The 57,671-nt window shown below is 36.9% G+C and carries 53 protein-coding genes (1 of these 53 running past the window's edge); 34 read left to right on the top strand and 19 right to left on the bottom strand.

Translation table 11 applies throughout. The features are described 5' to 3' along the window. The 10 genes from CH364_RS04525 to CH364_RS04480 all read left to right on the top strand — a co-directional run. Positions 1-905: the 3' portion of a hypothetical protein gene (locus tag CH364_RS04525; protein ID WP_100742394.1), read on the top strand. It extends 1,063 nt beyond the left edge of the window; the window shows 905 of its 1,968 coding nt (coding positions 1,064-1,968); its start codon lies beyond the left edge, outside the window; its stop codon occupies positions 903-905. Then, on the top strand, positions 902-1,870 hold the full coding sequence (gene trpS, locus CH364_RS04520; RefSeq protein ID WP_100742393.1) for a tryptophan--tRNA ligase: 969 nt from the start codon (positions 902-904) through the stop codon (positions 1,868-1,870). Before CH364_RS04525 ends, trpS begins: the two co-directional genes overlap by 4 nt. Positions 1,871-1,912: 42 nt before the next feature. Then, positions 1,913-3,745, top strand: coding sequence for a ComEC/Rec2 family competence protein (locus CH364_RS04515; RefSeq protein WP_100742392.1), 1,833 nt, complete (start codon positions 1,913-1,915; stop codon positions 3,743-3,745). Next, entirely contained in the window at positions 3,699-4,574 is an 876-nt protein-coding gene (rsmA, locus tag CH364_RS04510) for a 16S rRNA (adenine(1518)-N(6)/adenine(1519)-N(6))-dimethyltransferase RsmA (RefSeq protein ID WP_100742391.1), read from the top strand. The genes CH364_RS04515 and rsmA overlap by 47 nt, the downstream gene beginning before the upstream one ends. 19 nt (positions 4,575-4,593) lie before the next feature. Further along, entirely contained in the window at positions 4,594-5,835 is a 1,242-nt protein-coding gene (locus tag CH364_RS04505; RefSeq protein ID WP_100742390.1) for a sterol desaturase family protein, read from the top strand. Positions 5,836-6,087: 252 nt separating this feature from the next. Next, on the top strand, positions 6,088-6,873 hold the full coding sequence (locus CH364_RS04500) for a M23 family metallopeptidase (RefSeq protein ID WP_100742389.1): 786 nt from the start codon (positions 6,088-6,090) through the stop codon (positions 6,871-6,873). 6 nt (positions 6,874-6,879) lie between these two features. Further along, a complete protein-coding gene (locus tag CH364_RS04495) occupies positions 6,880-7,707 on the top strand; it encodes an HAD family hydrolase (RefSeq protein WP_100742388.1) in 828 nt (275 codons plus the stop codon). Further along, positions 7,704-8,390 (top strand): 16S rRNA (cytidine(1402)-2'-O)-methyltransferase, encoded by a 687-nt coding sequence (gene rsmI, locus CH364_RS04490; RefSeq protein WP_100742387.1) that lies wholly within the window; start codon positions 7,704-7,706, stop codon positions 8,388-8,390. Before CH364_RS04495 ends, rsmI begins: the two co-directional genes overlap by 4 nt. Positions 8,391-8,429: 39 nt before the next feature. Further along, complete coding sequence (locus CH364_RS04485; protein WP_035983954.1) at positions 8,430-9,053, top strand: helix-turn-helix domain-containing protein; 624 nt, start codon at positions 8,430-8,432, stop codon at positions 9,051-9,053. A gap of 2 nt (positions 9,054-9,055) precedes the next feature. Then, positions 9,056-9,982, top strand: coding sequence for a 50S ribosomal protein L11 methyltransferase (locus tag CH364_RS04480; RefSeq protein ID WP_100742386.1), 927 nt, complete (start codon positions 9,056-9,058; stop codon positions 9,980-9,982). Here CH364_RS04480 and CH364_RS04475 read toward each other — a convergent pair. Then, positions 9,979-12,093, bottom strand: coding sequence for a 7TM diverse intracellular signaling domain-containing protein (locus CH364_RS04475; RefSeq protein ID WP_100742385.1), 2,115 nt, complete (start codon positions 12,091-12,093; stop codon positions 9,979-9,981). The two genes, CH364_RS04480 and CH364_RS04475, sit on opposite strands and share 4 nt — an antisense overlap. 104 nt (positions 12,094-12,197) lie before the next feature. On the opposite strand from CH364_RS04475, the gene CH364_RS04470 reads away from it, so the two are divergent. Further along, positions 12,198-13,574, top strand: coding sequence for a flavin monoamine oxidase family protein (locus CH364_RS04470; protein WP_100742384.1), 1,377 nt, complete (start codon positions 12,198-12,200; stop codon positions 13,572-13,574). Between the two features lie 3 nt (positions 13,575-13,577). On the opposite strand, the gene CH364_RS04465 is transcribed toward CH364_RS04470, so the two are convergent. Beyond that, a complete protein-coding gene (locus tag CH364_RS04465) occupies positions 13,578-14,690 on the bottom strand; it encodes an acyltransferase family protein (RefSeq protein ID WP_100742383.1) in 1,113 nt (370 codons plus the stop codon). Positions 14,691-14,739: 49 nt separating this feature from the next. On the opposite strand from CH364_RS04465, the gene CH364_RS04460 reads away from it, so the two are divergent. Further along, positions 14,740-15,033 carry an HNH endonuclease gene (locus CH364_RS04460; RefSeq protein ID WP_100742382.1) on the top strand — a complete coding sequence of 98 codons (294 nt, stop codon included), beginning with the start codon at positions 14,740-14,742 and terminating at the stop codon, positions 15,031-15,033. Beyond that, a complete protein-coding gene (locus CH364_RS04455; RefSeq protein ID WP_100742381.1) occupies positions 15,033-15,398 on the top strand; it encodes a DUF1292 domain-containing protein in 366 nt (121 codons plus the stop codon). Before CH364_RS04460 ends, CH364_RS04455 begins: the two co-directional genes overlap by 1 nt. Here CH364_RS04455 and CH364_RS04450 read toward each other — a convergent pair. Genes CH364_RS04450 through CH364_RS04435 form a run of 4 tightly spaced genes read right to left on the bottom strand, consistent with a single transcriptional unit; the run spans position 15,382 to position 20,529 of the window. Then, positions 15,382-15,804, bottom strand: coding sequence for a MaoC family dehydratase (locus CH364_RS04450; RefSeq protein ID WP_100742380.1), 423 nt, complete (start codon positions 15,802-15,804; stop codon positions 15,382-15,384). The two genes, CH364_RS04455 and CH364_RS04450, sit on opposite strands and share 17 nt — an antisense overlap. After that, the gene (locus tag CH364_RS04445) at positions 15,788-17,053 is read right to left on the bottom strand and encodes a sensor histidine kinase (protein ID WP_100742379.1); all 1,266 of its coding nucleotides are present in this window, start codon (positions 17,051-17,053) and stop codon (positions 15,788-15,790) included. Before CH364_RS04445 ends, CH364_RS04450 begins: the two co-directional genes overlap by 17 nt. 3 nt (positions 17,054-17,056) lie before the next feature. Then, entirely contained in the window at positions 17,057-18,631 is a 1,575-nt protein-coding gene (locus CH364_RS04440) for an acyl-CoA dehydrogenase family protein (protein WP_100742378.1), read from the bottom strand. Beyond that, complete coding sequence (locus CH364_RS04435) at positions 18,628-20,529, bottom strand: AMP-dependent synthetase/ligase (protein WP_100743409.1); 1,902 nt, start codon at positions 20,527-20,529, stop codon at positions 18,628-18,630. Before CH364_RS04435 ends, CH364_RS04440 begins: the two co-directional genes overlap by 4 nt. Before the next feature lie 118 nt (positions 20,530-20,647). Between CH364_RS04435 and CH364_RS04430 the strand changes: the two genes are divergently transcribed. From CH364_RS04430 to CH364_RS04405, 6 genes are all read left to right on the top strand, one after another. Further along, entirely contained in the window at positions 20,648-21,247 is a 600-nt protein-coding gene (locus CH364_RS04430; RefSeq protein ID WP_100742377.1) for a CBS domain-containing protein, read from the top strand. Between the two features lie 9 nt (positions 21,248-21,256). Then, positions 21,257-22,690, top strand: a complete 1,434-nt coding sequence (locus CH364_RS04425; RefSeq protein ID WP_100742376.1) for a sodium:solute symporter — start codon at positions 21,257-21,259, stop codon at positions 22,688-22,690. A gap of 192 nt (positions 22,691-22,882) precedes the next feature. After that, positions 22,883-24,067, top strand: coding sequence for a 2-isopropylmalate synthase LeuA2 (gene leuA2 / locus CH364_RS04420; protein WP_100743408.1), 1,185 nt, complete (start codon positions 22,883-22,885; stop codon positions 24,065-24,067). 105 nt (positions 24,068-24,172) lie between these two features. After that, the gene (locus tag CH364_RS04415; RefSeq protein ID WP_100743407.1) at positions 24,173-25,921 is read left to right on the top strand and encodes an N-acyl-D-amino-acid deacylase family protein; all 1,749 of its coding nucleotides are present in this window, start codon (positions 24,173-24,175) and stop codon (positions 25,919-25,921) included. A gap of 47 nt (positions 25,922-25,968) precedes the next feature. Beyond that, positions 25,969-26,769 carry a DUF4349 domain-containing protein gene (locus CH364_RS04410; protein ID WP_100742375.1) on the top strand — a complete coding sequence of 267 codons (801 nt, stop codon included), beginning with the start codon at positions 25,969-25,971 and terminating at the stop codon, positions 26,767-26,769. Next, positions 26,766-28,520 (top strand): TPM domain-containing protein, encoded by a 1,755-nt coding sequence (locus tag CH364_RS04405; RefSeq protein ID WP_100742374.1) that lies wholly within the window; start codon positions 26,766-26,768, stop codon positions 28,518-28,520. Before CH364_RS04410 ends, CH364_RS04405 begins: the two co-directional genes overlap by 4 nt. Before the next feature lie 3 nt (positions 28,521-28,523). Here CH364_RS04405 and CH364_RS04400 read toward each other — a convergent pair whose 3' ends face one another. The 7 genes from CH364_RS04400 to CH364_RS04370 form a co-directional block, all read right to left on the bottom strand. Further along, the gene (locus CH364_RS04400; RefSeq protein WP_100742373.1) at positions 28,524-29,090 is read right to left on the bottom strand and encodes a TetR/AcrR family transcriptional regulator; all 567 of its coding nucleotides are present in this window, start codon (positions 29,088-29,090) and stop codon (positions 28,524-28,526) included. A gap of 30 nt (positions 29,091-29,120) precedes the next feature. Next, on the bottom strand, positions 29,121-30,182 hold the full coding sequence (locus tag CH364_RS04395; RefSeq protein ID WP_100743406.1) for an alkaline phosphatase D family protein: 1,062 nt from the start codon (positions 30,180-30,182) through the stop codon (positions 29,121-29,123). Positions 30,183-30,255: 73 nt separating this feature from the next. Then, complete coding sequence (locus tag CH364_RS04390) at positions 30,256-30,768, bottom strand: hypothetical protein (protein WP_100742372.1); 513 nt, start codon at positions 30,766-30,768, stop codon at positions 30,256-30,258. Positions 30,769-30,887: 119 nt separating this feature from the next. Beyond that, a complete protein-coding gene (locus tag CH364_RS04385; RefSeq protein ID WP_100742371.1) occupies positions 30,888-31,424 on the bottom strand; it encodes a hypothetical protein in 537 nt (178 codons plus the stop codon). 146 nt (positions 31,425-31,570) lie between these two features. Continuing rightward, positions 31,571-32,593, bottom strand: coding sequence for a hypothetical protein (locus CH364_RS04380; protein WP_100743405.1), 1,023 nt, complete (start codon positions 32,591-32,593; stop codon positions 31,571-31,573). A gap of 229 nt (positions 32,594-32,822) precedes the next feature. After that, entirely contained in the window at positions 32,823-33,974 is a 1,152-nt protein-coding gene (locus CH364_RS04375) for an MBL fold metallo-hydrolase (protein ID WP_423790160.1), read from the bottom strand. 31 nt (positions 33,975-34,005) lie between these two features. Next, the gene (locus CH364_RS04370; RefSeq protein WP_100742370.1) at positions 34,006-34,803 is read right to left on the bottom strand and encodes a hypothetical protein; all 798 of its coding nucleotides are present in this window, start codon (positions 34,801-34,803) and stop codon (positions 34,006-34,008) included. Positions 34,804-34,883: 80 nt separating this feature from the next. Here CH364_RS04370 and CH364_RS04365 point away from each other — a divergent pair, with 80 nt between their 5' ends. From CH364_RS04365 to CH364_RS04345, 5 genes are all read left to right on the top strand, one after another. After that, the gene (locus CH364_RS04365) at positions 34,884-35,453 is read left to right on the top strand and encodes a hypothetical protein (RefSeq protein WP_100742369.1); all 570 of its coding nucleotides are present in this window, start codon (positions 34,884-34,886) and stop codon (positions 35,451-35,453) included. A 183-nt stretch (positions 35,454-35,636) separates the two neighbouring features. After that, on the top strand, positions 35,637-36,590 hold the full coding sequence (locus tag CH364_RS04360; protein WP_100742368.1) for an efflux RND transporter periplasmic adaptor subunit: 954 nt from the start codon (positions 35,637-35,639) through the stop codon (positions 36,588-36,590). Beyond that, positions 36,590-39,709, top strand: a complete 3,120-nt coding sequence (locus CH364_RS04355) for an efflux RND transporter permease subunit (protein WP_100742367.1) — start codon at positions 36,590-36,592, stop codon at positions 39,707-39,709. The genes CH364_RS04360 and CH364_RS04355 overlap by 1 nt, the downstream gene beginning before the upstream one ends. Beyond that, entirely contained in the window at positions 39,696-40,982 is a 1,287-nt protein-coding gene (locus CH364_RS04350; RefSeq protein ID WP_100742366.1) for a TolC family protein, read from the top strand. Before CH364_RS04355 ends, CH364_RS04350 begins: the two co-directional genes overlap by 14 nt. Before the next feature lie 95 nt (positions 40,983-41,077). Beyond that, a complete protein-coding gene (locus CH364_RS04345; protein WP_100742365.1) occupies positions 41,078-41,761 on the top strand; it encodes an SH3 domain-containing protein in 684 nt (227 codons plus the stop codon). 83 nt (positions 41,762-41,844) lie between these two features. On the opposite strand, the gene CH364_RS04340 is transcribed toward CH364_RS04345, so the two are convergent. Further along, on the bottom strand, positions 41,845-42,555 hold the full coding sequence (locus tag CH364_RS04340) for a hypothetical protein (RefSeq protein WP_100742364.1): 711 nt from the start codon (positions 42,553-42,555) through the stop codon (positions 41,845-41,847). A 14-nt stretch (positions 42,556-42,569) separates the two neighbouring features. Between CH364_RS04340 and CH364_RS18885 the strand changes: the two genes are divergently transcribed. Further along, the gene (locus CH364_RS18885) at positions 42,570-43,376 is read left to right on the top strand and encodes a YndJ family transporter (protein ID WP_125178649.1); all 807 of its coding nucleotides are present in this window, start codon (positions 42,570-42,572) and stop codon (positions 43,374-43,376) included. A 291-nt stretch (positions 43,377-43,667) separates the two neighbouring features. On the opposite strand, the gene CH364_RS04325 is transcribed toward CH364_RS18885, so the two are convergent. Continuing rightward, complete coding sequence (locus CH364_RS04325) at positions 43,668-44,228, bottom strand: ClpP family protease (protein WP_100742361.1); 561 nt, start codon at positions 44,226-44,228, stop codon at positions 43,668-43,670. 9 nt (positions 44,229-44,237) lie between these two features. After that, a complete protein-coding gene (locus CH364_RS04320) occupies positions 44,238-44,816 on the bottom strand; it encodes an RNA polymerase sigma factor (RefSeq protein WP_100742360.1) in 579 nt (192 codons plus the stop codon). Positions 44,817-45,031: 215 nt separating this feature from the next. On the opposite strand from CH364_RS04320, the gene CH364_RS04315 reads away from it, so the two are divergent. From CH364_RS04315 to CH364_RS04290, 4 genes are all read left to right on the top strand, one after another. Beyond that, positions 45,032-46,237 carry an acyltransferase family protein gene (locus CH364_RS04315; RefSeq protein WP_100742359.1) on the top strand — a complete coding sequence of 402 codons (1,206 nt, stop codon included), beginning with the start codon at positions 45,032-45,034 and terminating at the stop codon, positions 46,235-46,237. Positions 46,238-46,721: 484 nt separating this feature from the next. Further along, positions 46,722-47,075: a hypothetical protein gene (locus CH364_RS04305; protein ID WP_100742357.1), complete on the top strand. Its 354-nt coding sequence runs from the start codon at positions 46,722-46,724 to the stop codon at positions 47,073-47,075. A 1-nt stretch (position 47,076) separates the two neighbouring features. Beyond that, positions 47,077-47,463 (top strand): hypothetical protein, encoded by a 387-nt coding sequence (locus CH364_RS04300; RefSeq protein ID WP_100742356.1) that lies wholly within the window; start codon positions 47,077-47,079, stop codon positions 47,461-47,463. 1,336 nt (positions 47,464-48,799) lie between these two features. Then, positions 48,800-49,666, top strand: coding sequence for a hypothetical protein (locus CH364_RS04290; RefSeq protein ID WP_243401248.1), 867 nt, complete (start codon positions 48,800-48,802; stop codon positions 49,664-49,666). A gap of 514 nt (positions 49,667-50,180) precedes the next feature. Here the strand turns inward: CH364_RS04290 and CH364_RS04285 are convergent. After that, on the bottom strand, positions 50,181-52,157 hold the full coding sequence (locus CH364_RS04285; RefSeq protein WP_100742353.1) for an AMP-dependent synthetase/ligase: 1,977 nt from the start codon (positions 52,155-52,157) through the stop codon (positions 50,181-50,183). A 60-nt stretch (positions 52,158-52,217) separates the two neighbouring features. Then, positions 52,218-52,976 carry an AraC family transcriptional regulator gene (locus CH364_RS04280; RefSeq protein ID WP_100742352.1) on the bottom strand — a complete coding sequence of 253 codons (759 nt, stop codon included), beginning with the start codon at positions 52,974-52,976 and terminating at the stop codon, positions 52,218-52,220. Between the two features lie 342 nt (positions 52,977-53,318). On the opposite strand from CH364_RS04280, the gene CH364_RS04275 reads away from it, so the two are divergent. The 3 genes from CH364_RS04275 to CH364_RS04265 all read left to right on the top strand — a co-directional run bounded on the left by CH364_RS04275 (position 53,319) and on the right by CH364_RS04265 (position 55,954). Then, positions 53,319-54,995 carry an FG-GAP repeat protein gene (locus CH364_RS04275; protein ID WP_100743403.1) on the top strand — a complete coding sequence of 559 codons (1,677 nt, stop codon included), beginning with the start codon at positions 53,319-53,321 and terminating at the stop codon, positions 54,993-54,995. 31 nt (positions 54,996-55,026) lie between these two features. Continuing rightward, a complete protein-coding gene (locus CH364_RS04270) occupies positions 55,027-55,491 on the top strand; it encodes an AgmX/PglI C-terminal domain-containing protein (RefSeq protein ID WP_100742351.1) in 465 nt (154 codons plus the stop codon). Between the two features lie 88 nt (positions 55,492-55,579). Next, positions 55,580-55,954: a TfoX/Sxy family protein gene (locus tag CH364_RS04265; protein ID WP_243401247.1), complete on the top strand. Its 375-nt coding sequence runs from the start codon at positions 55,580-55,582 to the stop codon at positions 55,952-55,954. Between the two features lie 143 nt (positions 55,955-56,097). Here CH364_RS04265 and CH364_RS04260 read toward each other — a convergent pair whose 3' ends face one another. Next, the gene (locus CH364_RS04260; protein WP_243401246.1) at positions 56,098-56,388 is read right to left on the bottom strand and encodes a hypothetical protein; all 291 of its coding nucleotides are present in this window, start codon (positions 56,386-56,388) and stop codon (positions 56,098-56,100) included. A gap of 319 nt (positions 56,389-56,707) precedes the next feature. Here CH364_RS04260 and CH364_RS04255 point away from each other — a divergent pair, with 319 nt between their 5' ends. Both CH364_RS04255 and CH364_RS18735 read left to right on the top strand, forming a co-directional pair. Next, entirely contained in the window at positions 56,708-57,172 is a 465-nt protein-coding gene (locus CH364_RS04255; protein WP_100742350.1) for an ankyrin repeat domain-containing protein, read from the top strand. Positions 57,173-57,394: 222 nt separating this feature from the next. After that, on the top strand, positions 57,395-57,634 hold the full coding sequence (locus tag CH364_RS18735; protein ID WP_207762208.1) for a hypothetical protein: 240 nt from the start codon (positions 57,395-57,397) through the stop codon (positions 57,632-57,634). The last annotated feature ends 37 nt before the right edge of the window (positions 57,635-57,671 follow it).

The raw sequence follows: 57,671 nt of genomic DNA, 5'->3' as shown, positions 1-57,671 counted from the left end.
AATTAACAAACTTACGTTCACGTTACTTTTCAATTGATGACAAAGGAAAAATCAGTTTTGATTTTTTGAATGTGGTTGTGGATGATTTTATGGCACACCATATGCCAGAATCGGCAAAAAGCCAAACTGTCAAAAACAGTTATAAATCACAACCTCATAGACTCGTTTACCTATTGTTAAGAGACCTACAAACAGTTTATATTAACTTAATTGAAGGATATGTTCGACTTGGTGACAAAAACCAAAACCAGGAACTCCTTCTCATCCAACCGGGACTTTTTAGGAACGAAATCGACCAACTCAATTCATTGGTGCGAACCATAGACAATTTCAACAAAAAATTCCCAAGTTTCCAATACAGTTTCCAACAGTATGGAATGGATTATAGTACTGGGAATGCTGCCAATGACCAAATCGCTGGAACCATCGTACAGGCTTTACAAGAAGCATCCGAATTTTTTGGAAGTTTTGCAGGCAAACTCAATATCATTGTGGAAAACCATTTGATGGCAAAAGTCACTGAATCCAAAGGGAAAGTGAATGATAAGATCGTTTCTACAAAAGATAAAGTCATCGAAGAAGTAAAAATTGCACAAAGATTCATTCCTCATTTTGATAAAATGGTTGTGGCAAAAGAAAGAATTAACGGGATGAAGGTGGAAGATGTATTCATCCAATTCACAAAATACCTTTATAATTATGCTGTTATCTTTAAAGATCCAGCAACCACTTCCAAACTTACAGCACACCGTAAAATTGAACAAGAACTGATCAAACTAAACAAAGAATACGAACGGCTCACTTATTCCACTTTCAACAAAGAATCAGGAAACACAGAAAGTTCTGAGTCTTCCGAAACTGATTCCGACACAATGAATGGTTCTGAATTAGAAGGAGAAACATGAGAGTCCTTACTGGATTACAACCCTCTGGCAAACTTCATTTAGGTAATTATTTTTCTGCGATAAAAAAAATCTTAGACTATCAATCCAAAGAAGATTTGTTTCTTTTTATTGCGAACTTACATGCACTCACAACATTTAGATCCAAGGAAGAACTAAAAGCCTTCACATTAGAATGCGCAATCGACTTACTAGCGCTAGGCGTAGATCCAAAAAAATCTGTTTTCTGGGTCCAAAGTGATGTCCCCCAAGTCACAGAACTCACTTGGTATTTATCTCAATCCATCACAGTATCTCAATTACAACTGGCTCATTCATTTAAAGACAAAGTGGCAAAAGGTTTTGTTCCTGGAGCAGGACTTTTTACTTATCCAGTGCTAATGGCAAGTGACATCTTATTATTTTCTGCAGAAAAAGTTCCCGTAGGCAAAGACCAAAAACAGCATTTGGAATTTGCACGTGATATAGCTGAAAGATTCAATTCACAGTTTGGGCAGGTTTTAACCATCCCTGAACCAGACATTGATGAAAATACAGCGACTGTCCCAGGTGTGGACGGAGCTAAGATGTCCAAGTCCTACCAAAACACGATCGACTTTTTTGGAACAGAAAAAGAAATCAAAAAGAAGGTGATGTCGATTGTGAGTGATTCTCGGGCCGTTGAAGAACCCAAAGATCCAGAAACCTCTGTGATCTTTCAGATCCATTCCCTTTTTCTCTCCCCTGCGGAAAAGGAATCACAAATCGAGAAATACAAAAGAGGAGGAGTCGGATACGGAGATCTCAAAAAAGACCTTCTTGATTCGATATTAAATCATTTTGCACCTTTCCGTGCGAAACGAGAAGACTTGGCACAAAACTTAGATTATGTGCATCAAGTTTTAAAAGAAGGAAAAGAAAAAGCGCAATCGGTGGCAGAGTCAAAAATTGCGGACGTTCGTAAAACCTTAGGCATCTATCCTTTTTAATTTCAAAAGAACCAAAATACAAAGATTTTTACCTCTTCGGATATGAAGCCGGAGACGAACTTACTCCCCAGAGCCGATTTTAGTTGGTTCTCATTGGGGATTTGTGGAACAGCCGCCTTAATGAAACTGGGAACCAAAACCCCAGGATTTCATTCTTTACTTCTCCTCTCCGTTCTTGTGCTCTTTTTTCTTTATTCGGTCCTACCCAGATTCACCTCTCACCAAACTGACAAACGAATTTATCTTTGTCTTTTAGCATCCCTTCTTTTTTTGTTCGTTGCAGATATAAATGGAATGGCCCGCAAAAGAATCACAAACCCCCTCTTTCGCACTTATTTAGAAACGCAGATCAAACATTCTCCATTGAATCAATTTGAATCCCGAATTGTTATGGGATTTGTCACTGGATCCACTAAAGAAATTCCTGGGAATTTCAAAGACCTGGCAAAAGAATCAGGCATCTTACATTTGTTTGCTGCCTCTGGCCTCCATCTAGGAATTTTTATTGGATCCATACAATTTTTTGGTAACCTTTGTTTTCCAAAACGGAAATGGATTTCTCTTTTCCTATCCTTAAGTCTGGGATTTTTATATTTGGTTGCTTTGGATTTTCCGGTTTCATTTTTACGTGCTTATTTATTTGTTTTTTTGACTTTAACTGCTTCCTTATTTTATAGAAAAATTGGGTCTGCGGATTTACTGGTTATCTCTTCTGCTTGCATTGCATTTTTTTTATACTACGATTTTTTAAGTATTGGATTTTTATTATCCTTTGGAGCTGTCTTTGGAATTTTTTTTATAAAACCAATTTTGGACAAACTACTTTTTCCAGATTCCAAATCCATACTCAAAGAGAATCTTCATCTTACAATCGCTTGTTCCATATGTAGTTTTCCTATCCTCGTTTATTACTTTCGTTCATTTTCCTTTGGAGGAATTGGAATCAACTTTCTTTTGGTTCCTTTGGCCGGTATTCTTTTGCCAACACTCTATTTGACTTTTTTTCTACAAAGCCTTGTTCCCATATTTTTTTTAAAACAACTTTCTTCTTGGATTTGGGTTCCCGTCTCTTTTGAACTTTCTATTTTTTTAAAATTATTCCATGAGTTCGCATATTACTGCAGAGGATATAAAACATGGGGCTCTGTTCCGACCGAACTTTGTATCTTGTCTCTACTTATCATTTTCCTTATTCCCTTTTATCCCAAACTTCGATTATTAAAACAGCCGATTCCAAAAATTTGTTTTTACTTTCTCCCTAGTTTGTTTTTGGGATTTTCTTATTTTTATCCTACCCAAACTCACCTACCTAGATTTACCACCAAACTAGGAAAAGGAAATCTTTCGATACGGATGAATGACCATTTGTATTTATTTGGAACTTGTTATTCAAAAAAAATGGCAGAACCTTTGCCCGGATTTCCACCCCCCAAAAAAATTTCTTTTGAATCGGAATCCTGTTTATCAGGTGTCCTTTCCCAAGTCAAAAAACACCAAATAACTGATGTTTTCTGGTATGGCTCATCCAATACCATTGATTGGACTCGCAAATTCACGCTTCCTGTGAAACTTAAAAATACGGAGATTCTTGGCGCTGAGATGAACCCGGTTTTTTCCATCATTCGGTTTGATGGAAACCCAAAAGGGGTGGATCAATTTTTAGTCCAAACGAATCAGGCGGACCAATCCAAAACCACACCAAATTGGAAAGGAGTATTGCTTTTGGACTTTCCACCCTGGAAAAAAAAGGAAGCCAAAGAATGGATTAGATACCAAAAACTACTTGGGATTTCTACTGCCTGGAAAATGATACTCGTTGAGGAAACATTTGAAATCCCCTTACGCGACTATCTCCAACATCCAGACCTTCTTTGAAGCCAAAGGCATCCGGGCCCAAAAGAAATTTGGCCAAAACTTCCTCATAGACCAGAACATCGTTGATTTTATTGTCAAATCCGCAGAACCTTTGTTAACCGAAAATATGTCCTTAGCAGAGATTGGAATTGGTCTCGGGACTCTCACTTATCCAGTTCTCTGTTTGGACAAAAAAACCTTTCTATTCGAAATTGATCATGCTTATATCCAATTGGCTAAAGAAGAAATTTTACCAATATTTCCAAAAGCAGTACTCTATGAAGGAGATGCCTTAGAGAACTTACACCATATCTACCAAGAAAAGGTTTTTGTATTTGGAAATTTGCCATACCACCTAACCACAGAGATCATCAATACCCTTGTCATTCATTGCAGAAATTTCCAAGGCGGAATTTTTATGGTACAAAAGGAATTTGCCGAACGCCTTGTCAAAGAAACGTCTTCCTTATCTGTATTTCTTTCTGCCTTCTGCGACGTAAAGTATCTAAAAACAGTCCATAAAAACTGTTTTTTTCCCATACCGAAAATCCATTCCGCTCTCATCCTTTTAAAACCGAAAATCCAAACAGAACCAAACGAGTGGAGACTTACCTCAGAACGGGATGTGGAGGTCTGGTCACGAATGCTTCGCACTTTGTTTTGGGGGAAACGAAAACAGATTCAGGTAAGTCTCAGAGAATCTCCATTTTCTGAAGATCCTCTCTTTCGAGAGGCTCTTGGTAAAGCCATCCAATCTGCGGAGATTCCGCCGACGGCAAGGCCCGAAGAATTGAACCGTGAACAATTTCTGACCCTGGGTCAACATTTGCTTGACCATTTGTCAAAATGATGGCAAAATCATCACCGCTATGTTCGAGAATTTCACACCTCCGCCCATTGTTACCTATGCCATTCCGGTATTCTTCCTTCTCATTGGAATTGAAGTCTACATTGGATACCGCAAAAACAAAGCCCTTTACAGGCTGAACGATTCCATCGCCGACTTAAGTACGGGGATCATCTCGCAAATCTGGGGTCTCTTTCAAAAAGGGATCGGACTCTTTGCTTATTTCTATATCTACGAACATTTCCGTTTTTTTGAATTTGCCATGACCAATCCCTGGGCTTGGGTCCTTTGTATTGTTGGCCAAGACTTTTGTTACTACTGGTCCCATCGTTTGGCCCACGAAGTCAATATCCTTTGGGCGGGGCATGTCATCCACCACCACAGTGAAGAATACAATTTAGTTGTAGCACTCCGCCAAACAGGACTTGGGGGAATCGTTACGTGGATTTTTTATGTTCCATTGGCTCTTGTCGGGTTCCACCCTTGGATGTATTTGGCAAGTGGACAGATCAACCTCATCTACCAATTTTGGGTACATACAAAAGCTGTCGGTAAAATTGGAAAGATCGGAGAATTCCTTCTCTCTACTCCTTCCCACCATAGAGTGCACCATGCCATCAACCCAATCTACATTGATAAAAACCATGGAGGGATCTTCATCATCTTTGATCGAATGTTTGGAACCTTCCAAGAAGAAACAGAACCTTGTGTGTATGGAACCGTAAAACCTCTTCGAAGTTTCAATCCAGTCTACGCCAATTTTCATTATTACTTAGAACTCATCAAACAAGCAGCCAGTGCCCCTTATTTCTTAGATAAAATTAAGGTGTTTTTCAAACCACCAGGTTGGTATCCGAGAGAGGGAACAAAACCCGCTGGTTTTTTACCAATTCCAGAGGTTCGTCCCGAAACTTTCCATAAGTATGATCCGAAACCTGGGCCAGAAGTGAGAACTTATACGACCACTTGGTTTGTACTTGTCCTCCTTCTCTCCTTTGCCTTCCTTCTTTTTGTTGGAAAGTTTTCTCTCATCTCCCAAATCCTTGTGACTGTTTGGGTGACCCTATCTTTACTTTCCATCAATGCCCTAATTGAAGGAAAATCTTGGGCTGGTGCCATGGAAATCTCAAGGCTACTCTTTGGATTTCTTGTCATTGGCTATTTCGATGTGGGTTGGGCTTATTATGCGATTGGAATTGTTTGCCTTCTTGTTGCAGGAATCTACCTCTACCGCACGAGCAGTCAGAAAGCCCAAGCAGCCTAAGTCCTTTTTTCTGAAATTGAAACGAACCAAAGCACTTCCTTCCAGATTCTTTCTGGTGGGAGTCCTGGATCCTACGTTGAACACCGATCTCTAATCTTTTTTCGCTGATAAAAAAGGATGACCTGAAAACCACTCTCAGTGTTATGTCACATAAATGCCATTAATAGGGCGAATTCTCCCAACCGTTCCCCTTGACCGGACGGGGCCCCATGAGAATTTGGCATTGCACCAGAGTTTTTGAGGCGAAATGAGATGAAGCGAAACCGAAGTTACTATATCATTCTAGTCCTAATCCTGTTTGTAGTGACCTACTCCGCTTATGCGGCTTACCAGAAACAAAAAAATGGTCCTGTTTTTTTGGACAACCATGTCTTCCAACGTTACAATGAGCAGTGGGGCCTTTGGGTAGACCTAAATGCAGAGAAAAAAAGCCTTCTCGAAAAGGCTTCCGAGTTTGGAATCCTTGCCCAAGAGGTAATGGAGATCAATAACTTAAAGGAATCAGACCTGGCTCGTTTGAAACGTTCCATTTTCTTTCCTTATTCCGCAGAATACATGCGGGGACTCCAAGAAAAAGAACTCTTCCGAGAAACTGTCGAATCTCCCATCGACCAATTCATTTGGCCAGTCCTTCCCAACCATAAATCTCGGATTTCTTCCCGGATTGGAAGGCGTTGGAACACTTGGCACACAGGCCTCGACATCGCCATTCCTAAAAAATCCATTGTCCTTGCTGCCGCAGACGGAGTGGTCGAAGAAGCGGGGAGAGGTGGTGACTATGGCCTTGCCGTTAAAATTTACCACCACGATATGAACCATTTCCATACCGTATACGGCCACAACCAAGAGTTACTTGTAAAACCAGGAGACGTGGTTCGCAAAGGACAGATCATTGCTTTTTCCGGAAATACAGGAAAGTCCACTGGTCCTCATGTCCATTTTGAAGTTCGATTTCACAACGTGTATCTCAATCCTGAAAACTTTCTGACTCCCTATGAAGAAGGAGTTGCCACAAGCATCGTTGGATTTGCAGACTAAGTATTAGTGACTAACCTGACAAAGAACAGTTGGACGGAAGAAATTTTCGACCGTCTGACAACCATCATACCCAAAGCACCAGGCATTGCCTGTTTTGATTTCGACAATACTCTCATTCGCAACGATTTCGGTGAAAAGATCATGGAAGAACTCCTCCATGACGGCCTAATTTATGTACCAAAAGATTTATCAGAATTTTTTCGAGATAAAGAACTTTGGAGAGACCATACCAAACTGAGCATCCCAGAGAAAGAAAGTTTGATTTGGGAAGAATACTCCTACCAACTTAAAGAATACGGAATCGAAAGAGGATACCGTTGGACTTGTTTTATTTTCCAAGGAATGGACATGGAAGAATACTATGAAGTGTCTAGAAAAGCTTGGGATCGAGTTTATATTCATGATAAAGATTCTGGTGTATTTCCCCAAGTGGAAATGAAAGACCTTATCTCTTATTTATACCACCATAAGTGGATTGTTTACATTGTGACCGCCTCGCCAGAACCAGGGATTGCAGCAATTTCTCATCTTTTCCCAGTAGAAGAATCTAAAGTTATAGGGATGAGACAAGAGTTAGGTGAAAATGGAAAGTTTACACATAGACTCATTGAACCATATACTTATGGAGAAGGAAAGGTGAAAGCCATCGAAGAGAGAATCGGTAAATATCCAGACCTTGCCTTTGGTGATTCTTTCAATGACTTTCCGATGCTTTGCCAGGCCAAACAAATGGCTGTGGCAATTAACCGAGACAACCCTGAGTTTGCTGCCGCTTGTGCTTCCAAAGGGATTTATATCCAACCTTATTTTACCTTTCCACAAGTACTTACATGAACCGGCTCTATTTAGTTTCTAATTCGATTGGGAATGACGAAGACATCCCTCCTCGCACCAAAACATTGTTAGAGGAAGCTGACTGGATCATTGGAGAAGAACAAAGGACTACCTCTACTTTTTTAAAAAAGTTAGGAATAACAAAACCCTTTGACCTCCTGAATGAACATTCTTCTAGAGAAGAGATGGATGAAATCGCAATGAAACTTGCGACCACCAAAAGAACCTGTCTCATTTCGGATTCGGGAAGTCCAGGGTTAGAAGATCCAGGCAAATGGCTTGTCCCTCTAGCTTGGGAAATGGGTGTAGAAGTTCGTTCGGCCCCTGGACCAACGGCTCTTATTGCCGCACTAACCAGTTCTGGGTTTGCCACCTCTCCCTTTCTTTTTTTGGGTTTTTTACCCCGTGAAGAAAAAGAAAGAGAACGAACGTTAAAACAATATATGGGGCTTGGAATCACCATCGCTTTTTATGAAACTCCTTATCGTGCCAAACATTGCCTAGAAACCTTGGCAAAAATCCTCCCTGGAGACCGCCAGATTTTTCTTGCCCTTGGAATCTCTATGGCAAATGAAACGAGTTTTCGAGGTTCAGCCAAAGAAATTCATAAAAAATTTCCGCAAGGTTTAAAACTTCCCCCGGTTTTTGTGGTGGAAGAGAAAAAAGAAAGGAACAAACGATAGTTTCTTGACAATACCTCTGTTATATTGGACGCTTGGACAATGGTAAGTAAAGTAGAGCAACCGAGTGACGGAATAGACCAATTGATTTCAGAGTCTGGCGATTATATAACAGATGTCGTCAAAGAAAACCTGAAACTCATCCGTCATACAAAAGGTTTTTCTTTGGACAAACTCGCAAACCGTTGTGGTGTGAGTCGTGCGATGTTATCGCAGATCGAACAAGGGAAATCGGTTCCTACGATTTCTGTGTTATGGAAGATTGCAAACGGACTCAACGTTCCTTTTTCGGAATTATTAAAAGAAAAAAACCAAGATGGAATTCATATCCTCAAAGCAGAAAATTCCAAGGTCTTGTATTCCAATTCGAAAGTTTTTGCAAGCCGCGCACTTTTTCCTTTTCTAGGAAATCGCAAAACTGAATTTTATGAACTCATTTTAAAACCTGGAGGACATGAAGTTGCCGAACCACATAAAACAGGAACCACTGAAAACTTGGTTGTTGTTTCCGGCAAACTAAGGTTACGTGTAGGCGAAAAAGTTGTCGAACTAGAACCAAAAGATTCTGTATTTTTTAAAGCCGATGTTTCGCATGAGTATTCCAATCCAACTGACCAAGAAACCCTAATGTATCTTGTTATGGATTATACGGACGAAATAGGTTAAGATTGGAATATAGAGAACTCAAAGTCAATTTACCCAAAGAATTGTCCGACAGTTTTTATGAACTGCTGGATACATTGCAATGTGCTGGTTATTATGAAATTTTATTTGATGGTGAGGCACCAAAAGAAAAAGACCAGGGCCTGATCCGAGACAATACCAATATTCGAATCTATTTACAAACTGACGAAATTCATAAAGAATTAAAGATTCTTATCTTTTTAAAAATCCATGCGCCGGACAATTCGAATACTGAATCGAGAAACATTGAAACTCGAGATTACGAAGAAGCCTATAAAGAATACTATAAACCATTTTCCATTGGGACAAAACTTTGGGTAATCCCTACTTGGGAAAAAAATGAATCAGAAACTATCAAACTTTGGAAACCAAATGGTGGAATTCCACTCTTTATCAATCCTGGTGTAGCATTTGGAACCGGCCACCATGAAACCACCAAACTTATATTAGAGTATTTGGATGAATTGTATACGAAAGGTGAGTTTCAATTTCAATCTGCATGCGATGTAGGAACTGGTTCTGGAATTTTATCTATTGGCCTTGCTAAATTTGGAGTTTCAAAAATTTTTGCTTTGGACATTGATCCCAATGCCGTGAAAGCCGCTTGGTCCAATTGGACAGATAATGAATACCCAAAAGGATTTCAATTCAGCGTGGAAGAATCGGGGATTGACAATCCGAAGTTATCAAATACTAAATATGATTTAGCCATTGCCAATATTACCTATGCCGTATTATCACAAAACATTCGTCATCTGGCAAAAATTGAAGCGCCAAGGATCATTTTTTCCGGGATTATAACAGAAAAAAAAGATCAGTTCTTAGGGTTGTTACAAAGCCATCTTCCTGGCAAACTACTCTACTCCAAAGAATGGAACGAATGGTGGGTTTTGGATTGGGTTCGTAACTAATCTTTATTTAAATACTTTATCAAACTGACCTGATTGCCTCGGTCATTGTATTCAATTCGATCAAAAACCGATTTTGTCATAAGAATTCCACGTCCATGTTGTACGTGGGCTTCGTTCATTTCGTCCAAAGATTTTTCCATATGTTTCTTATGATCGAACCCTCGACCTTCATCCGTTATCCGATAGGCAACATATTCTTTGGTAAATGAATATTCTATTTTGATTCGTTTTTGACGATACCTTGGATCTTCTTGTCTTTTTTGTAAAAACTCTAAATAGTTTCCTTCCAAAAGCGCTTTCGATTTTTCTTCAAAACTTATGTTTAGATTTCCATGTTCTACTGCATTGATTATAATCTCACGCACTGAGGACCTTACTTCTGTTTGTTCAATTGTTGTAAGGTATTTTGCGAGTTGGGAAGTGATCTTTTGAGATACAATTTCTGCATTACGTAAATAGTTATTCATAGAAAGCTCAATTTTCTCTGAATCAATGAGTTGAATGATTGTATCTTCAAATTGTGAGGACATTGTTGCCAATACCTCTCTTGTTTCTTCAAAATCAATGTATTGTAATCTACAGTACATTTCCTTTGGTTCTTTTACATATTTTTGTTCAAACTCTGTTTTAAAATTAATTATCGAACCTGTCATTTTTAAGTCGGTCAATTTATCTGTGACATACATAACATTATATTCTGACTTTTGATCTTTTCCCGTATACACCAGGTCTGTAATTTTTTTACCTCTTAAGTCATCCAATCGAAACCCCATATGTTTAGATAATGCCCTGTTTGCATTGATGACTTCAAAGTTCTCATTCATCATCAAAATAACTTCATCAGATCCTTGGAAAATTTCTCGAAATCGTTTTTCTGATTCTTCAATTTTCAACTTAGCGTGTGAAAGTTCTCTAATATGATCCCTAAGACTACGAGTTAGAAAGTTGATACGGTCAGCAAGCCCTAGTGACAACAAAATAGTTTGTAAGGCAGTTCCAATTTGTATGGTCCATCTTGTAATTTGATTGTCTGGCAAAAAACCCAAACTCTTTAATGAATACAAAAGAACACCCATAAGAAAAAAAGACCAAGAAATTAAAAAATACCGAGCAGCCCGCACATTAGAAAAATAAGTGGAGGCTCCACTAAACACCATAATAAGAGCCGTTGGAACTGTGAGTATAATGGCTGTGACCATTGCAATCCGGTAACTTAAAAAAAATGTAAAACCGGAGAACAAAAAAAGTATCCCGGCCCAAATCCACATCAATTTGGAAATCTTTGGAAGGTGTTTTTTTAAACTCAGATAATTATCTGAAAAGATAAGTCCCGTGATACAAGACATACAAATAAAAAAAGGAAGAGAATAATTTGCCCAAAAAATCCAATGCGGCCAAAGGTATTGAAATGCAAATCCATTGTTTATAAAATGAAAGAAAAAAATGGAACTTACAAAAAACATATAAAAAAGATAACTTTTTTCATAGGTAAAAATGTAGATAAAAAAGTTATACGCAATCATCACAAATAAAATGCCGTAGAACAATCCAAAGATCATTTGTTCTTTATTTAACTGATCATAAAAATCGCGTTCATTCCATATACTGATTGTTAGTGGAATTGTGGACTCGGACAAAATCCTTAAATAATAAACTGAAGATACACCAGGTTTTGTTTCCAAAGGAAAAACTGGATTACGATAATCTAAATTCCTTGCCGGAAAAGGATGTCTATCACCTAAAGCTCGTATCAGAGATTGAGGAAGCTCTTTTCCAAAAATTTGAATTTCATCCAAAAGTGGAAAATCAAAAACCAAATTCCAACGGATTGTATCTTCCGTAGGATTTTTGATTAAGATGCGAACCCAAAAAGTGGATTTTGAAAAGCCCAAGTTGGGCGATGATAATTTTAGAAATTTTGAATCATAAGATCCATTCGTAATATTTTCTTCTGAAATGGATTGGTCTTTGTCTTCTAAAACAAGGACATCCGACCAGATATTTTTGCCACTTAGTTCTGGACTGAGTAGAACTGCTGGTTCAGATAACAAAATCCCAGGCAAAAACACTAGAAAACTAAGAAACGTTAATTTGGTTTGGCGGAAAGACAAAGGCAGTAATCTCCCAATTCGCTTAAAAAGACAAAGTTACTAGATTGTATTTTTCTAATTTTTCTAGCCTTTTTTGTTTCCGATGTTAAAATAGGGAAAGTTCTATGAATCGAAAAAGTTTCTTACAAAAGATGAGCGCTGTTACTTTAGGGGCAGGTTTCCTACTTCCTAAAAAATCATTCGGACAAACCACAACGATAACGACTGCTGAAACCAAACCAAAGTCTAGCGGTGGAAAAAAAGCCATCGTTCTTGGTGGTGGCCTTTCCGGCCTTTACTCTGCCTACCTCTTAAAACAGACAGGATATGATGTCACAGTCATTGAGCGGGGAGAAAAATTGGGAGGAAGAATTGCTACTTATGAAAATCCTGAACTAGGAATCTTACAAGATTTAGGTGGTGAATGGATTGGCGAAGGCCAAACGGATATTAAAAGTTTAGTTAAACAACTTAACTTAGATTTGGTTTCCACTAACGTAACAGAACGTTTTTCTCTACAAAAATCAAATGTCGAACTTTTAAAAATTTCTTCTGGATCTATTGAAACATTAGATAAAGTCATAGAATTACACAAATCACTAGGTATTACACAAAAACAAGGATTAGACAAAATTAACTTTTCGTCATACGCACGATACCAAGGGTTAACGGAAGAAGAAATTCGATCTATGAATGATCTTTATCGCGTCATTCTAGGTGCTGATCTAAATCAAATTTCCAGTGAATCAGTGTTAGATGATCTTTCGGCATTACAGTCAGCTCTCAAACCAAAATTCCAAGTGAAGGGTGGTGCAGAATGTATCATCAAAGAACTCGGAAACTCATTAAGAAACCAAGAATTGATTTTAGGCGAAACAGTAACAAAGGTTTCGCAACAAAAAAACCAAGTCACAGTTGAATTGTCTTCCGGGAGATCTCTTAAAGGTAGTTTGGTCATTTGCGCTTTGCCTACCGCTGCTGTACTTGATATCAAATGGACACCAGGATTACCGAAGGACTTAATTTACTCTGCATTACGAATGCAAACCGGAAAAATTTCTAAAAATTTAAGTTTTGTAAAATCAAAAGATTCTTTAGCTAAACTTTTCCTTTCAACAAATACTGCTGCCGAAACCTTATATGTCTCTGATGCGGCAATCGGAACCAATGTAACGGCCGTTACTTCAATCACCACTGGAGACAGAGCAGCATTGTTTGAAAAAGGAAGTGATCGTCAAAAAAAGATTCTAATGACATCATCCTTGGAAGAAGTTGAAAACTTAGATTTAATTCTCGAATCTCCTTTCTTTTTTCATAGTTTTCAAAAAACAACAGGAAGATCTGGATTTGTTTCTTTGTTTCCACCTGGAAGTTTTGGTATCAAAGATGTTTGGTCCGAACCTTTTGAAAGGGTGTTTTTTGCTGGGGAACATTTGGCATTTCATACGGGAAGTATGGATTCTGCAGTTGCTTCTGCCATCCAAGCCATCAGCAAAACTTAAAAACTACTTAGCCTTTAATCCGAAAACAAAACGAAGAAGTTTGAATTTTCGGATTAAAAATTGGTAGAGGAAAAAACTTAAAAACAAAACAAAAAGGATATGGGTAAAAAACTTCCCCCATATCCCCCAATCCATACTTTTCACCCAATAAGCAAAAAATAAAGAAAGAGGATGGTGGACTAAATAGATAGGAAGACTTGCTTCGATCAAATAAGATCCCATTTTTCCTTCCTTGTTTCCAAAGGTTTGGAACATAGAAACTAAAAAACTTGTCCACAAAAATGGCGAGAGGACCCATAAAAAAATATGTACGGGTCTCATCCAAACATTCGCATATTGGAAATAAATCCAAAGCGGATCTTCAATCTCCAAATCCTTAAATATTAAATATACAATGATAGCCCAAATCAAAACGGCTAGGTTTTTCAATTGAGAATAATTTTTTGGAATTAAAATGGTTTTCCAATGATAACTAAAAACACCTGAAAGAAAAAAAGAAAATTGGAATATAAATGTAAGTTTAAATATACCATAATAAGATTCTCCTTTAGATATTTGTGTATGACCTAGAAAAACAAACAGAAAACAAAAACTAATAAGAATGATATACCTAAAAAAGTCTGCTGGAATTCGATCCCAAAGTTTTGATTTAAAAAAAGATTTTGGAATCAAACTATACAAAATACTAAAACAAAACAAATCCACAAGAAACCAAACATGAGAATGTTGGAAATTTTCCTTTGTAAAAAAATATTTCAGAAAAGGCAAAAGTTCAATATTTGGATTTTTAACTCTTTCCGTTAGGTAATATTGGATAGGTGCAAAAAAAATAAGCCCAAAGATTGTGGGAATTAATACACGTTTGAATCTTGCTTCTAAATAAAAGTTCCTACCTTTTTTTTCCCAGACCATTGCCGAAAAAAAACCAGAAATCATATAAAACATAGGCATACGATAACTATGGATCCAATAACAAAAATATGAAAGAACATCGCTTCTATCTGATTCTTGGATGGCATATTTGATATCTGAGGCATACACGATGGCTGCATGAAACACAATTCCGAGTAAAAGTGCGAAGGATCTTAAATTATCGAGGTAAACCAATCTTCCCATTCCTCCATCTTTTTCTTGACGAAGAGAAAAAAACAGATTTTTTTAAATTATGACGGATACTCCCTCCGATTCATTTTTTTCCGATGTGAGCGATGAAGAAATCGCACGGGAAAGAAGGAAGGCAAAAGAACTAAAAACAAGTGCATGGTGGAAAAACAAACGTTCTTCCGGTGTTTGTCATTACTGCGGAAAAAAATTTAAAGTAGAAGAATTAACTATGGACCACCTAATCCCACTTATCCGAGGAGGAAAATCTGTAAAAGCAAATTTGGTTCCAGCATGTAAAGAATGTAACTTCAAAAAAAAACATAGCCTTCCCTTCGAGAAGGAGTTCTTTTCCTAATGGACATAAAAGATTTTGGATTCCAAGGAGATGACTTTCTTCCAAGCAGAGTCACAGAAGAAATTGATTTAGTAGATGAAAAAGGAAACAGCTATCAATGGGAAGTTTTTTATTCCTTTTCACAAATGGGAAATGATTATCTTGTTTTCCTTCCATCCACAGAACAGGAATTTCAATTTGTCAATGTAGAAATGGACGATCCAGATTCCGATGTTCCAGGATATATCGTTATGAGAATTGGGCAAGACGAATCCGGAGATGAAATCTTAGAAGAAATTTTAGACGAAGACGAATTAGAAGAAATTCGTGAGTATGTCGAGGATGAAATTGGTCTTGTTGGACAATTTCTCAACCGGGAGGAATAACAAGAGTCTCTCCTTTACTCACTACTTCTGATTTTTGATTTGTCCAAACAATTTTCATTTTCACAGCTTTTAGTCTTTCAACTTTTTTTACCACTTCCACCAAACAAGTGATTGTATCTCCAAAATACACAGGTTTTCGAAATTTAGTAGTCGTTTCTAAGGCAACCGTTCCAAGTCCAGGTAACTTCATCCCGAGAACTGGAGCGAGCAGTGATGCAGCAAGTCCTCCATGGGCAATCCTTGTTCCAAAACTTGTTGATTTAGCATACTCTTCATCAACATGGAGTGGATTAAAATCTCCACTGATTCCAGCGAAAAGATACACATCCGTTTCAGTGATTGTTTTAGTAAAGGAGGCAGAATCTCCAATTTGAATTTCTGAAAAACTTTTACCCTTTTGATACATTTATATTTTCCTTTGGGATTACCTTTTTTGGTGAAAAGGCAAAATGATAAAACACACCTTCGTTTGGTGAAGACGAACATTCAACTTCTCTACCATTCATTTGGCTACATAATGAAAAAATAACTGACAATCCAATGGATTCAGCTTTTCGAAAATTGAGTCCTGGAGGAAAACCTACTCCATTATCTCGATACTTCAATTCATAGTTGAATTGGTCTGTCACAACAAAATCAATTTTAATCCATGCATCTGATTTCCCACCTGTGAATGCATGTCGAAAACTGTTGGTTAACATTTCCGTGATCATAAGGCCCATAGGGATAGCATCGACAATGTTAAAATCTAACCTTTGGATATCGAGTTCGATACGAATGTCTGTTCGCATATACATAAGTTTGATATTCTCAACAAGACTTGTTATATAATCTACAGAACTTAAGCCAGATAGATTTTTACTACTATAGAGTTTTTCATGAACTAATGCAATGGCTTTGATTCTGACAATACTTTGTTCCAAAATATCAGCAGTTTCTGGAGGGGAAGAATAAACTTGGAGTTGCAGAAAAGAAATGATAACAGCTAAATTATTTTTAACCCGATGGTGGACTTCTGTTAACAAAGTTTCGTTTTCACGTAAGGAACGTTCCAGTTTGGATTGGTTTTCCATATAACTTGTCATATCAGTAATGACAGCCACTGCTTTATTGGCACTTCCATCTTTTGTTGGGATAAAAAGTCGATGTTCCAATGCCCACTTAATTTTCCCATCTAACTTACAAATACGATATAATAACCCAGTATGATTTTCTCTTAATTGGTTCATCCAAATATTTGTCATTCGAGCCCTATCACCTTCGTGGACCCGTTCCATAAGAAGTTCAGGATGGATGAGAATATCTTTCGTTGGGATATCAAAAAGGCGGGATACTTGTTCACTTAAAAAATCAATTTTCCAAGTATCTAAATTGAAAACAATCACTGCGTCTTCGATTCGCTCTAGGATGACTTGAAAAAGTTGGTCGGATTCAATTTTTTCAAACAGGACGTGTTTTTGCCTCCGTAACTCTCTTACTAAAAGGACAAAAATAATCGCTGCAGAAACAGTCACAAATCCCCAACCTTTGAGGCTTTGGACTTCTCTTATATCTTCAGGAGATTGGAATATAAGAGAAATCGCATAATCTGAAAAATAAATCCACACGTAGCCGAATAACAAATAAAAAAATGCAATTCGGCTAGCGGCTTTCATTGGTTACAAAAGTTCCTGAAGCGAGTGAAAACGTTCGTGTACGCTTTCCTCAACTGATTTTCCCAATTGGGAATAACAATCCCAAAGTTGGGTGAGTTTTTCGGGAACATAGTTAGAAAGCCGAGTGAATGACATAAGATACTTGCCCACAAGATAATACGAAAGTAACTTTCGATCCATCAATTTTTCATCAAGGGAATAGTATTCTGTAGGTTTATGTGTGTCTAATTCCGAAAGAGAAAGGATCACAAAAATGGACAAAACGTCTGCAAATGCAAATTCGACAGATTGTTGTTTTTTTCTATTCGGCTCTGCATCCATAGAAAGTATAATTTCGAACAGAACATTTTGTATCTTGTCCGTTAGATTAGACTCAACTTCTAATTTAGAAAAATCTTTTAAAAATTTTTCCTTTCCAGGATACAAAGAAGAAATAATGGAACGTTGGATTTCACTGGTTCCTCCTCCGATGGTGCCTAACTTTACATCTCTGTAAAATCGTTCCACGGAGTATTCCTTCATATATCCATACCCACCAAACAGCTGTACGGAATCTTTTGCAACGTCCTCAGCAATTTCTGAAGAAATGAGTTTTCCTAAACTACTTTCAAGTGGAGAAGCAACTCCCCTATCTTTTCGTTCTGCCACCCAATAAATCAATCTTCTTGCAGCTTGGATATAAACCCAGTTACGAACAAGAATATCCCGCATTCCATAAAAACTAGAAATAGGTTTTCCAAATTGTACTCTCTCATTCGCATATCGAAGTCCTTTGCGAAAACAAAATTCCATAGCACCGGCAAGGCCTGCGACAAAAACAGTCCTTTCCCACTCTAAGGTTTCTTTTCCAATTCTCATAAAACCAGTGTTCAATGGACCAAGCAAATTTTCCTTCGGAATGATCATGTCTTCAAACACCAGTTCGGCGGTCATGGAAGTATGGTGACCTAATTTTTTTAAAATTTTACTGACCTTAAATCCGGGAGTATTATTTTCCACAATGAATGCAGAAATTCCCATTGGTCCTCTTCCTTTTTCAGAAGTGCGCGCCATCACAACAAATACTTGTCCGACAGGACCGTTTGTGATGTACATTTTTGTCCCGTTTAGTTTCCATCCACCTTCTACTTCTTCCGCCTTTGTCAGTAGAGAAGCTGCATCTGATCCAGAAGCAGGTTCAGTAAGAGCAAAACCTGCCATCCATTCACCAGTGGCAAGTTTCGGTAGGTATTTTGATTTTTGTTCACTTGTTCCTTGGAAAACAATTGGCATCGTTCCAATGACTAAGTGTGCTACCCAGGATAACCCCATCCCTCCATCTAACGAACCTGATGCGAATGCATCGGTTGCAATCGAACACTGTAAACAACTTGCGCCTTCACCACCAAATTCCGATGGGATGGTAAGTCCTGTTAAACCAGCTTTGCTAAACTCTTTCCATAATTCGTCTGACCAAATTTCTTTTTCATCTCTCTCCTCTGCAGAGGGAAAAACTTTATCTTCTGAAAATTGGAAAACAGTATTGTAAAAACTTCTCTCCTCCTCATTCAGATAGGGATTCAGTTTTGGGTGTATCATTGGTAAATTCCTTCAATTTGTTTTGAGAATACATCCGAAATGACATTTCTCTTCATCTTTAAAGTTCTTGTCATTTCGACATCGGGATCAAAGGGACGAGGTACCAAATAAAAATTGTTAGCTGGTACCATTTCGAATCCTTTGAATCCGTTTTCGCGAGAAATAATGCGTGAAATTTCAGCTCGGTATAATTCCCGAACCTTTGGATTGGTATTCCATTCCCCTGCTTTTTCCTTAGAAATACCTGGAATTTTAGCCTCTACGGCTTCAAAGTTAGGAACGATGAGAGCACCAAGAGTTTTTTTATCATGACCGACTACCATCACTTGGTCTATGTATGCTGAGGTAAGAAGTTTGTCTTCTATCGGGATTGGCTCTACGTTTTCGCCACCAATGAGCGCAATTGTATCTTTGGAACGACCAGCAAAAACAAGTTCGTTTCGATGAGAGATCATCATCAAATCTCCCGTATCAAAAAAACCTTCTGTATCAAATACAACTTGGTTGAGTTCCGGACGTTTGTAATATCCTTTTAAAATTTGTTTTGATTTGATCCAAAGAGTACCTTTGGCCCCTACCTCAGATAATATTTTACCTGTATCATCTTTGAGTCGAATTTGGTATCCTGCAATTGGAATTCCGACTGTACCTTTTGTTGGTTTTGAATTGGAACGAATGGACACAACAGCCGATGTCTCCGTCATCCCATATCCTTCTAAAACTTTTAATCCAATGGCAGATAAAAATCCATCCACAACACTCGGAAGAGCAGAACCAGCAGAAATACAGATTCGTATCCTTCCTCCAAGCGCTTTATGGATTGCAGAAAAAATCTGAATGCTAATTAGTTTTAATGGAGAAAGTAAAGTCAAAATGAAAAATGCATAGGTCCTCTTGGCGAACGATACTAAAAAATTTGGTTTTTTGATTTCAAATTCAAATCCAAAACACATTGCGTAATAGTGTGCCCAAGTGGATCCAAATTTCAAAAAGAAATGAAATAACTTTTCTTTGAAACCTCCTTCCTTTGCAACTTTAGCAATGATTCCGTTGTATACAGATTCCCAAATGCGTGGGACCGAAGGAAAGATCGTCGGACGAAAATCACGAAGATCATCCTTTAACGAAGACATATTTGAAACTAAAAAATCGATTCCGAGAAAGATTCCAGCATATTCAATGGCTCTTTCAAATGCATGCCAAGGAGGTAGTAAACTCACCGCATTGTCATTGGAATTCATATCCAATCGAGAGATTGTATTTTGAATCGCAGTGATCCATCCTTTCTGAGACAACATTACTCCTTTGGGATTCCCTGTTGTTCCGGAAGTATAAATCAAAGTGGCAAGTGCATCCGGATCCGTCTGATTGATCCTTGTCTCTAACGTTTGTTTGCCGTCACGATTCCATCTTATTTTACCTTTTTCGGCAATTGCTAAAATAGAATTTTCACCAGTATACAAATCCCCTAGGTCCGTTTCCAAAATAAAAATTTGTTTTAAATGCGGAAGTTCACCTAACAAATCATCAATGCGTTTTTTATCTTTTGGTTTTTGCACCACAAGGAATTTTGCTTCTGAATGATTTAGGATATATAAAATTTCTTCTCGGACAATGTCTGTTCCCCTTGGCACAACCACTGCACCAGAGGTCAAAATGGCGATGTCTGTCCGAAGCCAATTGACTGTAGCATCACAGAAAAACCCGATTCGGTCTCCCACCTCTACACCCAGATCGATAAAACCCAAAGTCAAGTGGTCGACAAACTGTTTCAAATCTCCAAAACTGATCCCAGGGAATTCCTTCGCCGATTTCCTTTTCCGAAAGGAAACTTTGTTTGGCAGGGTTTCTGCAACATGGGTAAGTGCTTGGTAGAGGTTTTCGTAGTGTTGGGTCATGGGTTTTGCCTTTTCGTATGAAACTTTTCGGAAATGTAGGATGGATAAAAAACCACTGTTCGTTTTTTGCAAGTTTTTTCTTATTTTTGACAAACTTTTCAGATAGGTAGGCACAATTATGTTCTTTTGGATTCACGATGGACGCATTTTACCCAATCCACCGCCCACTTATACCGATCGGGTCCACAAAATCCACCCAGGAGGGAATGCAGCTCCGATTTCCGGCGATGCCGAAGAGAGTGCGAACGCTTCCATTTCTTCTTTTTTACATAGGTCTCCAGGAGATGTTTATAAAGAGTCTGCTGGCCAAACCGAAAAAACCGTCTATTTCCTTCACGAAATCATGTCAAAACCTGCCTACAGCCTACCCTCTTCCGAAACCATCTCCCATTGTTTGGACTTTATGTTAGAAAAAGGCATCCGCCACCTCCCCATCACTGATGATTTGGGAACCCTTGTTGGTTTTGTTTCCGATCGAGATATTTTAGAAAAAAGTAAGTCCTATGAAAGAGACTGGCCCATATCAGACATAATGACCAAGCGAGTGTTAGTTGGGTCTCCTGGCTCAGAAATTAGAGGGGTAACCAAAGTACTTTTAGAAGAAAGAATTGGATGTATTCCTGTTGTAGATGACGATAATCATCCTATTGGAATGATCACTCGTTCGGATTTACTCCGTCTGTTACTGAAATATCCAAATTTAAATATCATTGCCTAAAGGAATTCTATGATTTGGGATTTATTCGTTCTCGTTTTTTATTTTATCATCGTTTTTTATTTTGGATTTCATTTTGCAAAAAATAATCAAAAAGAAGAAGATTTTTATTTAGCAAAAAAAGAAATCCATTGGATTTTTCTTTTAATTTCTCTTGTGGCAACCGAGACCTCGAGTTTAACATTTTTGAGTATTCCTTCTTTATCTTTTAAAGGTGATTATAGGTTTCTTGAAATTGCCTTTGGTTATTTGATTGGAAGAACCATCGTTGCATTCTATCTATTGCCAGCTTATTTTTCAGGTGATACCATTTCCGTTTACGAATATGTAGGTAATCGTTTTGGAAAATCTCCCCAAAAAACAATATCTTTAGTATTTACCGTTTCGCGACTTTTAGGTGATGGAATTAGATTGTATGTTAGTTCTTTACCAATTGCCTTTCTTCTAGAAAGAATGGGTTTAAAATTTTCACCAGAACTTTTGGGTATGATTGCACTGTCGATTCTTAGTATTGTTACTGTTATCTACTCTGTGGTCGGGGGATTTCGTGCCATTGTATTTACCGATGTTCTACAATGGTTCATTTATATCCTGGGTGGAATATTTGCACTTGGACTTCTTATTTCCAAATTAAACATTCCCATAAGCGAAGGTGTGACCCAATTACAAACTTTAGGAAAGTGGAATTTTTTGATATTTGATTATCTTCCATCCGGAGACAATAGTTACTTTATCGTATTTGCACTGATAGGTGGTGCCTTTATTTCTATTGGATCACACGGAACAGATCTAATGCTTGTGCAACGAGTCATTGCCACTAAAAATTTGGTTTCAGGGCAAAAGATTTTGATTGGAAGTGCAATACTTGTTATCTTACAATTCCTGCTTTTTCTTTTGATAGGTTCATTACTTTATTTGTTTTACGCAGGCCAAACCATGGCACCAGATAAAGTTTTTAGTTTATTTATCATTAATGAAGTTCCATCTCCCTTTCTTGGGATTTTAGTGGCGGCCATTCTTGCTAGTGCCATGTCTACATTGAGCTCCACAATCAATTCCCTTTCGTTAACTTGGGCTAGAGATTGGGGAATGGATCGTTGGTTTAGTCCAAGAACACTCTCCCTATTTTTTGGAATCACTCTCTTTGGCTCAAGCCTTATCCCTTACTTTCTTGTCCAAACTTGGGAGAAAGGAATTTTGGAAATGGGCCTTACCATTTTTTCATATACCTTAGGACCGTCCATTGCCGTCTTCTTTTTGGCACGAGGTAAGGCAAATTTGCCAGTATCCGGCTTTGTTTTCTCCACTTTATTTCTCGCAAGTATCCTTGCCACTGTGGGTTTTGGACTGGGCTTTCAACTATCCTTTACCCTCCTCATCCCAATCGGATTTGGAACTTTGTTACTTCTTGTACAAATTTCTCGTATCTTAATTAAAAAAAATTGACAGGAATCTTCTTCAGTGATCGTCTAAAAGTTAACAATGAAATTGTCTGCTAACATCCAGTTACTCCTCCTCCTCGAACTTTTATAGATCGAGGGAGAACGTGCTGTGTGACAAAGCCCACTCCCAACCGGGAAGTGGGCTTTTTTTATTTTGGTCCTCCCGGTCAGAAGTGGCGGCGGATGTGGAGGAACCATGAAACCAAATCAAATCAAAATCCAAGATGTTACCTTGCGGGACGGAAACCAAGCCTTACGAAAACCTTGGACCTTAGAAGAAAAAATCGAAGTGTTCGACTTACTTGTCGAATTGAATGTAGATGGAATTGAAGTAGGATTTCCTTCTTCCAATGAAACAGAATTTGTGGCGAGTAAAACCTTAGCCAAACGAGCACCAGTTGGTAAACCAATCGCCGGGTTATCCAGAGCCAATGAAGCAGAAATTTCTAAAACCTGGGAAGCCATTCAATATGCAAATAAACCAAGAATGCATATTGTTTATCCAGTGAGTGATTTTTCGATTCGGAATGTATTAAAAATTTCTGAAACAGAAGTCATACAAAAAATCCACAAATCTGTGACCTTTGCAAGATCCATTGTTGGGCCTGAGGTAGAAATTCAATTTTCAGGAGAACATTTTGGTGATGCTATAGAAAATTTTTCATTCACGAAAGAAGCTTTTCTTTCAGCCATTGCTGCCGGGGCCAATATCATCAACTTACCCAATACTGTGGAAAGATATCGACCAATGGTATTTGTAAATATGGTCAAAGAAATGAAGAATTTTATTGGAAACAGAGCCAAAGTTTCGGTTCATACACACAATGATTTAGGAATGGCAACCGCTACTTCCGTAGAATGTGTTTATGTGGGGGCGGAACAAATTGAAGTGGCTTTAAATGGATTAGGGGAAAGAGCAGGAAATACAAACTTATATGAAACATGTATCGCCTTACACCAAAATGGTGAAAACTTGGGAATCAACTTTCAACGGATTTACCCCACTGCCAAACGAATCGCAGAAATGACAGGGATTCCTATTGGCGAAAAAACTCCGATCATAGGTGAAGATATTTTTTCCCATCGGTCCGGAATCCATCAGGATGGTGTAGCGAAGACCATTAAACAATCAAAAGGTGCTTATAGAACTTTTTCTCCGGAATTTGTTGGAAGAAATGATGGAGAAACCATTTCCTTTACCAACCAATCAGGACATAGTGCCATTCAGTTTTTATTGGAAAACCGAGGAATTGTTGTACCACAATCAGAAATCCACCAATTATTTGAGACTGCCAAATCTATTTCTTCAAAAGAAAACAACAGAGAAATCACCGAAGCAGAGTTAGTGGATTTAGCGACACGTTTGGTGGCTTCTCTCTGAACAAGATAGGATTTCGTCCAGAGAATCTTTTGGGTGATTCGTAACGAATCATTGACAAATCTTTGTCAATCTGCCATAATTTCGTTTGGTTTTTCCGGAGGTATCATGGCAGACACGCTCATCAAACAGGCGAGAATTTTCGACGGTAGCACAAATCCATCTTATATTGGCGATCTGCGTATCAAAGACGGAATGGTAGAATCCATTTCAAAATCAGAGTTAAGTCCAAAACCGGGTGAAACCGTTGTGGATGGAAAAGGCCTTTGGCTCACCCCTGGATTTATTGACTTTCATACGCACTACGATGCAGAGATTGAAATGGCACCGGACCTTTCTGAATCCGTACGCCACGGAGTCACAACCATTTCTCTAGGAAGTTGCTCTTTAAGTTTGGCAGTCGGTGATCCAACTGATTTGGCTGATATGTTTAGCCGTGTGGAAGCAATTCCGAGAAAGAATGTTTTATCAATCCTCGAAAGTAAAAAAAATTGGAACTCGGCAATAGAATACAAAAAACATTTAAATAATATGCCACTTGGCCCAAATGTAACTTCGTTTGCCGGCCACTCTGCCATTCGTGCTCATGTGATGGGACTCGAACGATCTTTGACAAAAGGAGAAGTTCCCACAAAACAAGAGTTAGAGAAAATGAATCAAATTCTCGAAGAAGCACTAGATGCAGGTTTTATGGGCCTTTCCATCAATACACTCATTTGGGACAAAATGGACGGTTCTCGATTTCGATCAAGACCTCTTCCATCCACCTATGCAAATTGGAGTGAATACCAATACCTAAACAAAACATTAAGAAAAAGAGGAAAGATCTTCCAAGGTGTTCCAAACGTTTCTACTAAAATTAATGTTTTGATGTTTTTAAAAGAAGCCTTTGGATTATTTCGCAAACCTCTTAAAACAACAATCATTTCTCTTATGGATGTAAAGTTTGATCCAGGTTTGTATAAACTACTTGGACTCATTGGTCGTATCACTAACACCATCTTCAAATCTGATTTTAAATTCCAAGCCCTTCCAGAACCATTTGATTTGTATGCAGATGGAATGGATGTGGTGGTCTTTGAAGAGTTTGCGGCAGGGGCCAAAGCAAATCATATTGAAGATGAATTAGAAAGAAAAAAACTAATGAAAGACCCTAGTTACAGGGATTGGTTCAAACGCCAATGGACAAATTGGTTTTTACCACGAGTTTTTCATCGTAACTTTAAAGAAACTAAGATCGTTGATGCTCCTGACAAATCACTCATAGGAAAATCAATTGATGATGTAGCCAAAGAAAAAGGTGTACATTCGGTAACCGCTTTTCTTGATCTTGTGGCCGAACATGGAAATAAAGTTCGTTGGTACACAGTCATGGCGAACCATAGAAAAGAACCGTTACAAAAGATTGTGTCCTATCCAGACATTCTAATTGGTTTTTCGGATGCCGGAGCACACTTACGAGGAATGGCACATTATAACTTTCCTCTCCGTATGTTGAAACTAGTTAGAGATGCGGAATTAGAACAAAAACCTTTTATGACAATGGAAAAAGCCGTACATCGTCTAACGGGAGAAATTGGAGATTGGTTTGGAATTGATGCAGGTTATGTCAAAGAAGGAAAACGAGCCGACTTAGTATTGATCGATCCAACAAAACTTGACGACTCTCTTGCAAAAGATGTAGAAGCACCAATGCCATTTATGGAAGACTTCAAACGTTGGGTTCGTCGTAACGACGATACTGTCAAAAAAGTGTATATTAACGGGAAACTGGCGATTGACCAAGGAAAACCAGTCACTGCACTTGGAAAAGATAAAGGTTATGGTAGCTTTCTAGAATCAACAATAGGCACATAAAAAAGATTTGCGATTGGATACTGAGCGGAATAAACTCAGTATCCACCATGGGAATCTTTAAAAAACTTTTTTCTTTCTTATTCTTCCTAAGCGTTACCTTTCTTTTTGTAGCCTGCTCTTCTTCAAAAGAGATGGGACGCGAAAATAAATCATTCAGTCGCTCTTATAATGAAGTTGCAGACAATGTTTCCGCAGCACCCATCGCCACTCCTTCAAGTGAGTCCGTTGCCAATGCTCCGAAAATTCAAAAAAGAATGATGGTGTATTCGGTGAATGTCAATTTACAATCCAAAGAAATTGAAGCCAAAGTTACAGAAATTATTAAACTTGCAGAATCTTTTGGAGGTTATACACTTCAGTACAGTTCAAACGGAAATATACAGTTAAAGATTCCGGCAGAAAAACTAAAACAGTTTTTATTTACCCTACGAAACCAATCGCAAAACTATTCTGAAGATGTATCCGCACAGGATGTTACTGAAGATTATACTGATACCGAAATACGAATGGAAAATTCTTTAAAGATGAGGGTTCGGCTTTTAGAAATATTAAAATCTGCAAAAACTTTGGAAGAAACCTTAAAAGTTGAAGCAGAATTAAATAAAGTTTCCGAGTCCATTGAAAGATGGGAAGGAAAACTAAAATACCTTTCTAGTGCTGTTCAACTATCCTCTGTTCATGTACAGGTGCGTCAAAAATGGGAACCAGTGGTTCAAAAAGAATACAAACCGGGGCCACTTGGTTATCCTTTTTATTATCTCTATATAGGTCTTGGGAAAGTGAAAGATGGAATCATTTGGATGTTCGTACAAGAGATTCCCAAAGGAAAAACTGAAATTACAGAATGAAATATTTACTTTTCCTTTTCTTCATTCTATTCTCCTTTTTTTGTAACGTTATTAAAGATCCATACCCAGAACTCACAAGTCCCGTAATGGATCCCTCTCATTTTTTAAATAATGAATCAAAACAACAGTTGGAAAGACAACTCTTAGATGAAGAAAAAGAAACAACAAATCAAGTAGTAGTTTATATCGCCGATTCGTTGAACAAAAATACAATTGAAGAAGAAACAATTGCCATATTTGAGAAATGGAAACTTGGAACAAAAACCAAGGACAATGGAGTTTTGTTTTTATTAGCACCTAATGATAAAAAAGTTAGAATAGAAGTTGGTTATGGTTTAGAAGGAACACTCACTGACGTAACAGCCAAACGAATCATCGATGAAATCATCATACCAAATATGAAATCTGGAAATTCAACAGGCGCAGTGGTACAAGGAACCAATGCAATTTTGGACCAAATTCGGTCAGATTCTCCCGCCTTCTATGCAACAAATTGTTTGGAAAGTTTTAATGACAAAAATGGCGATTTGCACCCCGATACAATCCCTCTCTTAAAAAAAGAAATTAGACCACTTCAAAATATTGATTTTCAATTTTGTGTTTTACCTTCCGAGACTGAATGGGCACTCGAATCAAAGGCCACCAAGTTATTATTACAAAAAAAACAAAATAAACATAAAGTTGTTTTTGCGGTATCTCCAAATAATAACTATTTAGGAACCATCCTTGTTTCACCTGAACTCAATTGGTCACTTAGTACGAATAAAATTAGAACTATATTCAACAAAAGATACAAAGAAAAACAAAACTATGATTTTACGAACTACAGTTATTTGGCTTTTTTAGATATGTTGGACTATCTGAGTCATAAAAACAAACAAGTTATTACAAAAGGCACAGGTGTTTATGATCCACATGATGCTTTGGAAACGTTTGCATTTGAAAGAAGTGGGAAAGCAGTCTCAGAAATTGAAACCAACTATAATCTAAAAACACAAATTTTAATATTAGATACAAACTCCGACTTACAAAAAGATGCCAAAAAATTTCATAAGCAGGCCTTTGGGAATACTCCAGCCATTACCGTTTTGTTTTCAATCAACCAAAAAGAAATTTATGTATATACAGATGAGAACTCCTTTGTTTCCAATCCAACAATTAATAAATCATATTCTATTGATCGTAATCAATTAGATTTAGAAATCAGAAATTCGATAGAAAACGACAGGAAAACAGGAGATATTGATTGGATGTGCATTCGAACTGCAGATGCAATTGATTCCTATCTTTTCAATTTAAAACGTTCAAACGTTTCCAATTCATTTGTAGAAACAAAGGTGCAAGATCTTGAAACCCCAAAACCTCATTTTCTATGGCAATTCTATTTTGCACTTTCATTTTTAATAGGATTTTTGGGATTTATTGGAGGTGAAGGATTTCTATTTTTCAATGCATTGTTTTTTATCCTTTGGCAAAAAATAAGACTACATACTTCCTTTTTACTGGATTCACCTAACTTTTACCAAACCATTTCATTTTTTAGTTCTATTTTAATAGCACTAATGCTTGTTAGGATCTTTCGGAAACTCGGATGGGCGACAAAGGTTCATAGCTCAATCACAAACTTTGTGACCTCGCCATCGGGTAGTGGATCTGGCTCTAGTTCTGGATCCAGTTATCGTTCTTCAAGTTCTTCTTATTCAGGTGGCGGAGGTCGATCCGGTGGAGGTGGAGCTAGTGGAAGTTGGTAAATTTTAACTTTTTACGACACGTTCTGCCGATGCGATCATTTGTGATTTCATTCTCTCAATAACCTTTCGGTCTTTTGTTAAAGCATATAACCTGAGGCCACCAAGGTAACTCATATACAATTCATAACTTAATGCCTTCACAAGTTCAGGTCGTAAGTTTGGAGAGAAGTTAAGAATACATGTTTCGACAGTCTCGAGGACATGGTGTACGGCTTTATTTCTATAAACGTCAAACTGACTTAAGTGAGAAATTTCTCCTGAAAAAAGTGCAATAGGGCAATCTTTCCTAGATGTATTTCGTTGGTTTCTGACAATAAAATTAACCCACTTTTCGATAAAGTCAGACATATTGTTTGCTTTTGCAAGAACCTTCAACATAACAACTCTTTGTTGCTCAGAAAGGTAATTTAAATATTCAAATCCAATATCATCTTTGGATTTAAAATGATCGTATAAAGTTTTTTTATATGCTCCAGCTTTATCTAATATTTCGGCGATTCCAGTGGCTTGAAAACCTTTTTCACGAAACAAAGCAAAGGAACTTTCTAAGATTTTTTGTTTGGGTTTCAAAACGACTGCCCTCCTATTGTTTTAAAAAGTTCATTCTTTAGAATCATTTTTAGGATATGAAAGAACTACATTTCCAGTTTTGTCTTTGATCTGGGAACGCCAAACCAATTTTCCATCCTGCGATTGAATCCTTAGGATTCCGTAGTTTTCTTCACGAAACGCAGATCCCAATTTAAATTCAGAGTCGTATTCTAAAGGTAAAAATGGCAACGGGAGATTTAGAGAACTCGAAGTGACTTCAATTAACTTTCGAGTGTTTGGTAATGGAAATTCATATATTTCCGCAATATGTCTGTCTCCAGATAAAATGACTAAATCTTTTGTTTTTGCTTCCGCCAAAAGTTGAAAAAGTTTTTCCCTATCTTTCGGAAAATTTCCCCATTTTTCAAATGGTTGTTCCGTTGGAATCACTTGGATTCCCGAAACAAATACAAGTAAGTCGGATGGTTTCTTTAACTCTTCAGAAAGCCATAACCACTGTTCGTCTCCCAATAAGGTAACATCATCAGAGTCATTCGGACGATACCTGCCTTTGCCAGTAAAATAGGAAAAAAAAGTTCGTTTTAGGGGAGAGCGAAAGAATCTTGTGTCAGGAATGACGATGTGAATTTTTTTCTTTTTGAATTCGAGAAAATAAGAATGAAAAATTCCATTTCCTTCCTTAGAGCCAAAACTTCGCCCCTTTGGCATCAGAGGTCCCACTTGGGAAATAAACACTTCACGACTTTTTACTTTGTCGGAATATTCTCCACCACTATCGTTGATTCCATAATCGTGATCATCCCAAGTAGCAAGGATTTTAGATTGTTTCCTTATAGACTTCCATTCTGGGCGAAGAAATTGTTTTTTATAGGCAGGAATTTTTTCTTCAGCAACCAAACTATCGGCATATATATTATCACCTAACAGAAGAATGAGATCGAAAGATTCTTTTTCCCATTGTCCTAGTATAGGAGCCTCTTTGTCTTGGTGCAAACAAGATCCAAAACCTATATGAATACTTTCATGGTCTTTTCCGAAAACTGGGGACTGGAAAAAAAATAAACAAATTACTGTAAGAAAAAACAAATTTAAATAGGAAGGTTGTTTCATTGGGTTCACTAAAAATTTAAAACTAGTAGTTAAATTTTTCGGATTTTTTCTCTTTTCGTCAATCGGAAATCTTCTAGCGCCCTCCTGTATAAAATGGAGTAATTCGATAAGGATATAAACCGTTATTTCTTATTGTTTCGGTTCCATATATATCGCGTCTGTAATACAAAGGTGAAAACCGCGAGAACCCTCTTCTTTGCGAATAACTAGAAAAGAAAACTATACTTTGGTAGTAATCATTGGTAACATATAACTCATACCCATATCCCGCAAAGGACCAATCGATCGGAAAAAAATCACCAGTGACCAGGACTTCTGATTCTTGATACATATCTCGGCTTGATCTTCGATCCCCAATGGCACAAGGCTCCATCCGACTGGGAACAGGACCTTCCATTAAAACCAAACACTCAGAATTATATCCATATTTTTCAGCATATGCCAATTGCCCATGCGGTCGTTTGTCTAAGGTATGATAAAAACCCTTAAAATACGATTTTTTATCCACAGGGGTACATTGGAAGAAAGAACCAAATGTAACAAAGAGATGAAGGAATGGCAACAAAACCCAAACCAAAAGTTTCATGTTGCCATTCTAAACAAAAACTAACAGAGATGCGATGAGAGGTTCCCGCAATTGCGGGTACTACCTAAATCCAAAGGGAACTTTTTTAAAAAACAGTAATCCCTACCCCTTTCATTCAATTATAGTTTTCGAAAATTGATACGATATGGTGTGATCGCAGAAGAGACAGGCCTTCCTTGGCACTGGTAACCAGATGGATCCACTAATCCTGTTGTTTGCAAAGAATAAGATTTTCCGACTTCGAGAGAAAGGGTTTGAGTTTGGCCTGAATTGGTTGAAAACAATTCCAGATTTCCATCTTTTAAAAACACATGAAAATCGAATCGTGTGGAACTACAATTGGTTGAACTTAAAGTTTGTCTTCCTGCGTTACCAGAAACTTCATAAGAGCCTGACTTCTGTACTTGGATTGTACCATTCACAAGTTGGGTGCTGCAAATGGAAGTTTGTCCGTCTCCTAAAAGGAAGGGAGTATTTGCATTTGTTGTTGTTGTTAGAGATTGGCAGGATGGATTGGTAAGGACGGCAAACAGAAGAGCATCGGAAATCGGGTCACCAGTGAGTTTTATACCTGGGATCAAATCATTTTCATCTTTTGAGGAACAACCAAGAAAACATACCAGAAGAATGGGAAATACAATCAACAGCTTTCGCATAGAATACCTACTTATTATTTTCTAAGTAGGTCAAATTTCTTTACATTTGGCTCCCCATTCTGTTTTTTTTGTCATCGAAACCACCTCTACTAGAGAGGTGGGTCAGAAATAATTTGGTTGGTAAAAAAAAATTTAGTCTTAAAGATTTATTCGCAAGAAGCGGTCATTACTTTAGAAGATCCAGTATTTGAAGACACTGCCACAAAAGTATTTTTTCCAAAAGTAATGGATTTCCATGCGATTTGTTCTGGGGCAACTTGCGCTTTCCAAGTGATTCCATCAGTGGATGTCATAATCCGATTGTTTCCATCTTGAGAGATCGCCACAAAAAGACCATTCCCATAAGTGACGGAAAGCCATGAGTTTTGTTCAGTGGCAGTACGTGGTGTCCAAGTGATCCCATCAGGAGAAGTCATGACTCGATTGGCCCCGTTAGAATTAATCGCCACAAAAAGTCCATTTCCATAAGCTATGGAACTCCATTGGTTTCCTTGGACATCACCGCGTGCTGTCCAAGTGATCCCATCAGGGGAAGTGATGACCTTTCCAGAAGTAGCTAGAGCGACAAAAAGTCCATTCCCATATCCAACTTGCGACCATGTATCCTCAGGAGGAGTACGACCGGTCCAAGTAATTCCGTCAGGCGAAGTCATAGCTCTCTCAGTAGTATTGGTAGCAACTGCCACAAACGTTCCATTGCCAAAAGTGATACTTTGCCAAAGAGGCGTAGGAGAAGTTCTGTTTGTCCAAGTTACTCCATCAGGGGATGACATCACTTTCGTTGTGAAAACAGATGGTGAAGTTGTCACAAACATTCCATTGCCGTGTGCAAGCGTAGTAAATGACCCACCAGTCGGCGGTGTATGCCCTGTCCAAGTGATTCCATCAGAGGAAACCATCGCAGGAGTTGTACCATTTCCAGCAATTGCTACAAAGCGATTGTCTCCAAATTTGACGGCAAACCATTGGTTTGCTTCTGCAGGTGTGCGGATCGTCCAATTGAGTGTTTTATTTTGACAAGCTAAGTTTTCAGAAGAACTGTTCGCTGAGGCTGCCGCACCAAGCAAAAGTAATGCTAGGGAATCATTATTGTCTGACTTCGGAGTACAACCGATTGCAGAAAGAATTAACAAACTTGATACAAGAACAGATAGGGAAAATTTTCTCATTTTAGAACACCAAAAATAAAATTTAACACTCATCATTCGAATTAACGAATGGAGTGTCAAATCGCATTTTTCATTTAACAATTATTAGTAAAACAAGGATTGAATTTTTTTCCCATCTGGAATCTAACTATGATTTGTATTGATTTTCGCTACAAAGATTTTCGGGAACCAAACTTCTGATCTGTCCCGTCCGCATAATATAAAACTAACAACACTAACTAGAATAGAATCATTCTGATTGGATGAATTTTTTCCACCAACGCTCCATTAGGTTGGGTTCACGAATTTTAACAATTTGCCCAAATTTGGGTGTTAGGAGATCAATTTTATAAACCTCGGCCTGTTTTTCTAATGATTCGGCAGGTTCATACCAACTGTGCAAAGACAAATTGAACATCCCCCAATGGACTGGAACAAGTCGTTTGCCTTTTAAATCCAAGTGGGCTTTGGCTGTTTGTTCAGGCAATACATGTACTGCCTCCCACATCGGATTGTATTGTCCATTTTCGATGAATGTTAAATCAAAAGGCCCAAATTTATCTCCAATGTCTTTGAAATGTACATCATAACCGGAGTCACCGCTAAAATAAAATCTTTCTTTTTCACCGATCACAGTCCATGAAGACCATAAAGTTTTATTTCCATTCATTCCTCGTCTTCCCGAAAAATGTTGTGCAGGTGTACAAACAATTTTTAGTTTTCCAAGATCCAAATTTTGCCACCAATCTAATTCTGTTAGGCGATCATCCGGAACACCCCATTCTTTCATATGAGAAGTAACCCCGAGAGGTGTGATGAACTTAGTTTTTGTTGATCTAAAAAATTCTATAGTTTGCATATCCAAATGATCATAATGATCATGAGAAATGATGATGTAATCAATTGGAGGCAGTTCTTCTAACTTGACCACTGCATCTTGAAATCGTTTTACCATAAAACTAAAAGGGGCGGCAGACTCCGAAAACACGGGATCAAAAAACAAAAGTTTCCCTTCGATATTCACAAGAAAGGTGGAATGTCCAAACCATATAAATTTTATGTTTTCATCCGGTTTTAAAAACTCAACAAAGTCTGGCTTTTCTTCCGGTAACTTCACATCCGGTTTTTGATGTTTGTCGCCACCGAAGATAAATTTAAAAAAGAGAGAAAAGAAGTTTTGTTTCTCTCTCATTTTCTCTAATACATCGGGTCTACGATTTACAAATTGTTCACGATTGTGATCATAATGTGCGGATGTTTTTATTTTTTCAAGGTGAGAACCTTCAGGATCCTTTCCGAAGGCTTTGCATTGGACAAAAGAAAAGGTAAAAAACAATAAGAGGTATAATGGTAAAAATCGCAAAAGTTTCTCTCCAGAAAATGAACTTGAGTTTAGACTCATTTCCTTGCGCAAAAAGTAAATAGGATACCTATCATTTTTCGAGAGATTTTAATTTTTCTTTGGCTTTGATATACCAAAAACCTTCTCTTTGCATTTCTGCAACGGATTGCAAAAACTTGATTTCTGCCGATTTTTGGTTTTTACCAAATTTCAAATCAAAGATTCTTTTTTCCTGGTCTGGTTCCATTTTTCTTTGGTAAAATTCTGAGTTGTCCAAGATTTGATTGAATTCAATCGTAAAATTTGATTTGTTCGAAAACATGGAAGTCGATGATGGGATCACCTTTGTTTTGATTGTAAAAATTCCTAAAAATACAATTTCACCAGGTTTCCCTTTGATTTTTAATGTCTTATAACTTTTGTAAGGGTTTAATCTAGAATTCATATTCACCCTACATTTGTCACCGCAACTTCTTACCCACTTTAACTCTCTAATCAAATACTCTTTGTTACCATTTAAAACATTTGGGTTAAACATTGAATTTTTCGCTGAGTTTGCGTAGGACACATAAGTTTTTTCTTCTTCTTCAAAATAATAGAATGCACTTTTGGTAGATACACCTTTAAAAGTTTCTTTGGGTTCGTCCAATTCTTCAATTTCGTATATTTCTATATTCTCCCCATCCAATGATTGAAGATAAACATAACTGCTCGGAATCAAAATATCTGTTCTTTCTGTTTCATCAAATAGAATGAAACCAACTAATGTTTTGACTTTTTCATCATTAGAATCCCTGGGATCGAACAAACGTTCCGTGGTGGATTTACAAGAAAAACAGAGAATTAGAAAAAACAAAATTCGAAAATAACTCGATTGAATAAAAAACATTCTGTTATCAGAGGAAAAATTATAAACGGTGTCAACAAAAAATAACTTGCAATTAGGTGGTAATTTTCGAAAATCTCCTGATGCAACGATACTTTAGAATTTTTATTTATTTTATTATATTAATATTATCAACTAACTGCATTTCTTTTGCTAACAAATTATCAGACGTTGATGAACCATTTATGAAAGGTTTAAAACAAAACCCATCATCTAAATCCATTACCATTTACCCACCATCTTTTATCAACCATGCAGAAATAGTAGTATCAGACGCAAAACGTATCAAACTTGCTTTTGAAGAAACGGGATACTTTAAATCTGTGAAACTCGGAGATAAAGAAGATGAAATTTACGCTTTAGTATTTTATTCAAGAAAAGCAGACACGGGAAATGGACCACTTATCACCGGATTAACCTTGGGAATTTTACCAGGGATCGGTAATGATAAAATCTCAACAGAGATTACTTTTAGAAATAATGAAACGGGAAAGGCAAAAGCTTATACTCGCGAATCTGAAATCAAAGTTTATATGGGATGGATTTTTCTTCCTCTCTGGCCCTTTTTTCCAGAAACACCAGAATTGAAAAAAATTGTGCAACACCATGTTAATTCTATTTTAAAAGAAGCAAAGTTAGATGGAGTCATTTAATCAATCTTCAAACAGAAAGGTGCTTGCTGATTATTTAAGGAAATAAGCAGCTCACTTCTTTCTCTTTTGGACAAAAATCCAGCGGCAGGTTGGTTCGCGCAGAATCCTGGTTTTTAGAGACCTAAAATTCTTTTTCCAGTTGCTTTCACTTACTCACCCAATAGAGTAAGAAAAGGACTCGGTATGCCTCAATATCTCGCTCTTTTCTTTTTGTTCTTTTTTTCGTTTTCCTGCCAATCTAAACCAGAAGAGAATCGTCCTCGCATTGCTAGTTTCCATGCCATCCAAGATGGGGTGATCATCAAAAAATCAGAAGGGGAGCTCCCATCCACAATCACATTAGCCAATGCAGAGTTCCGAAATCTTGGTGCAGGACTTTCCATTCCTGTTCGGATTGCTGTTGTTTGTGTTTCTTCCAAAGAGGCAAATTTTTCCTATCACTTTGAAACAGAAGAACAGTCCATCATCTATTCCGAATATCTAAAAAGTAAAGCAGCTCTTTATGGAGCAAAAAAGTCCTATTCAAGATTAAAGTATCTTGTGGAAAACCAAGCAGCTGCCGGCAAAGAATTGAATGATGCCAATGTTCAATTGCAACAAATGGGTGCTTCGATGGAAGAAAATCTAAATCGTCTACGTATGCAAGGGATTCCGATTGAAAAATTAAACAAACTCAAACCGGGTAATATTTTGATCGTAGGAGATATTCCCGAAACAAAATTAAACCGAGTAAAAATTCAATCAAGACTGTTTATAAAGTTTTCTGCCTTTCCAGGAGAGCGATTTGAAACAAAAATAGATTCCATTTCCGATGTGATTGATCCTGTTAGTCGAACAGTCAAAGTAATCATTATCACAAAAAATACTGCCAATCAATTCAAACCAGGAATGTTTGGAACGGGACAAGTGGAGTTAGAAAATATGGAAGCTCTTTCTGTTCCAAACGAATCAATTATTTTAATTGGTGATACTAGTTATATTTTTAAACAAGTAGACTCAACAAGTTTCCAAAGGATCCAAGTAGAAACAGGAATCGAAACAGAAGACTACACTCAAATACTATCTGGACTGAAACTCAATGACAAAGTTGTTTCACACGGTTCTACCTTATTAAAAGGACTTAGTTTCGGTTACTAATGGGTTTCATTCGTTTTTCACTCAAAAACTCTCCGATCGTATTGTTTTGTTTTTTGATGGTTTCTGCATTTGGAATTTATTCGGTCACACATTTAAAAATCGATGCTTATCCGGATGTTTCGGATACTGAAGTGATTGTAATCACAAAATTTGATGGTCGCGCCTCTTCTGAAGTTGAAAAATTAGTATCCATTCCCTTAGAACGTGCGTTAACCGGAATTCCTGGACTAACAACAACTAGGTCACAAAGTATTTTTGGATTATCTGTCATTCGTTTGACGTTTAAAGATCACACAGATGAATACTTTGCAAGAAACCAAGTTAACGAGAGATTAAAATCCATTCAATTGCCAGAAGGAACGGAAGTCCCAGAACTCGGCCCCTTAACTTCCCCCGTAGGAGAAATTTTGCGGTATGCTGTAGAAGGTGATGGTATTCCTACGATGGAACTACGAAGCATTCAAGATTGGGAACTCGCACCTCGGATCCAACAAATCCAAGGTGTTGCTGATGTCATTACGTTTGGTGGTGATATTAAAGAATACCAAATTGAAATTAATCCTATCAATCAGGACAAATACAATGTTTTCCTGAGAGATTTGGTATTAGCCATTGAAGAAAACAATGCAAATACAGGAGGTAACATTTTTAAACATGGGAACCAAGCCATTCCAGTGCGTGCATTAGGTGCTATCGAAAATGAAAAAGATATAGAAAACATCATTGTTACCGAAAAAAGAGACATTCCGATTTATGTAAAAGACATTGGAAAAGTAAGAGTCATCCCCCATCCCCCCAAAGGAATTCTTGGATATCGATTAAAATCAGGTAAAGAAATCAATTCCGGTGTCCAAGGCATCGTGATGATGCGAAAAGGAGAAAACCCTTCTGAAGTTTTAAAATTAGTCAAAGAAAGAATCAAAAACTTAGAAAGTTTTCTAAAGAATAAAGGCATACGTATTCGAATTTTATATGATAGAGAAGAACTCGTATCCAATACATTAAAAACGGTTGTCCGTACCATGATGGAAGGAATCACAATTGTCATGATTGTTTTGATTTTCCTTCTTGGAAATTATAGAGTTGCCCTTGCCGTTGCGGTTACCATTCCATTTTCACTTTTATTCTCTTTCTGTTTAATGCACTTGATCGAAATACCAGCCAACTTACTTTCTTTAGGTGCGATTGATTTTGGAATCATCGTAGATAGTTCTATTGTTATCATTGAAGGAATCATTACAACAATTGCAATCTCTTCCGTTTCAAAAAAGAAAGTTCCTCTGGATGAATTGATCCTTCGTTCCTCAGATCACACGGAAAAAGAGGTTTTTTTTTCCATAGCAGTGATCCTTTGTGCTTACTTACCCATTTTTCTTTTTGAAAGAGTGGAAGGAAAACTTTTCAAACCAATGGCCTTTGGTTTGGCATTCACACTCATAGGTGCTTTGTTATTTTCGTTAACAGTATTGCCTGTTATCTTTTCACGGTTTTTTAAAGACGAAAAACGTCGACAAACTAAAGAATTTTTTATCCTCACTCGTGCCAGAATTTACTTCTTAGAGTTTCTTCATTTTTTTCTAGACCATTCAAAAAAGATAAGCACACGTATCTATGCTATTGTCGTCACACTACTTGTTTTAGTTTTTTTAGGGCTTGGAACTGAGTTTTTACCAGAACTAGATGAGGGTGCGATTAATTTTCGATGCAAATTGCCAACGGGAATTCATTTAGATCGAACTGCAAATGTAGCCAATTTATTGCGAGAAGCTGTGGGAGAATTTCCTGAAGCCAAAGTAATCATCACTCAATCGGGTAGAAATGATGATGGAACCGATCCGTTTGGTCCGAATCGAATTGAAGGATTGATTACTTTAGAAGATTATTCTAAATGGAAAACTGTAAAATCGAAATCTGAGATGATTGAACAGATCAAGGAAAAATTTGAACGAATTGTTCCTGGTGCAAAATTTAGTTTTTCTCAACCCATTCTTGATAATGTGGCGGAAGCTGTCACAGGTTCTGCAGCAGACCTTTCCATTCAACTTTCTGGAAGGGATGTTTCTGTTCTTTGGCAAAAAGCAACGGAAATTGAGTCCGCATTAGAAAAGGTACAAGGTGTCTCTGCCATTGGGATAGAACAAGAAGGCCCTAATACTGAGCTTGTGATTTCTATTGATAGAGAAGCAGCAGCAAGAGCAGGGATTAATTTTTCCGACATTCAAGATATTACAGAAATTGCAGTTGGAGGGAAAGAGATTAGCAAACTATATCTCGATAACCACATTTACAATATTACGGTTCGATATCCCGAAGAGTATAGAACATCCGTTAACTCAATCGGTAACATCAATATAAAAAGTAAATATGAAAGCAAATACCCTTTATCGTCAGTAGCCAAATTAGAATTAAAAGAAATGCCTGCAAAAATTGCACGTAAAAATGGAAATCGGATGGTTTCTGTTTGGATCAATATCGAAGGAAGAGACCAAGGCGGATTTGTGAATGAAGCAAAAAAAATTGTCTCTAACCATATCAAACTACCTTCCGATGTAGAAATTGAATGGGGAGGCCAATTTGAAAACCTAACAAGAGCAAGCAAACGATTGATGGTTGCAGTGCCACTTACCTTTGCCATCATTTTATTTATTCTATATCTTATGTTTCACAATATTTCAGATAGTCTATTAGTGATGTCAAGTATCCCAGTGGCTGCCTTAGGTGGACTTTCTTTTCTTTTGATAAGAGGAATGCACTTCAATGTTTCCTCTGGCGTCGGCCTAATTTCTCTTTTCGGAATCTCCATTATGGGAGGTGTTCTCTTTGTTTCCAATTTTAACCATGAAAAAGAAAATTCACCAATCAAATCAGAAGTAGATCTCAAAAGACTAATTTCTCATGTTTCAGAAATTCAATTTCGGCCCAGATTCTTAACTCTTACAACGGCTATCATTGGATTACTTCCCGCAATGTTAACTAACGAAATAGGTTCAGACATCCAAAGGCCGATGGCGACAGTGATTGTAGGTGGTTTGTTATTCACTCTCATTATTGGTAATTTCACAATCCCTCTACTCTGTTATCTAAGCGAACAAAGAAAACTACGCCATGCGCAAATCTAAACGTATTTTTAAATTTTCTTTTTTTTGTTTTTTGTTCACCGCTAGTTTGATTTGTACGCCCATTTTTTCAAAAGAAAAATCTAAAAAAGATTTCAGTTTCGACGAAGCAATTCGGTTTGCACTTCAAAACAACAAACAAGTTGCTATTGCTAAATACGAAATTGAATTTAGCAAAGCGGATCGAATTACTGCAGGACTTCGGCCCAATCCCTTCCTTAATCTTGTGGCCGACGTTTTGCCTTACAATCCCACATCAAAAGAATTTGATCCAAACAGAAACCAATATGGTGTTAGTTTTGGTTTCATTTATGAAACGGAAAACAAACGAGAAGAACGGATTAATGTTGCGAATAAAAAACTAAAGATGGAGGAACTAATTTATTTAGAATCGCTACGCAAAATATCATTAGGAACCGGAAATCTATTTATCGCTACATTGGCTGCACGAGAAAGATATTTATTAGCAGAAGAAAACTATAAAAACTTAGTCAACATTGTTGAAATCAATAAAATTAGATTTAAAAAAGAAGATATATCTAAATTAGAATTATTAAGATCTGAGGTAGCACAAGATCAATATGCCGTAGCAAAAGTATCTGCTCAAGTTGATTACATAAAATTAAAAAATGAACTCATTGTTGTTTTAGGATTAAACCCGAGTGAGGTAGACATATTTCTTTCCGGCAATTTGGATTCTTTAAAACAATTACCAAAAATCGATGCTGATAGATTATTAAAATTAGCAACAGAAGGAAGGCCTGATTATTTGGCATTAGCAAATGCAGAAGATGTAGCTTTAGCAAATTTCAAACTACAAAAAGCAAACGCTGTGCCAAATGTCAGCATTCTCTTCGATTCTCTAGTCCAACAAAACCAGTTTATGTACGGTATGTCCGCGAATTTGGAATTACCAGTTTTTTCAAGAAACCAAGGGGAAATTGCAAAAAGCCAATCAACGCGAAAACAAGCCGCACTATTTCGAGAAGAATTATTTTTAAATTTAGCGAAAGAAATGGCAATTACCGAAGAAGAATTAAAAGTAAGGTTTGATGCACTTGAGCAGATGCGTCAAATCTCTTTATTAAAATCACAACAAGCAGTCAAAATAGTTGAATTAGCTTATAAAGGTGGCGGTTCCACCTTACTTGAATTTTTAGACACAACAAGATCTTATAATGAAACAAGATTAAAATATATTGATGCTTTAGTAGAATACGAAAGGGCATTATTGAATTTAAAATACATTGCGGGATTTGATTACGAACCAAACTAACAATGTCTTAGTCATAAAAAAATTGAGTTGCCAATTGTAACATTAATATACCATTATAGCCTACTAAATAGAAACTATAAACATTAGGAACGAAAATGAAAATTCACATTACCATTGTTTTTCTCATCTTAGTCTCAACCTTTTCCCCACTCCTCCCTTGCGAGCCTTTTGATCCTATTTTTTTAAAACCAAGTGATACATCTAGAGAAGACAAAGATTTTTTTTCCTTTAAACAAAAGTTAGAAAAAGCAATCTCAGACAAAGATATAAAATTTATCGAATCAATTGTTGATCCGAAGATTTCATTTGATTTTTCTGAAGACGGGATGGGAAAAACGAAATTTTTAAAGTATTGGAATTTAAATCAAAATCCAAAAAATTCCGATTTTTGGAAGGTATTTTCCCAAACAATCAATCTTGGTTTTGCTTATAAAGACAATATCTGGTCCGCTCCTTTTTTATTCACTCAAACCCCGGAATCAGTAGATTCTTATAGTTATTCACTTATCACAGGAAATACGGTCAACATTCGCAACAAACCATCCAAAAAAGGTGCCGTAGTAACACAACTTAGCTGGGAGTTTGTTAAAAATGAATATGATGAAACTCTAAAACCAGATCCAAAGGAACCATGTAACTGGAGTAAGGTATGTATTTCTGACGGACAGGTTGGATATGTTTGCGAACAATACTTAAGAAGCCCGATGGACCATCGTGTAGGATTTTCAAAGAAAAACAATAAATGGATGATGATTTTCTTTGTGCAAGGTGGAGATTAAACAATAAAATGGATTTATCTTGAAGTAAATCACATCTACGGTATGCCTTATATAAGACAAACGGTGTCCTATTCATAGGAATTTTACATGATGCCAAATGTAGTTCTTACTCCTATTTCTTTTATGATTTCAAAACGAAGTGTTGTAAACTCATAATGGAAATCCTTTCGGTTCCTTTCAATCATTGCTTCTTTATGTTCCGACCCATCTTTCATCGAATCCCTTCCATGGACCATTTGGAGCATTTCTTTTTCCGAGTTCCAAATACTAAAAGTTGAAAAATTTCCGAAGGGCCGAAAAGCAGCAAAAGCAATTGATTTTCCAGGATGATTCCTTACTTGTTTCTCTACTGGTTTCCCCCATTTTGTAAATCGAATCAGCTGTGACAACTTTAGCCTAGCAATTGTTATTGCAGTAATCGGTTTTGTTAATTCTGAATGGAAAGAATAAAGTTTGGCGGAATCTAATTCTTTTAATTTTCCCCATCGACGATACAATCGTAATCGAATCTGCCAACCAGAAGTCATGGGATCGTTCTCCAAACTATTTAGAAAAATTTCCAAATCTTCTTCCGATTTCCAATGAAAAAGGAAAACAATTCGTGAAAAAAAATATCTTTTGGGGGAAAGGATAGATTCTCCCAATTGCATAGGAACAAATCGTTCTATATGATTGAGGCCTTTTACTTTTTTTCCTTTCAGATAAAAAAATAAATAATAAGGAAATTGGAAAAATCGCAATTCAATCAGATGAAAACTAAAAATTTCTTGTGTTGATCTCTGTATCTGTGACATTTTTAATCTGCCTAATGAACGAAAATTGTATATTACTGGTAATACTTAGTTTCGGATATTTAATTGCACCATTTTTCAGTAATCGATTCTTTTTGTTCCAATCAAAAATATATAAACAAGTTCACTTGATTTCTTTTTTTCTTTTGCTTTTAGCAATTAATTGTAATATACCAAAGTTAACCATTACGTGGACTTTTTTTTCAGGATTTGGAATAATTTTATTTTGTAGAATCTACTGGAAAAATTTATTTCTGTTCCATACTTGGATCAAATTAGTTCCATTGGGATTTGGTTTTCTTTCTTCAATTTGGTTCTTTTGTGGTATGAATGAATGCCACTTACTTGGATATCAAACTACCTGGAGTTACTATGCAGCCATTCATAGTTGTTTCATAGGTTGGCTGTTTTTATCGGGGATCAGTTACCTTTCAGCGAGGAACCTAAGCACAAAAATCGCTATATTTTTTAATCTGGCAATTGTTATTTTTTTTCTGATCATCGCATTTGGAATCTACGGAAATCCATTTTTAAAAAAATTGGGTGTGGTTGGATATTCCATTTTACTTCCTGTTGCTATTCTACATTCAAAGATTTTATCTCAAAACCCAAACAGGATATCTCAATTTTTGGGTAGGTGTAGTTTGTTTTTTCTTTGCCTCACTTTCCTAATAGCTCTCTTTCATGAATTTTACTCTGATTTTCCAAAATACATTTTTGGTTTTCCTTTGATGGTATTGGTTCATGGAAGTATCAATGCTTTCTTAGTGATCCCATGTTTTTTAGGATCAATTGTATTTCGTGAGATAAAACCTTTGCAGTAAAAATCAAGTGCCACCGTTGCAAACCCATTGGTTGCATTTGAACAAACTAAATTGAGGACCGGTGTATATTTTTTGAAAAAATAGGTTCATATATTCAGTACATTCAAGGAATACCCCTGCAAAAACGCGAAAAGATTGAAAATTAAATTGGAGAATTTGGGATGTATCTTGTAAAAATCTGGAAATTAGAATAGAAGGGTTTTTCGCAAATCCCACAAGCCACTCCCCTCCACCCTAACTCGGGTGGGGGGTTGTCAATTTGCGCACGACATTATGTCTCCTTAATTGAATTCAATCACCGATAATTTTATCAATGATTCCATATTCGAGTGCTTCCTTTGCCGAAAACCAAGTATCTCTTTCCGTATCCTCCATCAGTTTTTCTAAAGGTTGGCCGGTTGCCTTAGCCATAATTTCATTTAACAGGTCTTTTTCTCTTCTTACCGACTCAGCAAATATACGAATGTCTTCCGCAGGACCTTTGAATTCTCCCATCACATGTGGCTGGTGGATGAGCACTTTACTGTGAGGATATGCAAACCGATTTCCTTTTGCTCCTGATAGAAGTAAAACAGCACCAAAAGACATGGCCATTCCTAAACAAGTAGTATAAACAGGATTATGGAGGCTCTTCATTACATCAAGTATCGCCAAACCTGCATAAGTTGACCCTCCGGGAGAGTGAATGTATAAATGAATTGGTCTTGTTGGATCCATAGCTTCTAAATACAAAAAACGATCGATTAAATATCTTGCAGAGTTATCGTTAACTTCCCCCCAAAGAAATACTTTACGTTGTTCCAGATATACATTTTCGATTTGTCCATTAGAGTAAACTTGAGTTGTTTCCAATTTTATCTCCTAAGCTACCATCATAAATTGCGAGTTGGCCTCAGGCCGAAACGTCTCACCGATTCCGTTTCTGAGAATTTTTTTGACGTAAACATGTCTTTTTTTGATAAATGATAATGTTTTGCCCTCTGATTTTGAAATTTCATCTAACGAATAATTTTTGTAATAATAAAGTTCAACTAACTTCTGATCATCGGGATCTAATTTATTTACATTGTTAAATATTGTTTCATAACATTCTTTCTCAAAATACGAGGAATCTAACTCATCAGAATTTTGATCTATTTGCTTCGGATCCACAAAAACTAAATTTTGGTTTTCCTTTTTCCGTAAAATGCGGTCACTGTGTTTAATAATTGCCCTTTTCAAAAGTGTAGGAAAGGCCACTGGCGATGTTATTTTTTCTAGATTTTGATACAAATCCCAAAAAGATTCCTGCACCACATCCTGCGAAAGATCATCATCGTTGATCATCTTAGATGCAAATTTGGTCGCAAAACGAGAGAACCGATTTTGTAATACAGTCCAAGCTCTGTGATCACCAGACTTCGATTGGTTTAAAAGTTCAATATAGGATTTGTCATTCATACGATTAAAAGTCCCAGCCTAATCCAATTTAGTTCGCAAAAAAAGAGAGGAAACTCTTATTTTTTTTGATTCTATTCGGAAAAGGAATCCGATGAATTATGGAATTAGCCGTCTTTATTTCTTGTCTCCGGAACTTTGATAAATTTGAATGTTATTTTTTGGATTAAACTTAAGATCCTTGGTTTCAATTAAATCCCAGTAGGTAATATCACTATATGTCAGTGCTGAAAGATGCTTTTTTATCTGTTTTTAGACAAAGAGCTGGGGAAATCGAATCTCTAAATGGTCTACGGGCTTTCGCAATTTTAGGTATTTTAATTTTTCATACTTCTCCTTTCCTTGAGTTTACTGGGATGTTTACAGGATATATTGCAATTATCTATCCGGGATTACAATCTGGAGTCGCCCTATTTTTTGTTTTAAGTGGCTATTTAATTTCCTTTGGTCTTATGAAAGAATGGGAAAAAAAACGCCAAATAAATTTTAGATTATTTTTTATTAACCGTTCTTTAAGAATATTTCCAGCCTACTATTTTTATTTGATCTTAGCGCATTTGGTAGCCTTAAAAATCGCGGAAACCTTAGTGAACTCACAAGCGACTGGGACAGCAGAACTTGCTGCGTCTGCCGAATCAGTTCTAGCACAAATAGAAAATTTTAAATTCGATTTAATTTATATGTCTGATTATTTTCAGAGTTATAATGTTCACACTTGGTCGTTATCAATAGAGGAGAAGTTCTATTTAATACTTCCATTTCTCTCCGCTTTTGTAATATTTCGTTTAGCAAAAGGGAGCCGATTGTTGTTCCTTTTCTTTCTGTATTTAGTTCCACTTTTTTTTAGAATATTCTCTTATTTCGATTCAGCAACCCAATATCCGAATCACCACTCTTTCCATTTTCGATTCGACGACCTGATTGCTGGAGTCATTGTAATGGATTTACATTTACATTGGAACATTCAAACACTGGTCAAACGATTCCAAAATATTCTAATTCCAATCATTTTACTTGGGTATGGATCGACTTTGTTTTTTTCACAACATAGCTTCCCATTTTTTTATTATGTGTTTTCTTTTAACGGATACAATATCATCTTCGGCATGCTTCTTTTGCTCTGTCTCTCAGAGCAAAACATTTTAAAATCTTTCTTTGAACTTAGAATATTTCGACCTATTGCCCGCTTAAGTTATACAATGTATCTTTGGAATGGTATGATTGCCATTCTGGCAATCAAGAGCGCAACAGCCAAGATCAACAAAATTGGTACCGCAAATTGGTTCGATTACGGTTCTACGGTAATCAATTTTCTATTTCTTACATTTTGTATTAGTTACTTACTATATCTCTTAGTTGAGTATCCGTTTTTATTTTGGAAAGAGCGGCTAAAAACCAACTCAAAAAAAGAATCAGTAAAGTAACAATCTTCCAGCAGAGTTTGAAGACAATTCTAACAAAGCCTACAGGGTTTCTTAATAAAAGAGAAAACTGCGCAAAAGTTTTTTTAAACCGAAACAAACACAATATTCTTTTTGAGTTTGTTGCAGAACACAGCGACAATACAAAAAATACTGGAATAGGCGCATTAGAGCACTAGAATTTTTATTATCCTAGTCAAAGCCTGATCGCAGATTATTTTCAGTATCTTCATAAGAAAAGAAACAATTGCAAGTAATAAGTAGAATATTATATTTTTATCGAAAGACCCAACGAATCCCTGTTTTGCCCCCCAACATTAAAACACGGATCAGGCGGTGCAAACTTAACCTTGGATTGGTGTTTTGATATTTGGAATGGTAATTTGGAAAAAAAAGTTAAAATAACTTTAATTAGCCTGTGTTTACGATTCTTTTGTTTGACATTCAAAGCTCCAGCTATTTCCTGATCTGAATTAAGGAGAAACACATGAGAAAAATGTCCATATTTTTCATTGCCATTTTGGTTATTGCAATTGCTAATTGTAGCACACCTGCAGTTAAATACATGAGCACAAAGCCTGTTTTCACAGGCAAGAACGTCAAATACGAGTTAGTAAATAGTTCGGTTACATCGACTAACGCAGTATTTTATATTATTGGCATTCAAATAGGTGATTACAAAAACTATTCAACACTTTTAGATGAGGCTCAATCAAAACATTCATGCGACTTAGCGAAGAACGTTCAGTTAAATTTTGCTAGAAATGAACAAGCCTTTATTGCAACGGAAAGTTATAGTGTCGTTGCGGAATGTTGGAAATTGACAAGCGGAGGAAAATAATATGAAAACACTTAACAAAAAATCACTATCTGTTATTCTCATGTTATTTTTGATTACTTTTGCATCTAACTGTGTTTCTATACAAGGGAATTATGCTTTTGTTTCGGAAGAAGAAATTGATTTTAACAAAGAATACGAAAAGAAACCACAGGCAATTAAAGCTGAATATTCAGTTCCTTTTGTATTGTTCCCATTAGGAGACACTCGTGTATCTCGTATGAGTGCCGAAGTAATCCAAAAAGCATGCAATGAGAATGGAGTTAAGTTTCTTACAAATACTCAAATCAATGCAAGCTCATATTACTTTTTCCTTTATGGAGAAGTTAAATATGAATTAACTGGTGATGGCTGGATTGAAAAACAAAAAACAGCAAAAAAAGGAAAATAAAAACTCCGCTCTAGGGACGGTGAGTCCCTAGATTTCTTCTCTTTTAACCTCCAGCATAAGGCTTTTTTTGACTTTAATCACTTAGATTTAAATTAAAAAAAATAAATATTCTTAACTTATGGTTGTTCCACGCAAATCAAGTGCTTCAAAGTATTGCAAGTATATCCAGGGTTGGATTCTTGAAACATAGAAAGTGAAGAATTGTTATTACCAACCGGTCCAGATATATTGACTTCCTCCTGGATTAGGTTTTACTGTATTACCTGCTACTAATGCAATATTCACTGGATTGAAAATCGCATTTGCATTGGTTGTAAACAAGGTGCCCACTCTGTCCAAATTCTGGTATCTAGTATTTGCTTTGAGTATCCAATCAACAAGAAATGCTTTATAAGTCGAACCATCGGTCGGTTTTCGTACATCCACCTTACATTTAACATCTGCTCCGGTTACTCTGCCCAAATTTCCGTTCAATGAAAAAGTCTTTTATCAAATTGAATGAATAGAATCAAAATAGGTTTCTACAGTTTTCAATTCAGACAATTCCTTTCTTTTCCAAGATTGTCTCTCCAGAGCTAATCTCACAATGAATTGAATTAACTGAAAACTTTTTAGAACTAAAACATTTATTCTCACATACGCTTGTTAGGGTATTTTTTCATCACAAGCAAAAATGGACTCTAACAACCTGACTTCAGGAGAAGCCAGAGGCTTTGCCAATCGCATCTAATTATTGTGTCGCGAATATAGAACCGCAGTTTTTGTAAACCAGACCTATCCTTTCCGAAAGATGAACAAATTCGAAATAATATTCGTGAATTTTGGGAAATTGTTTTCAAACGGTTTGGTTTTTGATAAGGGAAGTTGCACACATCCCACGAGCCACTCCCCTCCACCCTAACTCGGGAGGGGGTTTGGTAAGCTACCCGCCTAATTATGTCTCATTCTAGATTACGTCCTCTATAAGAAAAAATCTTGTTTGGAGCGAGACTATTGGTTTAACTATAGTGAATCAGTTATTCCTTAGCCGCAAACTCTTACAAAAACACGGCAAAAGGCCGACATACGATTTCCCTCGTAAAAGGAGAATCCAGCCTCCACCTTGTAAGTTCTCTATTCTACTAGAGAACTAGAATATTTTCGGAAGAATTCTCCGAAACTGTAGATTTAGATTTTGAGACATGGTAATGCCTGAATCACAATACTCTCCTAACGGATTAAACTTTGGAAAACGTTTACAAAATCCTGCTACATATCATTACGAAAAGTATGATTGAAAAAAAAACTTGGTACTGCTCGTTATTGATCTCAGAATCATACAATCCAGAGGCCAATCATGATGTATAACGGACAAGAAGTAGATCTCACTATACTCCTTTGGAATAGTATAGTTGTCATTTTAGCTGTATCTCTCGCTTGTTACCTGGCAAGTTACCACCAGACAATTCTTTTTATCACCACAACCACCATATCTTTGATAGCTGCGTTTCAATTCATTTTTTTATCTCATTATGATTCGATTGCAATCATGGGCTTTAGTAAACTAATTTTACTTCTGCCACTTGGATTAGGAGCCGTCATTGGTTATGTAAGTTTACCTGAATCAAAACAACAAAAATTCCTCCCTTGGTTTAACCGTTATATCAATTTTGCAGTAATAGGTAATATTTTTGTTATGATTTTCTCTCCCGATGGAGGAACGTATCGCGGAATCGTCAGTCGGTTTGCCTGTTTTTTTCTCCTTATTTGGTTACTCCAGGAAATGGGAAAAGTACGTTTCCAAACAACTCAGACTGATCAGAGAATCTTTACCTTTAATTCTTCACCATTATCATGGATTTATTGCCATGCGGCTTATCGAATAGCACTCCTATCATTACCAACTTTTGATAGTTCCAATTACTTACTTTTAGAACCAATGAGTATTGTTGTAATGATCGTTCTCTATCATCTGAACCAAAAACGATACCCTCTCCCATATTATTTTGGTTTTGCGGACACAATTGTTGTTACAACCTTAACGGTGCTCATACGGTATCCAATTTCACTTCCATTCGATAGTAAGGGTCCATATGTAACCAATTTGACCGAACATCAATGGGATATGGTTTTTCTTCCGATTCAATTGATTGTGATTGGCTTTGTTTTAAGAGCTATCTACAAAAACCTCTTATTATCGAAGCACATTAATAAATGGGTTTGAATTTGAAAATTTCCAACATTTATAAAAATTTTGAATAATTAATAGTCAACCTATCAAAAAAATAAGGAAATACTTGATTGCTCGCTTCCGTATCGGAAACTCCTGTTCCCTTCTGCGGATTCGGCATGAGTAATTCTTCAAATAAAAGCAAACATTTCAAGTTCAGGTGAACTGGTAGTAAGTTTGAAATGTATTTTATATCAACCAAACAGCGAACTTCTCAGAAACAAATTTTTACGATTCTGAGAAGTCAATTGTAGACGTTATGAATAGTGTTTAGGGGGAAATTGCGCAATACCCACGAGCCACAAAACAATCCAAACTCTTAATGAGCCTCATAGAGAACGATTACTTCTTATATTTTAGGCAATGTCAATGCATTAAAACTCCCAAGTATACATAGATCTTTAATTGGTCCGAAGGATAACAAAAAGCAGTTACTTTAGTCTATGCCAACATTGTTCGAAAATAATTGGAAAAACATGCGCAACGTTTACGTTTTGTTTGAAAGAATTTATTTATTTACATGAATCTGCTTTTGGATTTTTTCATCATACATTGATTGGATGAGTGATTCGTATTTTTCTGCAATGACATGTCTCTTGACAGATAGTTTCGCAGATAACTCTTCACCTACTTCAAAAGTTTTTGGAAGGAGTCGCACTTCAACAATCTTTTCAAAACTTTTAAATCCATTCTCTGTGCGAATCAGATTTTTTACTTCCTGCTCGATCTTATCTTTTACTGTACGATTCGTTGCTAATTGTTCATAAGTGGATCCGTATTCCGAAAACTTTTCAAGTGCCGGTAGAATCAATGCACCTAAATACTTTTGATCCTGTCCTACAACCATTACTTGGTCTATCAACGGTGATTGTATAAGTCTATTTTCAATGGGAACTGGCTCAATATTTTCGCCATTAAGAAGTACAACAGTTTCCTTCGTTCTTCCTACAATTTTAAGTGTATTGTTAAACGTCATGATCCCAAGATCGCCTGTATTCAACCATCCATCATCTGATAAAACTTTTGCAGTTGCTTCAGGTCGTTTGTAATACCCTTTCATAATTTGTGGTCCTCTTACATAAATCTCTCCTTTGATTCCTTTTTTAGGTGGATAAATGACATTACCAGATTCAATATCTTTCAGTAAAATTTCAGTTTCAGGAAATATCTGCCCTACACTTCCAATAACAAGATTTTTTTCTGAACGAAATGCAAGTCCTGGAGATGTTTCTGTCATTCCATATCCTTCGAATACAGGAATCCTGATGGTATTAAAAAATTCATCAATATGAAAGGGTAAGGATCCACCGCCAGAAACAGAACCCCTTAGCTTTCCGCCTGTAGCTAACCTAAGTTTGCTTAATACAATCAAATCAAGGATGAGATACGGTAAAAAAAGAACCGCTATCGAGACTAAGGAAACAATAGCGAGCGATATCGATTGAAAAACATTTCTTCCATGAAGATCCAAACGATTACCTTTTAAAAATTGAATCGATCTTTGGATTTTTAATGCACATCCATACGCTAATTTGAATAAAACTTTTTTAATAACTGAACCTGTTTGGATCTTCGACTGTATCCCTTGGTAAATACTCTCCCAAAGTCTTGGTGCAGAAGCCATAAAAGTAGGTTTTACAATCATCAAGTCTTCTTTGATATTTCTTACATTTGTATAATATTGAGTGGCGCCCATCGCAATTGTTCCCATTTGAAAAACTCTTTCAAAACTATGCCATATAGGCAAAATCGATAAAAATCGATCTTTAGGTCCAATCTTTATGGGTATGTTCCTTAACTGCGATATCATGTTCGCATGAGTTAACATTACCCCTTTCGGTTCTCCTGTAGTTCCGGAAGTATAGATGATCGTAAATAAGTCATCTGGTTGAATTGCATTCGCTCTTTCCTCTACTCTTCGATCACCTAACTTTCGCAACCGCTTGCCTTTTTCGAGAAGATCATTCAAACTCAAGATCCTTGGATACAAAGAATTCCCTGGACCAGATTTTTCCTCACCATTACTTTGGACTTGCGTATCCAATACATCGGGCTCGCCATCCATAACAATCATATGTGTTATATTCTTTAGTTTGGAAATATTCTTCTTAACTTTCCTTAGGGTTACTTCGTTTTCTACGAAGACCATCTTTGCATCTGAATGAGATAGTATGTATTGAATATCACCATCAGTAACATCTGTACCACGAGGAACATCAGCAGCACCGCAAAGTATAATTCCATAATTAGTTATAATCCACTCTTTTCGATTTTCAGATAAAACCGCCACATGATCTTTCGATTTCAAACCGATATCAATTAACCCAGTTGCCAGCGAAACTCCAGTTTCATATAAATCTTGAAAGCTAATTGTAGAGAATTTTTTTTCTTTGTTTTTTGTTCCAAAAGCCGGTTGATCCCCAAACTTCTTTGCACTATCGTAAAATAACTCGGCTAGATTTTTTGCTGTGATGTCAGAACCCATTTTTCTTTCTCCAATATTCGCAGAATATCAGAAATAAGTGAATTGTCTTGAACGCAACGGCTACTTCGAAAAGAAAATTCCCTGAAATGGTTCTTTCTTTTTTGTAAAATCCGAAGGACTAACACCGAAAGAGCGACGAAAAATACGAGTGAAGTGAGATTGATCAGCAAAACCGCCCTCGTAGGCAGCATTTGATAAATGCGAATGATTTGCTAAATAGTCGACTGCCTTTTTTGTTTTTAACCAAAGTTTAAAAGCAGAAAAGGGAACACCTGTCTCCTGACGAAAAAGATGCCGAAACCGTTCAACTGATAAGGATGCTTCTTTTGCTAAATGAGAAAGTGAAAAACGATCAAGTTCTACATCTTCTATACTTTTTTGAATACGTGGATCCAATTTGCGATTTGATTGTTTATCAAAATTTTTATTTATCTTTTCTAGCAGTTGTATACGAACATCTTTATTCGATAATTTCAAAGTATCTCTCATTTGCTGCTTCAGAGTTTCCGTAAAGACATCACCAATTTCAAACGCAGAATAGTTTGAAGCTAAATTTCTATCTTGAAAAAGTTGATAACCTGTTGTTAGTGGATCCAAATAAAGAATTGTTAGGCTTCCTTCCCCACCCTTCATTTCGTGACTTACACCAGAAGGAATACAGACAACGTTGTATGACTTCCAGACACCATCTACCGTACGTAATTCAACAGAGCCCGAATCAGGAATGCTAATTTGAATAAAAAAATGGCTATGCCGATGGGTTGAAAATATCTCACCACGGTATGTTGCAAAATCTTCCCAAATCAAAAATTGTTTCATAAATTTATACTCATAGACACAAAAAGATCATTAAGGGAAATATTCTGTGCGGTAAACAAAAAAACGATTCAAAACAATGGCTGTAGTGATATTCCTTCCGATTCCAATAAAAGCGATTTGTTTTATTTTACGAACAATCCACATAAACAGGTTACAATCGAAGGATGTCCGTTCATAGGACTCGAAATAAAATCGTTCCTACTTTCATAAAAAATTTAGAAAAATTGATTTTCATACCATCAAAAAAAATAGGAAAATACTTGCTAACTGTGATTGAATCATAAAGAGTTTCTAACGAATGTTAGCAATTTTGCATCTGAAAAAGCGAACCCGAGGAATGGAATGGGGAAAGGTAATTTTGTGCTTCGTTCGTTATTGATGAGAATAATCACAGGTATATTGTTTATTCTTTTTTACGGAAGTTGTAATCAATTAACATTAAATAACCCATGTGACCAAAAATCAAAAGGGTATCGAGAAACCTTATTACTCGCATCCGTATCGGAAAATCCGATTCCCTTTTGCGGATTCAGCGTTGGTAATTCTCCAAAACTCTGGGAAACGCAGGCCTATCTCAAAGCATCGAATGCTGAAGCAAACGATCTCTTCGGAAATTCCGTAGCCATCTCTGGCGATACGATCGTGGTGGGAGCTGCAGGTGAGTCAAGTAACCAAACGACAATTACGAATGGAAACTCTGCGAGTGCTGACAACTCTGCAGCGTCTTCGGGTGCCGCTTATGTCTTTCAAAGAACTGGTTCCTCTTGGGCACAGGAAGCCTACTTAAAAGCACCTAATGCAGAAACAACGGATTTTTTTGGAGCTGCCGTTGCCATTGATGGAAATACCATCCTTATTGGTGCCAACCAAGAAGATAGCAATCAAATCACAATTACTAACGGTCCAACAGCAAGTACAGACAATACTGCTTCCAGTTCTGGTGCCGTTTATGTTTTCCAAAGAACGGGTACTACATGGGTACAACAAGCTTACATCAAACCACCGAATGCGGAAGCAAGTGATCAGTTTGGGGTTTCTATTGCCATCTCAGGTGATACGATTGTTGTAGGTGCTTTTAATGAGGCGAGTAACCAAACAACGATTACAAATGGTACATCTGCAAGTGCTAACAACTCAGCTGCATCAGCAGGTGCCGCTTATGTCTTCCAAAGATCAGGTACAACTTGGGCACAACAAGCCTACTTAAAAGCTTCCAATATAGAAGCAAATGATCGATTTGGAAACAGTGTTTCGATCTCTGGAGATACAATCGTTGTAGGTTCAAATTTGGAAGATAGCAACCAAACAACAATTACAAACGGTGCTATTGCCAGTTCAGACAATTCTGCAACTGCTTCTGGTGCAGCCTATGTTTTCCAAAGAACGGGTTCCACTTGGGTAGAACAGGCGTATCTAAAAGCACCCAATGCAGATGCAAATGATCAATTTGGCAATAGGGTTGCTATCGATGGAAACACGATTGTAGTTGGTGCTTTTTCGGAATCTAGTAACCAAACCACAATTACAAATGGGGCTACTGCCAGTGCAGACAACTCAGCTAGCTTAGCAGGTGCCGCTTATGTCTTCCAAAGAACTGGTTCTACCTGGACTCACCAAGCTTACCTGAAACCTCCTAACGTTGAAGCTAATGATAATTTTGGTGTCACAGTTGCTATCCAAGGGAATACGATTTTAGTTGGTTCTATTTTTGAGGACAATAACCAAACAACGGTCACAAATGGTACGAACCCAAACGATGACAACAGCCTATCCAACTCTGGTGCGGTTTATGTGTTCCAAAGGTCTGGTTCCACTTGGGCATTCAGGGCATTTATCAAGGCTCCAAATGCCGATATCGAAGACAGGTTTGGCAATGCGATTTCTTTTTCAGGAGATACTGCCGTCGTTGGGGTGAACCAAGAAGACAGTAGTCAAAACACGATTACAAATGGGTCATCGGCCAGTGCAAACAACTCAGCTTTACAATCTGGTGCAGCCTATGTGTTTTTTAGAAAGTAAAACGGATTCGAATAGTAAATCACATTTATAAATGAAAAAAAAAATTCCCTATCAAAAAGAAATCCTTCTCGTCATTGGCACCACTCTTGTTTTAAGTTTTGTGTATTTTCTTTTCCTTCGACCAAACTCAAATGGAAATCAATTCACACAAACCTCAATGGAAGTGGATAAAAAAGGTCTCTCTCCTTACCACAAACGAGAAGTGAATTTTACCATCACCAAACACAAACGCAAAATTCAAATCTGTTATAATTTATACTTAGAAACAAATCCTAAAATCGAAGAAGGCAAAATCCAATTCGATTGGCAAATCGAACCCGATGGAGTTCCTACAAAAGTCGAACTCATCCAATCCGATTTTACATCTGATTCACTCATCAGTTGCCTCCAAAAGGAAATCAGTTCATGGGAATTTCCTGCCCCACCTGACAAGTCGCATAACACCTACACTGAATATACTTTTTTCTTTAAAAAAGAAGTGAATCTTCCAAAATAAGGGCGCCCCCCAAGAAATCCATTCGATCCGTATCAATCGATAGAATTAAGTTTACAAATCTAGAATTGATCCTATATCTTATAAACATATGGCTATCAATGAGAAATTATTGGATCGTGTTCGAAAGTTAATGGAAGGGCAGACGGATGTGGAAGAGAAAAAAATGTTTGGCGGTTTATGTTTTATGGTAAACGGTAAAATGTGTGTCTGCGTTAGAACTGATGAAATCATGTGCAGACTCGATCCGGAAACTTTTGAATCCATTCTTTCGAAGAAAAAGGCTCGTCCAATGATCCATAACGGACACCTGATGAAAGGATTTGTTTTTGTTAATGAAGAAGATATAAAAACAAAAAAAGAAATGGAATACTGGATTCAATTATCTCTCGAATATAATAAAAAAGCTCCGTCCACTAAGAAAAAAGCCAAGAAAACGAGTCAAAAAAAACCCGGCAAAAAATAACAAGGAATAGATTTTGAATTTGTAAGAGTCCATTTGTTTTCTTGCAGTCAATTTTTTATGATCGACTTTGAATCAAGAAAACAAAGGATCCTTTCTATAACATTCGACCTTAAAAAATCACTCACATCACAATCAGTCTAAGTTTATTCGCAAGTACCAGTCATCACTCGATTACCTCCACTGGCTCCAATCGCGGCAAACAAACCATTTCCATACCTAACAGAAGTCCAATTGAGTGTGGCTGCCGAAGTTTGTAAGCTCCAATTGAGTGTTTTATTTTGACAACTTAAATCCTCACCTGCGTTATTGGCAGAAGCCAAAACCCCGAGTAAAACCAAAGAAAGGGAATCATTGTTATCCGACTTCGGAGTGCAAACAACTGCTGAATAAATAAACATACTTGATAAAAGAACAGAGCGAAGAATTTTTTTCATTTAACATAAATTAGTAATAAATGAGCGAACCAACTATTTCTTTGTTAGCTGGATTATTTTGATAATTTTGTCTAAAATTTTGCTACAAATATATAGGAATGATTCGAACTCCGTTTTTGACCGCTGGCATACGTCTACATGATAACTTCTGATTGTCTTCTTAACGTATCCTTTTTATCTAGAACTTTCAAAGAAAATCTTACTCAATTCAAGCTTTGTAGAGAAAGAATATCCTTCCTTTCAAAGGACACTTAGTAGTTTCCCACATTTGCGGAATACCACTATTTGAAATAGTTTTCGGTCATGTGAAAATGCAAACATGAAACGAACAATTTACCTTGCGCTCAGTTTTCTCCTTTTGACAATTCAATGTGCTAATCTACAAACCAGGTCAGAAGATCGATATCAGAATTTGTTTTACCAGGTTGCAACAGGAAATACGGAAAGAGTCAGACAACTTATCAAACAAGGTTATGATATAAACGCACCTGAAGATACGTTTGAAAGACTAACACCTCTTATGATTGCTTCAAAAGAAGGTCACACTGAAATTGTATCACTATTAGTTTCAATGAATGTAGATTTAAATGCAAAAACGAGAAATGGACATACCGCATTAATGATGGCAGCTTATAATCGTTATCCGAGAATTGTAAAGATATTACTCGATGCAGGAGCAAACCCTAATTTAGTCACAAATGAAGGTCATACAGCTTTATCTGAAATTCTCCTTTCAGAAAAGGAAGAGATTGTTCGGTTATTGATTGAAAAAGGCGCAAAATGAAGACTATATTCTTCTCAACTAAGTTATTCATTTCTTTAGGCTTTCTGTTGTTATTTCTTAATTGTTCTAACACATTTACTAATCATTCATCAGAAAGTTGTAAAAGGAAATGTGACTCGGATCAAGCGCTTTGTTATCTGATCACTTTACAACCTAGTTCTACAAATTCAAACCAAATGAATCTTACCTGCCCAATTCTTTATATTGGTTGTCATTCGAAATGTGATTCAGACAAACTTTTATCTTCAAATCGTAATTCTTCTCGATCAGGTAGCCGATCTGGAGGCGGAGGTCGTTCCTCTTCTGGTGGTGGTCATTCGTCTTCAGGAGGTGGAGGGCATTCTTCTTCGGGAAGTGGAAGTGGTGGTTCAAGCGGAGGTGGGCATGGGGGTGGAGGGCATTGAAACATTTCGACAGTCTTCCATTGGTTCGAAATTCCATCTTTGTTTTAAAAACCAATAAATAGATTCACCTTTAAGCCAACTGACTTCCGATAATC

The organism is Leptospira harrisiae, assembly GCF_002811945.1.
In the GTDB taxonomy this organism is placed as follows: domain Bacteria; phylum Spirochaetota; class Leptospiria; order Leptospirales; family Leptospiraceae; genus Leptospira_A; species Leptospira_A harrisiae.
The sequence above is the reverse complement of the archived record's forward strand: the minus strand, read 5'-3'. Positions and strand labels throughout refer to the sequence as shown.

What these genes read in the sequence shown, in the direction of transcription:
- trpS (WP_100742393.1), top strand. Translation starts at nt 902, where the DNA reads ATGAGAGTCCTTACTGGATTACAACCCTCTGGCAAACTTCATTTAGGT.
- CH364_RS04410 (WP_100742375.1), top strand. Translation starts at nt 25,969, where the DNA reads ATGGGAATCTTTAAAAAACTTTTTTCTTTCTTATTCTTCCTAAGCGTT.
- CH364_RS04470 (WP_100742384.1), top strand. Translation starts at nt 12,198, where the DNA reads ATGAATCGAAAAAGTTTCTTACAAAAGATGAGCGCTGTTACTTTAGGG.
- CH364_RS04280 (WP_100742352.1), bottom strand. Translation starts at nt 52,976, where the DNA reads ATGAAACAATTTTTGATTTGGGAAGATTTTGCAACATACCGTGGTGAG.
- CH364_RS04275 (WP_100743403.1), top strand. Translation starts at nt 53,319, where the DNA reads ATGGGGAAAGGTAATTTTGTGCTTCGTTCGTTATTGATGAGAATAATC.
- CH364_RS04375 (WP_423790160.1), bottom strand. Translation starts at nt 33,974, where the DNA reads ATGAGTCTAAACTCAAGTTCATTTTCTGGAGAGAAACTTTTGCGATTT.
- CH364_RS04385 (WP_100742371.1), bottom strand. Translation starts at nt 31,424, where the DNA reads ATGCGAAAGCTGTTGATTGTATTTCCCATTCTTCTGGTATGTTTTCTT.
- leuA2 (WP_100743408.1), top strand. Translation starts at nt 22,883, where the DNA reads ATGAAACCAAATCAAATCAAAATCCAAGATGTTACCTTGCGGGACGGA.
- CH364_RS04450 (WP_100742380.1), bottom strand. Translation starts at nt 15,804, where the DNA reads ATGTATCAAAAGGGTAAAAGTTTTTCAGAAATTCAAATTGGAGATTCT.
- CH364_RS04500 (WP_100742389.1), top strand. Translation starts at nt 6,088, where the DNA reads ATGAAGCGAAACCGAAGTTACTATATCATTCTAGTCCTAATCCTGTTT.
- CH364_RS04505 (WP_100742390.1), top strand. Translation starts at nt 4,594, where the DNA reads ATGTTCGAGAATTTCACACCTCCGCCCATTGTTACCTATGCCATTCCG.
- CH364_RS04425 (WP_100742376.1), top strand. Translation starts at nt 21,257, where the DNA reads ATGATTTGGGATTTATTCGTTCTCGTTTTTTATTTTATCATCGTTTTT.
- CH364_RS04435 (WP_100743409.1), bottom strand. Translation starts at nt 20,529, where the DNA reads ATGACCCAACACTACGAAAACCTCTACCAAGCACTTACCCATGTTGCA.
- CH364_RS18885 (WP_125178649.1), top strand. Translation starts at nt 42,570, where the DNA reads ATGAACGAAAATTGTATATTACTGGTAATACTTAGTTTCGGATATTTA.
- CH364_RS04405 (WP_100742374.1), top strand. Translation starts at nt 26,766, where the DNA reads ATGAAATATTTACTTTTCCTTTTCTTCATTCTATTCTCCTTTTTTTGT.
- rsmI (WP_100742387.1), top strand. Translation starts at nt 7,704, where the DNA reads ATGAACCGGCTCTATTTAGTTTCTAATTCGATTGGGAATGACGAAGAC.
- CH364_RS04360 (WP_100742368.1), top strand. Translation starts at nt 35,637, where the DNA reads ATGCCTCAATATCTCGCTCTTTTCTTTTTGTTCTTTTTTTCGTTTTCC.
- CH364_RS04390 (WP_100742372.1), bottom strand. Translation starts at nt 30,768, where the DNA reads ATGAAACTTTTGGTTTGGGTTTTGTTGCCATTCCTTCATCTCTTTGTT.
- CH364_RS04445 (WP_100742379.1), bottom strand. Translation starts at nt 17,053, where the DNA reads ATGAAAGCCGCTAGCCGAATTGCATTTTTTTATTTGTTATTCGGCTAC.
- CH364_RS04265 (WP_243401247.1), top strand. Translation starts at nt 55,580, where the DNA reads ATGGCTATCAATGAGAAATTATTGGATCGTGTTCGAAAGTTAATGGAA.
- CH364_RS04380 (WP_100743405.1), bottom strand. Translation starts at nt 32,593, where the DNA reads ATGAGAAAATTTTCCCTATCTGTTCTTGTATCAAGTTTGTTAATTCTT.
- CH364_RS04255 (WP_100742350.1), top strand. Translation starts at nt 56,708, where the DNA reads ATGAAACGAACAATTTACCTTGCGCTCAGTTTTCTCCTTTTGACAATT.
- CH364_RS04260 (WP_243401246.1), bottom strand. Translation starts at nt 56,388, where the DNA reads ATGAAAAAAATTCTTCGCTCTGTTCTTTTATCAAGTATGTTTATTTAT.
- CH364_RS04440 (WP_100742378.1), bottom strand. Translation starts at nt 18,631, where the DNA reads ATGATACACCCAAAACTGAATCCCTATCTGAATGAGGAGGAGAGAAGT.
- CH364_RS04300 (WP_100742356.1), top strand. Translation starts at nt 47,077, where the DNA reads ATGAAAACACTTAACAAAAAATCACTATCTGTTATTCTCATGTTATTT.
- CH364_RS04365 (WP_100742369.1), top strand. Translation starts at nt 34,884, where the DNA reads ATGCAACGATACTTTAGAATTTTTATTTATTTTATTATATTAATATTA.
- CH364_RS04460 (WP_100742382.1), top strand. Translation starts at nt 14,740, where the DNA reads ATGACGGATACTCCCTCCGATTCATTTTTTTCCGATGTGAGCGATGAA.
- CH364_RS04350 (WP_100742366.1), top strand. Translation starts at nt 39,696, where the DNA reads ATGCGCAAATCTAAACGTATTTTTAAATTTTCTTTTTTTTGTTTTTTG.
- CH364_RS04430 (WP_100742377.1), top strand. Translation starts at nt 20,648, where the DNA reads ATGTTCTTTTGGATTCACGATGGACGCATTTTACCCAATCCACCGCCC.
- CH364_RS04485 (WP_035983954.1), top strand. Translation starts at nt 8,430, where the DNA reads ATGGTAAGTAAAGTAGAGCAACCGAGTGACGGAATAGACCAATTGATT.
- CH364_RS04305 (WP_100742357.1), top strand. Translation starts at nt 46,722, where the DNA reads ATGAGAAAAATGTCCATATTTTTCATTGCCATTTTGGTTATTGCAATT.
- CH364_RS04465 (WP_100742383.1), bottom strand. Translation starts at nt 14,690, where the DNA reads ATGGGAAGATTGGTTTACCTCGATAATTTAAGATCCTTCGCACTTTTA.
- CH364_RS04370 (WP_100742370.1), bottom strand. Translation starts at nt 34,803, where the DNA reads ATGTTTTTTATTCAATCGAGTTATTTTCGAATTTTGTTTTTTCTAATT.
- CH364_RS04345 (WP_100742365.1), top strand. Translation starts at nt 41,078, where the DNA reads ATGAAAATTCACATTACCATTGTTTTTCTCATCTTAGTCTCAACCTTT.
- CH364_RS04455 (WP_100742381.1), top strand. Translation starts at nt 15,033, where the DNA reads ATGGACATAAAAGATTTTGGATTCCAAGGAGATGACTTTCTTCCAAGC.
- CH364_RS04315 (WP_100742359.1), top strand. Translation starts at nt 45,032, where the DNA reads ATGTCAGTGCTGAAAGATGCTTTTTTATCTGTTTTTAGACAAAGAGCT.
- CH364_RS04270 (WP_100742351.1), top strand. Translation starts at nt 55,027, where the DNA reads ATGAAAAAAAAAATTCCCTATCAAAAAGAAATCCTTCTCGTCATTGGC.
- CH364_RS04320 (WP_100742360.1), bottom strand. Translation starts at nt 44,816, where the DNA reads ATGAATGACAAATCCTATATTGAACTTTTAAACCAATCGAAGTCTGGT.
- CH364_RS04395 (WP_100743406.1), bottom strand. Translation starts at nt 30,182, where the DNA reads ATGAAACAACCTTCCTATTTAAATTTGTTTTTTCTTACAGTAATTTGT.
- CH364_RS04515 (WP_100742392.1), top strand. Translation starts at nt 1,913, where the DNA reads ATGAAGCCGGAGACGAACTTACTCCCCAGAGCCGATTTTAGTTGGTTC.
- CH364_RS04285 (WP_100742353.1), bottom strand. Translation starts at nt 52,157, where the DNA reads ATGGGTTCTGACATCACAGCAAAAAATCTAGCCGAGTTATTTTACGAT.
- CH364_RS04415 (WP_100743407.1), top strand. Translation starts at nt 24,173, where the DNA reads ATGGCAGACACGCTCATCAAACAGGCGAGAATTTTCGACGGTAGCACA.
- CH364_RS04355 (WP_100742367.1), top strand. Translation starts at nt 36,590, where the DNA reads ATGGGTTTCATTCGTTTTTCACTCAAAAACTCTCCGATCGTATTGTTT.
- CH364_RS04340 (WP_100742364.1), bottom strand. Translation starts at nt 42,555, where the DNA reads ATGTCACAGATACAGAGATCAACACAAGAAATTTTTAGTTTTCATCTG.
- CH364_RS04290 (WP_243401248.1), top strand. Translation starts at nt 48,800, where the DNA reads ATGATGTATAACGGACAAGAAGTAGATCTCACTATACTCCTTTGGAAT.